Annotated in this window: 40 protein-coding genes; 7 read left to right on the top strand and 33 right to left on the bottom strand. The window is 47.1% G+C overall.

The window, feature by feature from the left end; translation table 11 throughout:
- Positions 1 to 189: 189 nt before the first annotated feature.
- From MHN31_RS21575 to MHN31_RS21550, 6 genes are all read right to left on the bottom strand, one after another.
- Positions 190 to 540, bottom strand: coding sequence for a hypothetical protein (locus MHN31_RS21575; protein ID WP_239445289.1), 351 nt, complete (start codon positions 538 to 540; stop codon positions 190 to 192).
- Positions 541 to 676: 136 nt separating this feature from the next.
- Positions 677 to 1,069 carry a hypothetical protein gene (locus MHN31_RS21570; protein WP_239445288.1) on the bottom strand — a complete coding sequence of 131 codons (393 nt, stop codon included), beginning with the start codon at positions 1,067 to 1,069 and terminating at the stop codon, positions 677 to 679.
- A 123-nt stretch (positions 1,070 to 1,192) separates the two neighbouring features.
- Complete coding sequence (locus MHN31_RS21565; protein ID WP_239445287.1) at positions 1,193 to 1,720, bottom strand: DUF6438 domain-containing protein; 528 nt, start codon at positions 1,718 to 1,720, stop codon at positions 1,193 to 1,195.
- 103 nt (positions 1,721 to 1,823) lie between these two features.
- Positions 1,824 to 2,396, bottom strand: a complete 573-nt coding sequence (locus MHN31_RS21560) for a hypothetical protein (RefSeq protein ID WP_239445286.1) — start codon at positions 2,394 to 2,396, stop codon at positions 1,824 to 1,826.
- Between the two features lie 120 nt (positions 2,397 to 2,516).
- Positions 2,517 to 2,828: a hypothetical protein gene (locus MHN31_RS21555; RefSeq protein WP_239445285.1), complete on the bottom strand. Its 312-nt coding sequence runs from the start codon at positions 2,826 to 2,828 to the stop codon at positions 2,517 to 2,519.
- A 124-nt stretch (positions 2,829 to 2,952) separates the two neighbouring features.
- On the bottom strand, positions 2,953 to 3,474 hold the full coding sequence (locus tag MHN31_RS21550; RefSeq protein WP_239445284.1) for a hypothetical protein: 522 nt from the start codon (positions 3,472 to 3,474) through the stop codon (positions 2,953 to 2,955).
- 1,107 nt (positions 3,475 to 4,581) lie between these two features.
- On the opposite strand from MHN31_RS21550, the gene MHN31_RS21545 reads away from it, so the two are divergent.
- Positions 4,582 to 5,541 (top strand): integron integrase, encoded by a 960-nt coding sequence (locus MHN31_RS21545; protein ID WP_239445283.1) that lies wholly within the window; start codon positions 4,582 to 4,584, stop codon positions 5,539 to 5,541.
- Between the two features lie 223 nt (positions 5,542 to 5,764).
- Here MHN31_RS21545 and MHN31_RS21540 read toward each other — a convergent pair whose 3' ends face one another.
- From MHN31_RS21540 to glnS, 3 genes are all read right to left on the bottom strand, one after another.
- Complete coding sequence (locus tag MHN31_RS21540) at positions 5,765 to 6,061, bottom strand: hypothetical protein (RefSeq protein ID WP_010381464.1); 297 nt, start codon at positions 6,059 to 6,061, stop codon at positions 5,765 to 5,767.
- A gap of 92 nt (positions 6,062 to 6,153) precedes the next feature.
- On the bottom strand, positions 6,154 to 7,977 hold the full coding sequence (locus MHN31_RS21535) for a serine/threonine protein kinase (protein WP_239445282.1): 1,824 nt from the start codon (positions 7,975 to 7,977) through the stop codon (positions 6,154 to 6,156).
- Between the two features lie 174 nt (positions 7,978 to 8,151).
- Positions 8,152 to 9,813 carry a glutamine--tRNA ligase gene (gene glnS, locus MHN31_RS21530; protein WP_194867430.1) on the bottom strand — a complete coding sequence of 554 codons (1,662 nt, stop codon included), beginning with the start codon at positions 9,811 to 9,813 and terminating at the stop codon, positions 8,152 to 8,154.
- A 253-nt stretch (positions 9,814 to 10,066) separates the two neighbouring features.
- Between glnS and MHN31_RS21525 the strand changes: the two genes are divergently transcribed.
- Both MHN31_RS21525 and MHN31_RS21520 read left to right on the top strand, forming a co-directional pair.
- Positions 10,067 to 11,137, top strand: a complete 1,071-nt coding sequence (locus MHN31_RS21525; protein ID WP_239445281.1) for a DUF3083 family protein — start codon at positions 10,067 to 10,069, stop codon at positions 11,135 to 11,137.
- Positions 11,138 to 11,314: 177 nt separating this feature from the next.
- The gene (locus MHN31_RS21520) at positions 11,315 to 11,779 is read left to right on the top strand and encodes a hypothetical protein (protein WP_138546749.1); all 465 of its coding nucleotides are present in this window, start codon (positions 11,315 to 11,317) and stop codon (positions 11,777 to 11,779) included.
- 120 nt (positions 11,780 to 11,899) lie between these two features.
- Here MHN31_RS21520 and sucD read toward each other — a convergent pair whose 3' ends face one another.
- From sucD to sdhC, 8 genes are all read right to left on the bottom strand, one after another.
- Positions 11,900 to 12,772 carry a succinate--CoA ligase subunit alpha gene (gene sucD / locus MHN31_RS21515; protein WP_010381473.1) on the bottom strand — a complete coding sequence of 291 codons (873 nt, stop codon included), beginning with the start codon at positions 12,770 to 12,772 and terminating at the stop codon, positions 11,900 to 11,902.
- Entirely contained in the window at positions 12,772 to 13,938 is a 1,167-nt protein-coding gene (sucC, locus tag MHN31_RS21510) for an ADP-forming succinate--CoA ligase subunit beta (RefSeq protein WP_010381475.1), read from the bottom strand. The genes sucD and sucC overlap by 1 nt, the downstream gene beginning before the upstream one ends.
- A gap of 186 nt (positions 13,939 to 14,124) precedes the next feature.
- Positions 14,125 to 15,609 (bottom strand): 2-oxoglutarate dehydrogenase complex dihydrolipoyllysine-residue succinyltransferase, encoded by a 1,485-nt coding sequence (odhB, locus tag MHN31_RS21505; protein ID WP_049865971.1) that lies wholly within the window; start codon positions 15,607 to 15,609, stop codon positions 14,125 to 14,127.
- Between the two features lie 10 nt (positions 15,610 to 15,619).
- The gene (gene sucA, locus MHN31_RS21500) at positions 15,620 to 18,433 is read right to left on the bottom strand and encodes a 2-oxoglutarate dehydrogenase E1 component (RefSeq protein WP_138536452.1); all 2,814 of its coding nucleotides are present in this window, start codon (positions 18,431 to 18,433) and stop codon (positions 15,620 to 15,622) included.
- A gap of 83 nt (positions 18,434 to 18,516) precedes the next feature.
- Positions 18,517 to 19,236, bottom strand: coding sequence for a succinate dehydrogenase iron-sulfur subunit (locus MHN31_RS21495; RefSeq protein WP_010381481.1), 720 nt, complete (start codon positions 19,234 to 19,236; stop codon positions 18,517 to 18,519).
- A 10-nt stretch (positions 19,237 to 19,246) separates the two neighbouring features.
- Positions 19,247 to 21,019 (bottom strand): succinate dehydrogenase flavoprotein subunit, encoded by a 1,773-nt coding sequence (gene sdhA / locus MHN31_RS21490; protein ID WP_010381483.1) that lies wholly within the window; start codon positions 21,017 to 21,019, stop codon positions 19,247 to 19,249.
- Positions 21,020 to 21,367 (bottom strand): succinate dehydrogenase, hydrophobic membrane anchor protein, encoded by a 348-nt coding sequence (gene sdhD / locus MHN31_RS21485; RefSeq protein WP_239445280.1) that lies wholly within the window; start codon positions 21,365 to 21,367, stop codon positions 21,020 to 21,022.
- Positions 21,358 to 21,735, bottom strand: coding sequence for a succinate dehydrogenase, cytochrome b556 subunit (sdhC, locus tag MHN31_RS21480; RefSeq protein ID WP_081694265.1), 378 nt, complete (start codon positions 21,733 to 21,735; stop codon positions 21,358 to 21,360). Before sdhC ends, sdhD begins: the two co-directional genes overlap by 10 nt.
- Before the next feature lie 412 nt (positions 21,736 to 22,147).
- Here sdhC and MHN31_RS21475 point away from each other — a divergent pair, with 412 nt between their 5' ends.
- The 3 genes from MHN31_RS21475 to MHN31_RS21465 all read left to right on the top strand — a co-directional run bounded on the left by MHN31_RS21475 (position 22,148) and on the right by MHN31_RS21465 (position 25,197).
- Entirely contained in the window at positions 22,148 to 23,434 is a 1,287-nt protein-coding gene (locus MHN31_RS21475) for a citrate synthase (protein ID WP_125564282.1), read from the top strand.
- A gap of 132 nt (positions 23,435 to 23,566) precedes the next feature.
- Positions 23,567 to 24,790: a cysteine desulfurase gene (locus MHN31_RS21470; RefSeq protein WP_239445279.1), complete on the top strand. Its 1,224-nt coding sequence runs from the start codon at positions 23,567 to 23,569 to the stop codon at positions 24,788 to 24,790.
- A 2-nt stretch (positions 24,791 to 24,792) separates the two neighbouring features.
- Positions 24,793 to 25,197, top strand: a complete 405-nt coding sequence (locus tag MHN31_RS21465; RefSeq protein ID WP_138536446.1) for a SufE family protein — start codon at positions 24,793 to 24,795, stop codon at positions 25,195 to 25,197.
- Between the two features lie 25 nt (positions 25,198 to 25,222).
- On the opposite strand, the gene tcdA is transcribed toward MHN31_RS21465, so the two are convergent.
- From tcdA to MHN31_RS21430, 7 genes are all read right to left on the bottom strand, one after another.
- Complete coding sequence (tcdA, locus tag MHN31_RS21460; RefSeq protein WP_125564276.1) at positions 25,223 to 26,017, bottom strand: tRNA cyclic N6-threonylcarbamoyladenosine(37) synthase TcdA; 795 nt, start codon at positions 26,015 to 26,017, stop codon at positions 25,223 to 25,225.
- Position 26,018: 1 nt separating this feature from the next.
- On the bottom strand, positions 26,019 to 26,684 hold the full coding sequence (locus MHN31_RS21455; RefSeq protein WP_239445278.1) for a TIGR01621 family pseudouridine synthase: 666 nt from the start codon (positions 26,682 to 26,684) through the stop codon (positions 26,019 to 26,021).
- Positions 26,671 to 27,435 (bottom strand): 3-deoxy-manno-octulosonate cytidylyltransferase, encoded by a 765-nt coding sequence (gene kdsB, locus MHN31_RS21450; protein WP_239445277.1) that lies wholly within the window; start codon positions 27,433 to 27,435, stop codon positions 26,671 to 26,673. Before kdsB ends, MHN31_RS21455 begins: the two co-directional genes overlap by 14 nt.
- Positions 27,423 to 27,620: a Trm112 family protein gene (locus tag MHN31_RS21445; protein ID WP_010381495.1), complete on the bottom strand. Its 198-nt coding sequence runs from the start codon at positions 27,618 to 27,620 to the stop codon at positions 27,423 to 27,425. Before MHN31_RS21445 ends, kdsB begins: the two co-directional genes overlap by 13 nt.
- On the bottom strand, positions 27,610 to 28,593 hold the full coding sequence (lpxK, locus tag MHN31_RS21440) for a tetraacyldisaccharide 4'-kinase (protein ID WP_239445276.1): 984 nt from the start codon (positions 28,591 to 28,593) through the stop codon (positions 27,610 to 27,612). Before lpxK ends, MHN31_RS21445 begins: the two co-directional genes overlap by 11 nt.
- On the bottom strand, positions 28,590 to 30,332 hold the full coding sequence (msbA, locus tag MHN31_RS21435) for a lipid A export permease/ATP-binding protein MsbA (protein ID WP_239445275.1): 1,743 nt from the start codon (positions 30,330 to 30,332) through the stop codon (positions 28,590 to 28,592). The genes lpxK and msbA overlap by 4 nt, the downstream gene beginning before the upstream one ends.
- A gap of 63 nt (positions 30,333 to 30,395) precedes the next feature.
- Positions 30,396 to 32,606, bottom strand: coding sequence for a DNA internalization-related competence protein ComEC/Rec2 (locus tag MHN31_RS21430; protein WP_275446878.1), 2,211 nt, complete (start codon positions 32,604 to 32,606; stop codon positions 30,396 to 30,398).
- A 24-nt stretch (positions 32,607 to 32,630) separates the two neighbouring features.
- Here MHN31_RS21430 and MHN31_RS21425 point away from each other — a divergent pair, with 24 nt between their 5' ends.
- Positions 32,631 to 33,149 carry a DUF2062 domain-containing protein gene (locus tag MHN31_RS21425; RefSeq protein WP_125564265.1) on the top strand — a complete coding sequence of 173 codons (519 nt, stop codon included), beginning with the start codon at positions 32,631 to 32,633 and terminating at the stop codon, positions 33,147 to 33,149.
- Positions 33,150 to 33,271: 122 nt separating this feature from the next.
- Here MHN31_RS21425 and MHN31_RS21420 read toward each other — a convergent pair whose 3' ends face one another.
- From MHN31_RS21420 to MHN31_RS21380, 9 genes are all read right to left on the bottom strand, one after another.
- Positions 33,272 to 33,880 carry a MarC family protein gene (locus tag MHN31_RS21420; RefSeq protein WP_010381499.1) on the bottom strand — a complete coding sequence of 203 codons (609 nt, stop codon included), beginning with the start codon at positions 33,878 to 33,880 and terminating at the stop codon, positions 33,272 to 33,274.
- A gap of 259 nt (positions 33,881 to 34,139) precedes the next feature.
- A complete protein-coding gene (locus MHN31_RS21415; RefSeq protein ID WP_239445274.1) occupies positions 34,140 to 37,481 on the bottom strand; it encodes a leucine-rich repeat domain-containing protein in 3,342 nt (1,113 codons plus the stop codon).
- Between the two features lie 364 nt (positions 37,482 to 37,845).
- The gene (locus MHN31_RS21410; protein ID WP_049866073.1) at positions 37,846 to 38,607 is read right to left on the bottom strand and encodes an SDR family oxidoreductase; all 762 of its coding nucleotides are present in this window, start codon (positions 38,605 to 38,607) and stop codon (positions 37,846 to 37,848) included.
- Between the two features lie 21 nt (positions 38,608 to 38,628).
- Positions 38,629 to 39,519, bottom strand: a complete 891-nt coding sequence (gene mmsB / locus MHN31_RS21405; RefSeq protein ID WP_239445273.1) for a 3-hydroxyisobutyrate dehydrogenase — start codon at positions 39,517 to 39,519, stop codon at positions 38,629 to 38,631.
- A gap of 11 nt (positions 39,520 to 39,530) precedes the next feature.
- Positions 39,531 to 40,670 (bottom strand): enoyl-CoA hydratase/isomerase family protein, encoded by a 1,140-nt coding sequence (locus MHN31_RS21400; RefSeq protein WP_239445272.1) that lies wholly within the window; start codon positions 40,668 to 40,670, stop codon positions 39,531 to 39,533.
- Entirely contained in the window at positions 40,670 to 41,446 is a 777-nt protein-coding gene (locus tag MHN31_RS21395) for an enoyl-CoA hydratase (protein ID WP_239445271.1), read from the bottom strand. Before MHN31_RS21395 ends, MHN31_RS21400 begins: the two co-directional genes overlap by 1 nt.
- A 12-nt stretch (positions 41,447 to 41,458) precedes the next feature.
- Positions 41,459 to 42,616, bottom strand: coding sequence for an acyl-CoA dehydrogenase family protein (locus MHN31_RS21390; protein WP_058795628.1), 1,158 nt, complete (start codon positions 42,614 to 42,616; stop codon positions 41,459 to 41,461).
- 132 nt (positions 42,617 to 42,748) lie between these two features.
- Entirely contained in the window at positions 42,749 to 44,239 is a 1,491-nt protein-coding gene (locus tag MHN31_RS21385) for a CoA-acylating methylmalonate-semialdehyde dehydrogenase (RefSeq protein WP_049866069.1), read from the bottom strand.
- Positions 44,240 to 44,307: 68 nt separating this feature from the next.
- Positions 44,308 to 45,486 carry an acetyl-CoA C-acyltransferase gene (locus tag MHN31_RS21380; protein ID WP_010381507.1) on the bottom strand — a complete coding sequence of 393 codons (1,179 nt, stop codon included), beginning with the start codon at positions 45,484 to 45,486 and terminating at the stop codon, positions 44,308 to 44,310.
- Between the last annotated feature and the right edge of the window lie 132 nt (positions 45,487 to 45,618).

The following is a 45,618-nucleotide window of genomic DNA, read 5'->3' as shown; positions in this document are numbered from 1 at the left end:
GTTATGACAGGAAAGCAACTGCGCTGGGCTATACGTGAATACGTGCGCTTGATACATCTGCTCGGGAGGCCTCAATTATGAGGGGATCCCCCAGCGCCCTGTTAAGGGGCGGATAAAGCTTGGCTAAACTTGTGAGCGAAGCGAAACGAGCCAAGCTTTAAACGTCCCACTTTAACAGTTTGTTATGTGCTAGTAGTGCCACTCACCTTTCTCCGACAACACCACTTCATTGTTGTTTTTTACCACTTCGATTAAACCACGCATGTAAAGGCTATAGTTTAATTCATCAGTATTAAACTCATACCCTTGAAATTTACAAGGTGTCACTCCATCAACACATAGAGAGTGAATTGATTTACCAATATAGGTATTTGTTGTTCCCTCAATTTTATTTTTCACGTTGAATTCAATGTTGTCACATGAGACATAACCTTCACCACATTTCCACTTTATAACTATCTCATAGCTTGGAGTGTTCAATGACTCTGCATTTGCTAGGCATGAGAGCAAGCACAGTATGATAGGAGCTAGATATTTCATTGGATCCTCATAGGCACATAACGCCCGCATAAAACGAGCCGAATACGGAAGTTGCTTTGTGTTAAGTTGGAGCGAAGCGGAAACACAAAGCAACTGGAGTGTTTGGCGTCGTTTTTAATGCGTTTGTTATGTGGCTCTACATTACATGACAGTCATCTAAGATGACTTTGTAATACTCTCCATCTTTGATGAAGTCAAACATCAAGGTGAAGTCACTCATGACACCATTTAGTGGCAAGTCATACTCCACAGCCCACCCCGAGTCATCATCATACTTATAGATATATTTTTTGATAGTAGAGATAAATTTATCAGGATCAGTGATAACTGGATATTTCTCATCATCAAAATGATCGAAAGTTATCTCCCTAATATCTTCTGGACCCCACTCATGGCTGTCAGGTTTTAAAGGTGAGTCCAGTATAGAGAATGCTTCTTTATGCATTCCAAGTGCACATAATTTTATCCATTCATGTACAAATTGGAATATTTCTTCTTCTGATGCAGTAATTGATGGCTTGGATAACATTCTCGATCCTTGAAAACACATAACGCCCCAATAAGCTGCCCAGTGAGCGCCGCTACATTTGGTGACGGCCTCGTGCCGACCCAGCGGCGCTTACTGGGTCAGATTCATTGGATTGTTATGTTTTTATAGGTAGTTCTCAAGCCCCATGAATGAAACCAGGGCCTCTTCCATTAGTGGGATTGTCTGCGGTGTATTGTTGCAGCCATAGTAGAAATCTACGCTATTTGAATATTGCCCTGAGGTTACAGACCATACTGAATGTGGACTATCGGTTGAGTATCTCTCGCAACCGCGCTCTCCCTGCTTGTAGATATCTTCGATTTCGTAGAAGTTAGCCGCGTAGGTTAGCTTGGCGATACTTCTAAGTTGCTCGTCGGTTAATTGCAGAATTATCTCTTCGAACTCTACATGCCCATGACCCATAACAATAGCTTTGCCGCTGTTGTTTATGGATATGGAGTAGACAGGACAGGTTCCATAGCAAGGGGTTCGATCGAAGGTAAGCTGAAAATTAGATAATTGCTCGTCCGTACAACAGTCATCTGATTTTAGGCCTGTAATGTTTAGCTCTTGATCGAGCTTAATACCAAAGATAGCAATGCAGGCTACAGCTAATGTGATCGCTATATATGTGGTGAGTTGCTGGTTCATGGTAGTAAACATAACGCCCGCATAACGGGCTAATAAAGCTTGGCTAAAATTGGTGAGGCACGAACCAAGCCAAGCTTTATTAGTCCATGCGTTGATGCGTTTGTTAGGTTTGCTGCATGAGAGCGTCAATTTCTTTATGTAAACCGCTAATTAATGGTGACAATGTAAATCGAAATTGTTCAACAGCTTCATTCCAAGCTTGTGAAGAGGCGCTGAAATCTTTTGAATGCACCATGTTTTCAATGTAATTAACAGCTCCCATCAAATCACCAAGGTTTTTTTGAAAATCTGGAATCTCTTTAAATGCAAAAGGAAAATGCATAGTGTGTTTAGTCAGATCTTCAAATGCCATCGACATTTTGGCTGCGATTTCTTGTTTTGTACCAAAATCAGTTCTAGTTCTTGGTACTACGCATTTTTCAGCCCAAAACTCTAACTCTCCAACGATTTTAGCGGCACTTTCAAGGTGGGTGGCTTTGCGAGTATAAAGATGGTTTGATGCATGGGCTTCTTTTGAATACACATGATTTAAAGTGGCTAATGTTTCTGCGTGTTGACGATTAACATTACCCTCTAAGGTTGAGTGCTTTCTGGTTAATCGTGCTACCGAAAATGTAGCCAATATTGAAAACAAACTAGCGAGTAATACACCTATTTTTATATAGTCAATTTCCATTTGTTACTCCTGTGTAGAAAGAAAACCTAACGCCCCAATAAGCTGCCCAGTGAGCGCCGCTACTCTGTGGCGGCCTCGTGCCGACCCAGCGGCGCTTACTGGGTCAGATTCATTGGATTGTTATAGCTTGCCACAAATATAGGCTTTTGCCTGCATATCTATGAGGGACTGCGATTCAGATGCCCCATGCGAAAGCTCTATTTCTTGAAGATCTGGAAATTGGTAATACAAGGTGTCGGCGCCAGCCTTATATGCGAGGGCTTTCATCCGTTGTATGGATTTATCTTCATAGCCCAGATTAGCTACGTCGTTGATGGTAGTGACGAACTCACAGTTAGCAGGAGCTTCCTCGATGTATTTAACTTGGCTGGCATAGAAAGAAGTGCAACCGGTTAAAACAAATGCGAGTGATGATGCTTGTATGAGTTTCATTGGCTATAACGCCGCGTTAAGTAGTGAGCAACGCCACCACCATACCTAAACTATTGTGCCGTAATCACCAAAGCTGAATCAAACCGAAAATGCCGAGCGTTGCGAATCTGTCTTAAACGCTTTGTTATGTATGTCCCTGAGATAGCGCAGAAAATTGATCGCGCCATTGTTCAAGTAATGGAATTGCTGACGATAAGCAGAATCTTCGCTCACCAATAAGAAAAGCCAACACATTGGATAATGGGTAGTTTTCTGGGTCTACAACATTGGAAATACTAAGGTAGGTTTTATTGCTAATTCCACTTTCACTATACCAGTTCCACTCTGACTCATGTTTCCACCAATTTGCAGCAGAATTGATAACTGAGATATGAGTGGATCCTAGTAATGTTAACGTTCCAAGGTTTAATGCGTCTCGCTTACTAACTTCACTTTTATACATGGTATCGCTTATATATTGCTGCATAGCAACGAAACCAACACCTATAAAGTATTCTGCTCTGTCAAAAATACCTAAACTGTCAGCATCTATACTTGATTCTGCTTGTTCCATTAACTGTTCTAATCGAGAATCGAGTAAAGCTAATAAGTCGCTCAGTTCAGCGATTTTAAGATCAAAGCAATCTCCTCTTAAAAACAGCAACATACAATTATTCCTCAAAATACATAACGCCGCGTTAAGGGGCGACCAACGCGACCGCCCTACTCAAGCAAAAATACCATAAACACCGTAGCTAGACTTTGAACCAAAACTGCCACGCGTTAGGAGTCCCGCTTGAACGCATTGTTATGAAACTTAAATTAAAGCAATGAGTTGTGCAATGTGCACGTACTGACTTTAAGAATATGCTCACCGAATCAGATGCAACTTCTTTGAATACCGAAAGCACTTTGATTAAGGGCGTTTGCACAGACTATGCGGTTAGCTAATAGCCGAGCGATGTTGGGCCTTTGCACCAGTTACGCACGGCGTATTAGCGAGACTGCCCTACCTGTTCAGCCCGAAACATCAGAACTTTCAATTAGCTAGAATAAAGCGTATTTCAACTACAGTGTTAGAAACAAATACAGAAGTTTAAGAAGGTTTCATAACGCCTGCGATAAGGTGCGACAACGCTTACCACCGAACCTCGACCAGAATGCCCTAAACACTATAGCCAAAACCAGCACCAAAATCGCCGAGCGTTAGGCGTCCCTCTTAATTGCTTTGTTATGAAACTTAAATTAAACCAATAGGTTGTGCAATGTGCACGTACTGAATCTAAGAATAAGCTCACCGAATCAGTTCCAACTTCTTTGAATACCGAAAGCACTATGATTAAGGGCGTTTGCACGGACTATGCGGTTAGCTAATAGCCCAGCGATGTTAGGCCGTTGCACCAGTCGTGTACGGCGTATTAGCGAGACTGCCCTACTTGTTCAGCCCGAAAACACTATTAGCGTGAATGCCGGTTAAACCCAGTTCCTAAAACCATGCAGTTCCACAGCTAAATTATTTTATTCATAATAAGAACAATAACCTACCACCATTGCGCTCATTGCTCAAGCCAAAATGGCTTTGTTAAAACCGAGCCTTGTTCATAGCGAGACTTGGGGTCTCGTTATGTAAAACTACTAACCTTTTGAATCTATTTAAATTAAAACAAAGCTTCACTTAAACGAGACCTTTAAGCACGGAGAAAGCGAGAAATTTGACTTGATAATTGACCGCATTCACTTATACCTGTATAAATAAACAGCACTCGGAGTAAAGATGTCTTATTCACCTTTTTTGGAATCTGTACGCGTTGAGCTCAGGACCAAGCACTACAGTCTGAAAACAGAGAAAAGCTATCTGTACTGGATCAAAGGCTACATTTTATTCAATGACAAAAAGCATCCTGATGAGATGGGCAACAGAGAAATAGAACGTTTCCTCAACCACTTAGCCGTTAACCGGGCGGTGAGCGCTGCAACGCAAAATCAAGCGCTGTGCGCCATCATTTTTTTGTACCGTTTTGTTATAAAACGAGACATCAAAGGGTTAAACTATTCATTCAGTAAGCGAGATGTCGCGTTGCCCACCGTTTTGAGTGCAGATGAAGCGCAAAAGGTGATAGCTAATCTTCACGGCGTACACAAGCTCATCGCGTCACTTTTATACGGCAGTGGTTTACGTATCAATGAAGCTTTAAAACTTCGAGTTAAAGATCTAGATTTTGCTAACAAGTCTATTTTTGTTTTTCGGGGTAAGGGCCGCAAAGACAGATATACCTTGCTGCCTAAGTCATGCTTGCAGGCATTAGAAGAACAAATGGCCGTGGTCAAATCGCTTCACCAAAAAGACCTGAACGCAGGGTTTGGACTGACTTCGCTGCCACCGGCTCTGATCCGTAAATACGGACATGCTGTGAAAGACTTCTCCTGGCAGTATCTGTTTCCCTCCTCTACGCGATGTATTCACCCTACAGACGGTTATGTCTGTCGTCACCATTTACATGAAACAGCATTTCGCAAGCAACTCAGGGCTGCGGTGCTGGCTTCCGATATCACTAAGCGAGTTAAGGCGCATACTTTCAGGCACTCATTTGCCACTGAACTGCTGCGAAATGGCGCTGATATAAGGACAGTACAAGAGTTGTTAGGTCATACAGATATCAGAACAACCGAGATTTATACCCATGTTATGGGTGATAAGTTTGCCTATACAACAAGCCCGATTGATAAACTCTGATATTCGCGCGCATCGCTTATTAATCCAGATATTTAAGAGTTGAGTTGCGGTAGATCCCGGATCGCACGCGTCCGGGATGACGGAGTGGCTTGTTTGGTTTTTCTTCATAGAAGAACTACTGCGTTTTATTCAAGCAGATCCCGGCTCGCAAGCGTCCGGCATGACAAGATATATACAGGAGTAAGAAATCTAACTCAGCGTTAAGCGAAAACCCAAAGCCCGTTCACTTATCCAACCCATAAAGGGCATCGGCGGTTTTGCGTAAGTCGACTTCGTCGATAAAATCATCGCTGAGCGTTAGAATAGCGTTGAGGTTATTTTTAAGCTTTTCCTGGCTAAGCCCATTAGGTTTTAGCGCGGTTTGCAGAAGGTGCAGCGACATATCAGCCAGCAGCAGTTTCTGCTTCTCTGTCCAGTTGTCGTCGCCCTGTTTGGCGCTATCTTTTAATATGGCCTGCTCTACTTCGTCGTGCATGCTCCAGCTCAGTTTGAGCAGCTCTCGGCGTGTTTCCTGATCCATGTTTCCCTCCGGTTATTCGCTGTTTATCTTGGCGGAGGACGGGCCAATGTGCAACGTGCGTTTTGTTATATCTTAGTCGTAGACGGCCTCATTCAGCCCTGTGCAGCGGCCTTAGGGTCTTTGGGATAAAAGTGATCAGGTTGCCTTGCGCATAAGGCAAATTCGCGGGTATTTTTATAGGGTAATTTCATAAAACCTGCGACGCCAAAGTCCTGAATGCTCATGGCATATTGCATAATACGGGTCAGCAGCACTTTAAACTCTCGCTCTTTACTGGCATCCAGCAGGCAATAATAATGGTGAATTTTAAGGCGGTCGTTGAGCGATTCGAAGATAATACAGCCGGTATGATGGATCTGGTTTAGCTCAAATACGCATTGCACTATTTGCCGCGGTAATTGCAGTTGTTCGTCGGGGTCTTTGCCGTCCTCAAAGTAAGAATGCGGCCTGGCGATTTCGCTGGTGCCAATGTCCGATACCGTGTATTGCAGTTCAGGGATCTGATCAAAAATAAACGCACCCGTGCCATCACGCTGAAGCTGAATGGTCTGTCTGGCATCGAACAGGCAGCATTTAAATAGGCCCTTCTGCTCTATGCCTTGAGCCAGCATCACAGTGGCATTTACCGCATCGGTAAAAGCACTTTGCAAGGATTCATCGTGCAGTACCAGGCTGGATTCAACAAACAACGAAGCGTCTTTCCAGTGAAAACTCAGACCGCCTACTACCGGATACTTTGCCAGCCGGCTGATGGACGCCAGAAACGCTTTTTCACTGTCGCCGGTATCAAATAAAAACTCTTTATAATAACGATCAAGCTGAGCGTCGTTTACATCCAGCAGTTGCTGATTATGATCGGCCCGACGTAAAAACTGTTTGCGAGAGCTGTACACAACCGTGTCTGGCTCTTCGTCGATTTCTGTGAACCAGAATGGGATGCTAGCCTTGCTGGGCACCGTTTCAAGTTCAGGCAAATACATACGCGCCATCGCCGGCATATTACGCATAAAGTAATCGCCGGCCTGATCGCGTGTGACTTTGTCTTTACTCAGCATGGCATCGATCATTCTGGCAAATGCCTGTGGCAGGCCTAAGCTGGTTGCAGGAATAACAGCGGCACCAAAACGGCAAGACTGAGCGCTGGCCAGCGCATAGATTGTGGATGCCACGCCCTGCTCGTCAAAGCGCGGCGAAGAGCGCGCACCCGACATCTGTTCGTCGCCGATAAAATACACATCGCCCATTCGGGCATTGGTGCTACTAATGTCAGAGGACATCAGATCCATGATATTGCTGGCAATGGGCTCGCCGTGGGCATCGAGCTGCGCATACACTGAGCTACCCCAGTCAACCAGCGAGAAGCTATCTGTTTGTTCATCCCAGACGATGTTAGAGGGTTTAATATCGCCATGCACCACAGGCTGCGGCGACATACCATTTTTACGGTCGCGTAAATCAACTAAAACGTTACGTAGCTTATTGGCCAGGTGCACCAGTTCATGCGGTTTAAATCGGCCACGTTTTAACGACCACTGCTCGAGGTCTTCACCTTTTGCGCGGGCCATCATCAGGATCCCCTGCTTTTTTACCCGTTCAAAGGCGTAAAATTCGGGCACCATAGGATTATGGATCTGTGACAGCATATACGCTTCATCTTCAAGACGGTCACGCACACTTTGTGCCAGTGTGATACGGGAGAACTTAAACACCCATTCCCTGTCCTGCTCATCAATACCGGCAAAGACAAAACCAAAAGCACCTGAGCCAATCACTTCCACATCCCGATAGCCCAGCAAAGTCAGTTGCTTCTGACAAATGTTGAGCCACTGACGGTGTTTTTTTGCATCTTTATGTGAGAGCAAATACACCGACTGTTGTTCATTGATGTAAAAGTTGTGGATCGACTTTTCTGCCATATAACTGTCCGTTTAACGCTATCCGTTTAGTGTACGACTGTAATACTCACCTCTACTGCCACCAATGGATGTTCATCGATTGCTGCAAGCGTATGTTATCAAATCGGTTATGTAGTTCGGGCATGATAATTAAAAAAGGCCGACATAAGCCGACCTTTTTATTATTTGCACGTGTTAGGCGTTTTCGATTTTCGCCCAGGAGTCACGCAAACCAACCGTCTGGTTAAACGTTAGCGTATCGCCCTTGTTATCACGGCAGTAATAACCTAAACGCTCGAACTGGAAGCCCTGCTCAGGTGCTGCTTCTGCCAGAGACGGCTCAAGCTTAGCATTTGCAATGATCACCAGCGAGTCCGGGTTCAGCGTAGTTGCAAAGTCTTCCGCTGCTGCCGGGTTTGGTACATTGAACAGGCGGTCATACTGACGTACTTCTGCGTCAATGCAGTGACTTGCAGATACCCAGTGGATCACCCCTTTCACTTTACGACCATCAGCCGGGTTTTTACCCAGAGTATCGGCGTCGTATGTACAGTAAATCGTGGTGATGTTGCCCGCGTCGTCTTCTTCAACACGCTCAGCTTTGATCACATAGGCATTACGCAGACGCACTTCTTTGCCCAGTACCAGACGCTTAAACTTTTTATTTGCTTCAACACGGAAGTCATCGCGCTCGATGAAGATTTCACGTGTGAACGGCAGCTGACGTGAGCCCATATCCAGCGTTGGGTGGTTAGGCGCGTCAAGCATTTCAACCTGCTCGGCATCATAGTTCTCGATGACGATCTTAACCGGATCAAGCACAGCCATCGCACGGGGTGCATTTTCGTTCAGATCGTCACGGATACAGGCTTCGAGCATGCCCATTTCAACCATGTTGTCTTGCTTGGTAATACCGATGCGCTTACAGAATTCGCGGATAGACGCAGGGGTATAACCACGACGACGCAGACCAGCAATGGTTGGCATACGGGGATCGTCCCAGCCTTCTACCTGACCATTCACCACCAGGTCATTCAGCTTACGCTTTGACATCACGGTGTATTCAAGGTTCAGACGAGAAAACTCGATCTGTTGCGGGTGACACTCAAGACTGATGTTGTCCAGTACCCAGTCGTACAAACGGCGGTTATCCTGGAACTCCAGCGTACACAGTGAATGGGTGATCCCTTCCAGTGCATCCGAAATACAGTGCGTAAAATCGTACATTGGGTAAATGCACCACTTGTCACCTGTCTGATGGTGGTGAGCAAAACGAATACGATAAATGATTGGATCGCGCAGAACCATGAAAGAGCTGGCCATATCAATCTTGGCACGCAATACACACTCACCTTCTTTGAACTCGCCGTTCTTCATTTTTTCGAACAGCGCCAGGTTCTCTTCTGGTGAGGTGTCGCGATGCGGGCTGTTTTTACCCGGCTCGGTTAGGGTACCACGGTATTCACGCGCCTGCTCTGGCGACAGAAAACACACGTAAGCAAGGCCTTTGTTGATCAGTTCAACCGCATACTCGTATAACTTGTCAAAGTAGTTAGATGAATAGCAGATCTCACCGTCCCAGTTAAAGCCCAGCCACTGCACGTCTTCTTTAATTGAGTTAACGTAATCCAGATCTTCTTTTTCCGGGTTCGTATCGTCAAAGCGCAGGTTACACAGGCCCTGGTAGTCGCGCGCGATGCCAAAGTTCAGACAAATAGACTTAGCATGGCCTATGTGTAAGTAGCCATTCGGCTCTGGTGGAAAGCGCGTGTGCGTGCCGCCATGCTTACCGCTGGCCAAGTCCGCATCAATGATATTTGTTATAAAGTTTGTTGGGCGATTTTCTGCTTCCGCCATAGGAACTCATTCCTCTGAAAATTTAGTACCAGTTAACTGAGGCATTATTACAAAAAGTTCGCGCAACGAACAGCGTAAAACTGAGGCGAGAACAGATTTACCACGCAATTCCGCAAACCTGGACATAAAACAACCAATTTAAGTGTGAAATAGCGCGTCATTTTTATGACAAATTTTGTTCTAGCGCAATATATTCGTCACAAGGTCACTCTATCATAGGCGTCAACAACAGAGGTATCGCAAGGAAAAACCTATGGCATCAATGAATCTTCACCGCGTTTATATTCCAACGAACGCACGTAACAACCATTACATTCTGGCTGAGTTCAAACCCAGTGACGCATTCTTCGATTGCTTTGATGATGTGGAAAGCTGCTACCAACGCCTGGCCCGAAAGTTGTTTGCCATCTGCGACGAGCACGAATTATTTAACGTTCACGTCATTGCTAACGACAAGCTGCCCATCGTGCGCTATCACGATGAAGCACATAGCCTGCAAACGGATAAGCAGATCCTGTTTTTTTACAATCCAAAGTATCACGAAGGTCACAAGATACATTATGAGGCGAGCCATAAAGCCCGTAAAATTCGCTTATTGTTCCTGGCCACCGGCGATGAGCTGCGTGCCAATGCCGCCAGTTTCCACAGCAAAGTGAAAAAAGCGCTAGACGATCTGAAAGAACAGTACGAGCAACAAGGCTTGTCTTATAAAGTCCGTGACCATCAGCATCTGACCTATGACATTTTCGCTAAAGTAAAAGGCCACAGAGAAAGTTACGGCTATAAACTGCGTAGCTTATATCCACGCTACCAGGCTCGCAACTGCACATTACCAGAGCAGCACTCAGAGATGAGCTATGTGTCTTTCTCTATCCCGATTACCCGCGCTATCAAGACCGAGTATCAAAGTCAGATGCGCCCTGGAGATTACACTCAGTTTTATCGTAGCATTGAAGACAGCTTTTTAACTTTGTGCGATCAGCTGCAACTGACCCATGTTGGCTTTGTTGCCGATGGCCGTCAGCCGTTGGTAAGAAGTAGTCAAATTGATAAGTCAGACGCCAATCGTGAGTTGCAAAAGCTGAGCTTTGATACCTCCGCTCCCGATGGTCAGGTACGCTCTATCTGGGACGGTGAACACCTGTGCGATACCATGCACTTTGTGGTGGTTGCCAGCGACAAAGATAAAAAAGACGTGGGCTACGGCAAGTTTATGAACAATGCCGAAACCATGATCCGTCGTTTAACCGGCAAGCTGCCTATTAATCCTGAGAAGCAAGACGTTATTGTGCGCTTCTTCCAGCATATCAGCTATCAAGACTAATCTTATCACGCGGGGGAGTTTCCCCCGCTTCTCTATTGACCAACTGCATTTCACTTGGTTACTCCAGTCCAGTCATAACTTGTAATTCCGGTGTAATAGTCGCTTTTTCGATTCCTAGCTAATGTTTAGTTACCCACATAAGGGTAATACACTTAAATACGTAAAAGGAGAGTTAAGATGGCCATTTCAAATCTAAAAATTCAAAAAGACACGACCATTGGTCCTTTATTCGAAAAGGGCTGGGACTTTTTTACCACAGATCTGAATCAGGGTGTTGGAGGTGACTTTCTCTATGTCGGATATCAACAGCTACCAGACCAGGCTGTGACTGCGATTAATTTTATCGCTTATGACAGTCCTCAGGAAAACTCGATCCCTGGCTGGGAGTGGTCACCGATTGATTTAAACAGTGGTGCTGGCGGAAAGTACATTTATATGTATTGGCAAATTGATGGTGAAGGCCCTGCTATCACTGACCTGCTATTTCTGCCCACAGATCAAAATGAACCATACAAAATTGATGGTTATACACACGTAGGCGTTGACCTGAATGAAGGTGCCGGTGGCCCTTATATCTGGGCATATTACTCGAATACATTAGCGCCAACCAGTGTGGCGAAGGCTCCATTCCACAGAAGTTAGATGGGCGAGCTTTATACCACTTACTTTATGAATACCAATTACGCATGAAATATTATAATGAGGCCTAATATCATCAAAAAAGGCGCCCTTAGGCGCCTTTTTACAGTGCAGGTAACGTGATTACCAGCCTGCTTTTTCTTTTAGTGCAGAACCGATCTCAGCCAGTGAGCGAACGGTCTTAACGCCAGCAGCTTCTAGTGCAGCGAACTTCTCGTCAGCTGTACCTTTACCGCCTGCGATGATTGCACCAGCGTGACCCATACGCTTACCTGGAGGCGCTGTAACACCTGCAATGTAAGAAACAACTGGTTTAGTCACGTTGTGCTTGATGTACTCTGCAGCTTCTTCTTCAGCTGTACCACCGATCTCACCAATCATTACGATTGCTTCAGTCTTAGGATCGTTCTGGAACATTTCCAGTACGTCGATGAAGTTAGTGCCTGGGATTGGGTCACCACCGATACCTACACAAGTAGACTGACCGAAGCCAGCGTCAGTAGTTTGCTTAACCGCTTCGTAAGTCAAAGTACCTGAACGAGATACAATGCCTACTTTACCAGGAAGGTGGATGTGACCAGGCATGATACCGATCTTACACTCGCCCGGAGTGATAACACCAGGACAGTTAGGACCAATCATACGAACGCCAGTTTCTTCCAGCTTCACTTTAACATCAACCATATCTAGTGTAGGGATGCCTTCAGTGATACATACGATAAGCTCGATACCTGCGTCGATCGCTTCAAGGATAGCGTCTTTACAAAATGCTGCTGGTACGTAGATTACAGATGCAGTTGCACCAGTAGACTCTACCGCTTCACGTACCGTGTTGAATACTGGCAGACCCAGGTGAGTTGTGCCGCCTTTACCAGGAGAAACACCACCAACCATTTGCGTACCGTACTGGATAGCTTGCTCAGAGTGGAAAGTACCCTGGCCACCAGTGAAACCCTGACAGATTACTTTAGTATCTTTGTTAATTAGTACAGACATTATTTGCCCTCCGCAGCAGCAACTACTTTCTCAGCAGCGTCAGTTAGAGACTCAGCTGCAATGATGTCAAGGCCAGAGTTAGCTAGTACTTCACGACCCGCTTCAGCGTTAGTACCTTCAAGACGTACAACTACTGGTACGTTTACGCCAACTTCTTTAACCGCACCGATGATACCTTCTGCAATCATGTCACAACGAACGATACCGCCGAAGATGTTAACTAGTACAGCTTTAACGTTGTCATCAGAAAGGATGATCTTGAACGCTTCAGATACACGCTCTTTAGTTGCGCCGCCACCTACGTCAAGGAAGTTAGCTGGCTTACCGCCGTGCAGGTTTACGATGTCCATAGTACCCATCGCTAGGCCAGCACCGTTAACCATACAACCTACGTTACCGTCTAGTGCAACGTAGTTCAGCTCGAAGCTTGCTGCGTGAGCTTCACGCGCGTCTTCTTGTGAAGGATCGTGGAATTCACGGATCTTAGGCTGACGGAACAATGCGTTGCCGTCTACACCAATCTTGCCGTCAAGACAGTGCAGGTTACCTTCGTCAGTGATTACCAGAGGGTTGATCTCTAGTAGTGCAAAGTCGTGGTTGATGAACATGTCAGCAAGACCCATGAAGATCTTAGTGAACTGCTTAACTTGAGTTGGGTTCAGACCTAGTTTGAACGCAAGCTCACGACCTTGGTAAGCCTGAGGACCGACTAGTGGATCGATCTCAGCTTTGTGAATTAGTTCTGGTGTGTTGTGAGCAACTTCTTCGATCTCAACACCACCTTCAGTTGATGCCATGAACACGATTTTACGTGAAGCACGGTCAACAACAGCACCCAGGTATAGCTCATTTGCAATATCAGTGCAGCTTTCTACTAAGATTTTAGCAACTGGCTGACCTTTCTCGTCAGTTTGGTAGGTTACCAGGTTTTTGCCTAACCAGTTTTCAGCAAATGCGCGGATCTCGTCTTTGCTGTCTGCTAGTTTTACACCGCCCGCTTTACCACGGCCGCCAGCGTGTACTTGACATTTTACAACCCACTTGTCACCACCGATTTTACCAGCAGCTTCTACAGCCTCTTGAGGCGTGTCACAAGCGTAACCCTCTGATACAGGTAAACCATATTCGGCAAAAAGTTGTTTTGCCTGATACTCATGCAAATTCATGATGCTTTATCCAATTTTTTATACTAAAAAAGCTGAATATTTATGCAAATAATCAGCTATCCCAAATTGCGCCCATAGTATAGATCTCAAGGCCTTGTATGAAAACCCCAGTAAGACTAATGGCGCAAAAAAAAAGCTGTATGCGGACATAATGCTCACATACAGCTTAATCTTTAATCTAGATGATTAAACGTCCAGAAGCAGACGCGTTGGATCTTCCAGAAGTTCCTTAATTGTAACCAGGAAGCCAACCGATTCTTTACCATCGATTTGACGGTGATCGTAAGATAGCGCCAGGTACATCATAGGCAGGATTTCAACCTTGCCATTGACCGCCATTGGACGCTCCTGGATTTTGTGCATACCCAGGATTGAAGACTGTGGCAAGTTAATGATAGGCGTAGACAGTAGTGAACCAAATACACCGCCGTTAGTGATGGTGAAGTTACCGCCAGTCATGTCGTCAACAGTTAGTTTACCGTCACGGCCTTTCAGTGCCAGCTCACGGATGCCTTTTTCGATTTCAGCAACAGACAGCTTATCACAGTCACGTAGTACTGGTGTTACCAGACCACGTGGTGTAGATACTGCGATGCTGATGTCGAAGTAGTTGTGGTAAACGATGTCATCGCCGTCGATAGACGCGTTAACTTCAGGGAAACGCTTCAGTGCTTCTGTAACCGCTTTCACGTAGAAAGACATGAAACCAAGACGGATTCCGTGACGCTCTTCAAATACGTCTTTGTACTGCTTACGAAGGTCCATGATAGGCTTCATGTTGACTTCGTTGAACGTAGTCAGCATCGCCGTTGAGTTCTTCGCTTCAAGCAGACGGTTCGCAATAGTCTTACGCAGACGAGTCATTGGAACACGCTTCTGAGTGCGGTCACCCACTGGTGCCGCAGGTGCTGCCGCCGCTGGCGCTGCTGCTGGTTTTGCCGCTGGCGCTTTCAGGAATGCATCAACATCTTCTTTAGTGATGCGACCGCCTTTGCCAGTGCCTTTGATTTGTGAAGCATCAAGACCTTTTTCAGCAATCAGACGACGCACAGATGGCGTTAGCACATCTGCATTGTCATCGCTTGCTGGTGCAGCGTCGGCCTGTGCTGCTGGCGCTGCTGCTGGCGCGCCACCGGCAACCAGTTTACCAATCACTTGCTCACCCAGAACGGTTTCACCTTCTGCGTGCAGTTGCTCGCCCATTACACCGTCTTCAGGTGCAACAACTTCAAGAACAACTTTGTCTGTTTCGATGTCTACCAGGTTTTGGTCGCGGCTTACCGCTTCACCGGGTTGTACATGCCAAGTTGCAACTGTAGCGTCTGCTACTGATTCAGGAAGTACAGGTACTTTAATGTCCACTTCTTTACCTTCTGCTGCTGGCGCCGCTGCTGGCGCTGCTGTTTGTTCATTTGATTGCGCTGGAGCGGCATCTGACGCGCCCAGCTGTGCGATAACTTGCTCACCAAGAACCGTTGCGCCCTCTTCTTCAGAGATAGCGACGATAACACCGTCTTCCGGTGCAACCACTTCTAGCACAACTTTATCTGTTTCAATATCTACCAGGTTTTGGTCACGGCTTACTTTGTCACCAACGCTTACGTGCCATGTGGCAACTGTTGCATCCGCAACAGATTCAGGAAGAACAGGAACCTTAATTTCGGTCGTCATCTCTAATTCCTTATTTCTTAATAGTTAAAGCGTCAGCAATCAACGCATTTTGTTCTTTTGTATGGGTCGACATGTAGCCACATGCAGGCGCTGCTGCAGCTTTACGACCGGCGTAAGTCAACTTCGCACCACTTGGGATAGCTTCCCAGAAATGGTGTTGTGAACAGTACCAAGCACCTTGGTTTTGAGGCTCTTCCTGACACCATACGAAGTCTTTAACGTGCTGGTAGCGAGCCATGATTTCGTCCATCTCTTTGTGCGGGAACGGATATAGCTGTTCCACACGAACGATAGCGACATTATTCAGCTCTTGCTTGCGACGCTCCTGTAGCAATTCGTAATAAACCTTACCGCTACAGAACACAACGCGCTCGACGTTTTCAGGATTGATGTCATCAATCTCATCGATCATGTTGTGGAAAACACCTTCGGACAACTCATCCAGGCTAGACACAGCCAGAGGGTGACGAAGTAGAGATTTTGGTGTCATAACAATCAGAGGACGACGCAGAGGACGTACTGACTGACGACGTAACATGGCATAAACTTGTGCAGGAGTACTTGGTACACACACTTGCATGTTATGGTCCGCACACAGTTGTAGGTAACGTTCAAGACGCGCAGAGCTGTGCTCAGGGCCCTGACCTTCATAACCATGTGGCAGTAATAAAGTCAGACCACACAGGCGGCCCCACTTTTGCTCACCTGAGCTTAGGAATTGGTCGAATACAACCTGCGCACCGTTAGCGAAGTCACCGAATTGTGCTTCCCATAGTACCAATGAAGTTGGCTCTGCCGTCGCGTAACCATATTCGAACGCCAATACAGCTTCTTCAGACAGAACTGAGTCATATACTTCAAACAGACCCTGATCGTCACGAACGTTTTGTAACGGCAGGTAAGTTGAAGCATCAGCCTGGTTGTGCACAACCGCATGACGGTGGAAGAAAGTACCACGGCCTGAATCCTGACCAGTCAAACGAATGTCCGTACCCTGGTCAACCAAAGTCGCATAAGCAAGTGTTTCAGCCATACCCCAATCAAGTAGCTTCTCGCCACTGGCCATGGTCTTACGGTCGTCGTAGATTTTCTTAACGCGCGACTGAGCTTTGTGATCCGCCGGGTAAGTCGAGATTTTCTCACTCAACTCTTTGAGCTTTTCAACCGGAACACTTGCCTCGTAATCGGTATCCCAGTCATGACCAACATATTTTGACCAATCTGAAGAGTGCTTGGTCTCTGGCTGAATTTCTTCAACCACAATCTGGCCTTTATCCAGACCGTTACGGTAGTCATCTGCCAGCGTTTTTGCTTCATCAGCACTCAAAACGCCTTCTGCGACCAATCTGTCAGCATAAATCTGACGCGGTACAGGGTGCTTTTTGATCTTCTGATACATCAGAGGCTGAGTTGCATTTGGCTCATCAGCTTCGTTGTGGCCATGACGACGGTAACAAACCAGATCAATCACCACATCACGCTTAAACTTGTTGCGGAAATCAAGGGCAACTTGCGTAACGAACGCAACCGCTTCCGGGTCATCAGCATTAACGTGGAAAATCGGTGCCTGAACCATCTTAGCTATGTCAGTACAGTACTCAGTTGAACGCGTATCTTCCTGGTTTGACGTGGTGAAACCAACTTGGTTGTTCACCACGATGCGGATTGAACCACCCACACCATAAGCACGAGTCTGAGACATGTTGAATGTCTCTTGTACCACACCCTGACCTGCGATAGCTGAGTCACCATGGATGGTAATTGGCAGTGCTTTAGAGCCACTCTTACAGTTAAGACGGTCCAAACGCGCACGTACCGACCCCATGACAACCGGGTTTACGATCTCAAGGTGTGACGGGTTAAACGCCAGCGCCATGTGAACGTTGCCGCCCTGCGTTGCGAAGTCTGAAGAGTAACCCATGTGATATTTTACGTCACCAGAACCCGCTGATTCGCCGTATTTGCCCGCAAATTCATCAAACAGTACTTGTGGGTTTTTACCCAATACGTTGACCAGTACGTTCAGGCGACCACGGTGTGCCATACCAATGACGACTTCTTCCTGACCACTTTCACCGGCACGATGTACCAGTTCTTTCAGCATAGGAACCAGTGAATCACCACCTTCCAGTGAGAAACGTTTTGCGCCTGGGAATTTAGCACCCAGATACTTTTCAAGACCATCAGCGGCGGTCAGGCCTTTAAGGATCCTAAGCTTAGTTTCTTTGTTGTATTTAGGCTGTGCGAAGGAAGATTCGATGCGCTGCTGTAACCAACGTTTTTCTTCTGTTGAAGTAATGTGCATATACTCTGCACCGATAGAACCACAGTAAGTGGTCTTCAATGCGTTGTATAAGTCTTTTAATTTCATTGTCTCTTTGCCACTTGCAAAAGAGCCAACGTTATATTCTTTTTCCAGGTCGGCATTGTCTAAATCATGATAGGCCAGGTCGAGTTCACGAACTCGATCACGCTGCCATAGACCCAATGGATCTAAATTCGCGTTTTGGTGACCTCTGAATCTGAATGCATTAATAAGCTGCAAAACACGAACCTGTTTTGCATCTGCCGCACCTTCCGCAGAAACGATTACTTCTCTGTGTTTGTTTTTAGCAAGGTCCGCAAACTGAGACTTGATCTCTGAATGCTTAACATCAACGTCAACGCCTTCTACCTTTGGCAGTTGATCAAACACTTCTCGCCATTCTTCTGGCACTGAAGCCGCATCATCAAGATACGCCTCATATAAATCTTCAACATATGCAACGTTGCCGCCGTATAAGTGCGAAGATTCCAGCCATGCCTTCATCACACCTTCGTGCATTTATTAGCCCTTTTTCTAGCGCAGAAACTTAAACGAAAACAAGATGGCATGCTGAGCATGCCATCTGTAGATTTAAATATGTATTAAACCGAACGATTTAACAACATAGATTTAATGTGTCCGATCGCCTTAGTAGGATTCAAGCCTTTCGGACAAACGCTTACACAGTTCATGATACTGTGACAGCGGAAGACGCTGAACGCGTCATCAAGGTCAGCCAGACGCTCTTCTGTTGCAGTATCACGGCTGTCAGCCAGGAAACGATACGCGTGAAGAAGGCCCGCTGGACCGATAAATTTATCTGGGTTCCACCAGAATGATGGGCATGACGTTGAACAACATGCGCACAGAATACACTCGTACAGTCCATCCAGCTTGTCACGCTCTTCAATGCTTTGAAGACGCTCTTCACCACCGGTTGGCTTGTCGTTGATCAGGTAAGGTTTTACCTTTTCATATTGCGTGTAGAACTGGCTCATGTCGATAACCAGGTCACGGATCACTGGCAGACCAGGTAAAGGACGAACAATAATCTTGCCTTTGCCATTGTTCTGCAATGCAGATAGTGGCGTGATACAGGCCAGGCCATTCTTACCATTCATGTTTACACCGTCTGAACCACACACACCTTCACGGCATGAACGGCGGAAAGACAATGTTGGATCTTGTTCTTTCAACATTAACAGTGCATCTAGCACCATCATGTCGCGACCTTCTTCAACCTCCAGCTTGTAATCTTGCATACGAGGTGCTGAATCTACGTCAGGGTTGTAACGATAAACAGATAATTCTAAAGTTGCCATCGCTTAGCTCCTAGTATGTACGTGCTTTCGGTGGGAATGCTTCACGTGTCTTAGGCGCAAAGTTTACTTCACGCTTAGTCATCGTGTCTGACTCTGGGTGATGCAGAGAGTGGCACAGCCAGTTCTCATCGTCACGCTCAGGGAAGTCAAAGCGAGAGTGTGCACCACGGCTTTCTGTACGGAAGTTAGCAGCAACGGCTGTTGAGTAAGCTGTTTCCATCAGGTTATCAAGCTCTAAGCACTCGATACGCTGGGTGTTGAACTCAGTTGACTTGTCGTCAAGACGCGCAAACTTAAGACGCTCACGGATCTCTTTAAGTTCTTTAAGGCCGTCAGCCATCGCGTCACCTTCACGGAATACCGAGAAGTTAAGCTGCATACATTCTTGTAGATCTTTCTTGATCTGAACCGGATCTTCGCCTTTACCTTTCTCAGATGACTCCCAACGGTTAAAGCGCGCAAATGCCTGCTCAACATCGTCAGAAGATGCGTCACCTGTAGACTCAAAGCCTTGTAGGTAAGTACCCAGGAAGTTACCTGCTGCACGACCAAATACAACCAGGTCAAGCAGTGAATTACCACCCAGACGGTTTGCACCGTGTACAGATACACACGCGATTTCACCAACCGCGAACAGACCTTCAATGATGCGCTCTTCGCCATTTTCATTCACGTTCAGTACCTGACCATTTACGTTGGTCGGTACACCACCCATCATGTAGTGACAGGTTGGGATAACCGGAATTGGCTCTTTAGCAGGGTCAACGTGTGCGAATGTCTTAGACAGGTCACATACGCCTGGTAGACGCAGGTTAAGCATTTCTTCACCAAGGTGGTCAAGCTTAAGCTTAATGTGTGTACCCCAAGGACCTTCACAACCACGGCCTTCACGGATTTCAGTCATCATCGCACGAGCAACAACGTCACGACCCGCAAGGTCTTTCGCGTTAGGCGCATAACGTTCCATGAAACGCTCGCCGTCTTTATTCAGAAGGTAACCACCTTCACCACGACAACCTTCAGTTACAAGCGTACCCGCACCAGCGATACCGGTGGGGTGGAACTGCCACATTTCCATGTCCTGCATAGAGATGCCAGCACGAACTGCCATACCAACACCGTCACCAGTGTTAATGTGCGCGTTAGTGGTTGATGCATAGATACGACCTGCACCACCCGTTGCCAATACAACAGCTTTTGACTTGAAGTAAACGACTTCGCCGCTTTCAATATCAATTGCAGTTACACCAACAACGTCGCCTTTGTCATTTTTAACCAGATCGAGCGCGTACCACTCAGAGAAAACGTTAGTTTTGTTCTTAACGTTCTGTTGGTACAAGCAGTGTAGCAATGCGTGACCTGTACGGTCTGCCGCAGCCGCAGTACGTGCAGCCTGCTCACCACCAAAATTCTTAGACTGACCACCGAAAGGACGTTGATAAACACGGCCGTTCTCGAAACGAGAGAAAGGCAGACCCATGTTTTCAAGTTCAGTGATCGCCTCAGGGCCAGTTTTGGTCATGTACTCGATCGCATCCTGATCACCAATGTAATCAGAACCTTTTACCGTGTCGTACATGTGCCATTCCCAGTTGTCTTCATGGGAGTTACCCAGCGCAACTGTAATACCACCCTGTGCAGATACCGTATGAGAACGTGTAGGGAATACTTTAGAGATCAATGCACAAGTTTTGCCTGACTCAGAAATCGCAAGCGCTGCGCGCATACCAGCACCACCGGCGCCAACTACAACAGCGTCAAATTCACGAACATTATATTTCACTTAAACACCCCACAATACAAACAGGCCAACAGCAACATAAGCCAGTGCCATCAGATTAAGTACAAAGCCCAGCACAGAACGCATCGTTGAACACTTAACGTAGTCCGTCAGAACCTGCCACAAGCCAATGCGAGTGTGGGCCATGATGCATACCAATGTGATGAAAGTTGCCGCTTTAACGGCCAGGTTTGAAAATAAACCTGTCCAGGCTTCATAGCTGATTTCGGGCGTTAGCAGGAAGTAGCCAACGATAAACACCGAATAAGCCAGGATGATTAGTGCTGTCGTGCGCAGAGACACATAGTCTTGCACACCGTCGCGCTTCAGAGTTGCTTGATTTAAGACCATATCCACACTCCTGCCAGGATGGCTACGATTACCCACAGCGCCAATGCGATTTTAGCACTGGTGTTGCCCGATTCTAATTCTTCCCAGTGACCCATGTCTTGGATCATGTGACGTACACCGCCAATGATGTGGTAAGACAATACGGTGAGGGTGCCCCACGCGATGAATTTTGCAATAAAGCCAGTCATTAGCTCTTTAACAAATTCAAACCCTTCAGGAGAAGAAAGAGACTCAGACCACGCCCAAATGACAAAGGTCAATGCGAAGAATAACGCAACACCGGTGACACGGTGCAAAATCGACGCTTTTGCCGTAGGTGGCATAGAAATAGTCGTAAGATCTAGATTTACAGGTCTTTGCTTTTTCACAGTTACTTGCCCATCTTGCTCACAAAGGAGCTCATCTACTTGTTTTTATAAAACCACTTGCGCTGCTCGCACAAATGGCACACTCTAGATATACCTGTTTAAACACTGAGCGGTTCACAAAGTGAAAAATGCCAATGTAAAAATAGGTTTACCCACAGACGACACGGTATAAAACCGTAGATAGTATATAAGGCCAAGCGGCCTTTTACAATTCTTGTTTAGATTGAGACGCTTGCGAATTAGCCGATGGTATAATATTTAAACTGCGTAGAATATTTATCATACATTTCTGCATAATTCTCAGAAAAATTGACTTTCCACCCCCATTTTAAGTTAGAATGATCTGAATTTGCTTAACATTAGTATCACAACATAACAATCAGAATATTGTTATTTCATAGGAGATAAATAGATGGCAGATAAGAAAGCCACAGTCCATATCGATGGTCATGATCCGATCGAACTCCCGATCTACTCTGGCACTGCTGGCCAGGACGTAGTTGACGTCCGCACACTTGGCGCTCACGGCTTCTTCACATACGACCCTGGTTTTATGTCGACTGGCTCTTGCGAATCATCTATTACTTATATCGATGGTGCAAAGGGTGTACTACTACACCGTGGTTACCCAATCGAGCAATTAGCAGAGCAATCTAACTACATTGAGCTGTGCTACCTGCTTCTAAACGGTGAATTACCAAACGACGCGCAACTTGAAGAATTTGCAAAGAACATCACGCACAACACTATGTTGCATGAGAAAATTGCGTCTTTCTTCCAAGGTTTCCGTGTAGATTCTCACCCAATGGCAATGCTTTGTGGTGTGGTTGGTGCATTGTCGTCATTCTACCATGACGACCTGGACATCTCAGACGCTGATCAGCGTATGCGTTGTGCAATCAAGCTGGTTGCTAAGCTGCCAACGATTGCTGCTATGGCATACAAGTACAACACAGGTCAGCCGTTCGTCTACCCACGTAACGACCTTAGCTACGCTGAAAACTTCCTGCACATGATGTTCTCAGTACCGGCTGAAGAGTATAAGGTGAACCCTGTTCTGGCGAAAGCAATGGATCGTATCTTCATGCTTCATGCTGACCATGAACAGAACGCATCTACTTCAACAGTGCGTCTTGCTGGTTCTTCAGGTGCTAACCCTTACGCTTGTATCGCAGCGGGTATCGCTTCACTTTGGGGCCCTGCGCACGGTGGTGCAAACGAAGCATGTCTGAACATGCTGGAAGAAATTGGCACAGTTGACCGTATCGACGAATACGTTGCAAAAGCAAAAGACAAGAACGACCCGTTCCGTCTGATGGGCTTTGGTCACCGTGTATACAAGAACTTCGACCCACGTGCGACAGTAATGCGTCAAACTTGCCACGAAGTACTTAAAGAGCTGAACATTCAGGATCCATTGCTTGACGTTGCAATGAAACTTGAGCAGATCGCGCTTGAAGACCCGTACTTTGTTGAGAAGAAACTGTACCCGAATGTTGATTTTTACTCAGGCATCATCCTGAAAGCAATCGGTATTCCGACCAGCATGTTCACTGTGATCTTCGCTATGTCTCGTACTGTTGGCTGGATCTCACACTGGAACGAAATGCTGTCTCAGCCGGGCCACAAAATTGGTCGTCCACGTCAGCTGTACACAGGTTACACTGCACGCGACTACAAAAAAGAAGGCGACAGATAAGCCTCGCTTAACTTACGCTTTTAAAATAGGGTTGCCAGTGGCAGCCCTTTTTTATGCCTCTCGATCAGACAGACTTGCAAGCCACTATAAATCCGGTAAAATCCGCCTGCTCAGGCGCAGTAGGAGACCCTTTTGAACGAAAACCCTTGCACACAACTTCGGCATGATTTCCCCATTTTTGAGGTGTCGGTAGATGACCAGCCATTGTGTTATTTAGACTCTGCTGCAACTACCCAAAAGCCGCATCAGGTGATCCTGGCTGTAAACGAATTTTACCAGTCTCAAAACGCCAATGTACACCGGGGTTTACACACCCTCAGTGAACAGGCAACGACCGCCTACGAAGCTGTGAGGGGCAAAATTGCGCAGTTTCTGAACGTACAAAGCAGAGAAATCGTCTGGACAAGTGGCGCGACAGCCTCGCTCAATTTAATCGCCTATGGCCTCAGCGAAGGTCTGAATAAAGGCGATGTGATCCTGCTTTCACCTTTGGAGCATCATGCGAATATCGTACCCTGGCAACTCGCAGCACAGCGCACAGGTGCACGTATTGAGTTGTTGCCAGTGGATGCGCAAGGTATTCTCCAGCTAGAACAAGCAAAAGCGTTGATTGCAAGCCTGAAACCAAAAGTACTGAGCGTCTGTCACGCCTCCAATGCACTGGGTAATATCAATGACGTGGCAGCATTGATAGGCTGCTGCAAGAAATTAGATACTGTTACAGTGATAGATGGCGCACAGTCTTTATTACACCTGCGCCCGGATCTGCAGCAACTTGATTGTGATTTTTATGTCTTTTCAGCCCACAAAGCGTTAGGGCCAACAGGCCTCGGTGGCCTGTATGGTCGCTATGAACTGCTGAATGCCCTGCCCGTCTATCAAAGCGGCGGTGAAATGATAGACACAGTCAGCTTTACTGGCACCACCTTTCGCCCAGCTCCCGAAAAATTTGAGCCCGGTACGCCCAACATTGCCGGTGTGATCGGCTTTGGCGCAGCCCTGGATTACCTTGTAACGCTTGAGCATGATTCTTTGTTCCAGCACGAACAGGCACTTTATCGCGCTTTAGTTGAACAACTGAGCGACATTGACGGGATCCGGATTTGGGGCGATACCACCCACAATGTCGGCACAGTCAGCTTTAGTTATAAAAATGAACATCATTACGACCTGGCAACGCTACTGAATACCCATGGTATTGCCGTCAGAAGTGGTCATCACTGCACGCAACCACTGATGGCGCATCTGGGCATTGAGGGGACTATCCGAGTCAGCCTGGCGTTTTATAATAATCATCAGGACATCTGTCGATTTATCGCGGCACTGAAAGACACAATCAGCTTATTAGAAGAGTAATTATGGACTTATCACACATAGAGCAGACCCTTGCTCAGCACAGCGCCTGGCAGGGCAAATATCGCGAAATCATGCTATTGGGCAAAGCACTTCCAGCGATGCCTGATGCGCTTAAAACGGAAGCTGCTCTGGTGAAAGGTTGTGAAAGTAAAGTTTGGTTGCACCTGGATCTGGATGAGCAACAACAGAGGCTGGTCCTCATCGCCGATTCCGACACACGTATAGTGAAAGGCTTACTTGCGATTATTCTTGCTTGCTATAACAACCAGTTACCAGAAGAAGCAAAGAAAGTTGATGGCTATGAATTATTTAACACTCTTGGCCTTATCAAGCACCTGAGCCCTTCTCGTGGTAATGGCGTTCGTGCGATTGTGGAACGTATTCATCAACAACTTCAGGTGCTGTAATAGCACCTGAATAACCCATTGCGAATTAACCAACTTCCCTCGCCCGCTTGTCCAGATACTTACGGATCGCTTTTGCCGCAGCAAAAAAGCCAAAACTGCCCGTGACCATAGTTGCAGAGCCGAACCCGGTCGCACAGTCCATATTCTTACTGCCATCAGCCATTTGTTTGGCCTTACAGACGCTACCATCACCAGTTGGGTAAACCAATTGCTCTGTTGAATACACACAATCAACAGCAAACTTGCGTTTCGGGTTAGTTGTAAAATTATATTGCTTGCGCAGCAGATATCGGACTTTTGCAAGCAAAGGGTCGTGTGTCGTTTTGGCCACATCCCCATAGCAAATCTGGCTCGGATCAGTCTGACCACCTGCACCGCCAGTGGTGATCACTGGAATTTTTTGTCGCTTACAGTGAGCGATTAGAGCGGCTTTTTCTTTGACGGCATCAATGCAGTCAATAACATAATCAAAACCCTGGATATGCGTTTTAATGTTATCCAGCGTGATAAAATCATCTATCACATCGACCTGACAATCCGGGTTGATGGACTGACAACGCGCCTGCATGGCTTCGACTTTAGGCTGGCCTATGGTCTCAGTTTTTGCATGCAGCTGGCGATTGACATTTGTGACACAGATATCATCTAGATCAATGAGGGTAATTTTACCTATGCCGGTTCGCGCCAGTGATTCGGCTACCCAGCTGCCAACACCGCCAATACCTATCACACAGAAGCTGGCTTCGCCAAGCCAGGTCAATTCTGTATTACCATACAAGCGGCCAATGCCACCAAACCTTAAAGATGTATCTTGCGTCATATTACCACTCTAACTTTCCGGGCTGCGCCCAGCTTTGCATTACTTCTGTGTCTGCCAGTTCAGCAAACCGTGCCCCGCCTTGTGGCAAAGCATAAAACGTCATTCTTTCGTTATCCCACTCAAAACTTAAACAGTAGGCATGCAGATAGACCCTGTCGGCCTCACTCCCCCCATAGCTGACATCGCCCAGAATAGGTGCAGACAGGCTTTTTAGCGCCACCCGCAACTGATGGGTTTTGCCACTGTAAGGCTTGAGTAAACAGGCTCTCAGACCCGGGGCTATGCTGGCACTGTAAAAGCGCGTGATGGCCGGATTGTCATTACTCGTTAATAACTTATAAGTCCCACGTCGCGACTTAGCCATATCGCCTTTGACCCAGCCTTGCTTCTTTTTAGGTTTACTGTCAATCAGAGCCAGGTAGAACTTATCCACGGCCCGACTGGTAAACAGCTCAGTCAGCCTGGCTGCGGCCTGACTGGAGCGAGCCAGTACCAGTAGACCGGAAGTCACCTTATCGAGTCGGTGCACCGGGTAAAGCTGCTCGCTGAGCTGCTCAGCTAATAAAGCAACAAAACCGCTTTCCTGCTCACTGTGAAAACTCACCCCGGCGGGCTTAAGCGCCACCACAAAGTCCGGGTGGCTGACAATGACCTCAAAGGGTGCCATTAAGATACTCTACGACACGCTTTAAATCTTCTGGTGTATCAACCCCGGCATAAACTGGACGGCAAGCCTTGGCAATTTTGATACGATAACCGTGATACAGCACGCGTAACTGCTCTAGCGACTCTTGACCTTCGAGGGGAGAAACCGGTAAAGCCAGATAGGTTTTAATGAAACCGGCACGATAGGCATAGATACCCACATGGCGTTGAAAATGCGCCAGTGGAACTTTGCTCTCATCCAGCGTCATCATGCTGTCGCGCTGAAACGGGATAGAAGCCCGTGAAAAATACAGGGCATTGTGGTGGGCGTCCTGAACCACTTTGACCGCATTCGGATTCAACACTTCTTGAACATCCGTAACGTCCACACTGAGTGTCGCCATTGGTGCTTCCTGCGCCTCATGCAGCAATGTAGCGACCTGAGTGATATTTTCCGGCGCCAGTAAAGGCTCATCACCCTGAACATTAACCACCAACGTGTCGTCAGCCAGTCCCAGCTGCTCAACCACCTCAGCAAGACGCTCTGTCCCCGACTGATGATCTTCTCGCGTCATCAATACGTTTTTAGTAAAAGCTTGAGCGCGCTCAAACACCTGCGCATTGTCAGTCGCAATATAAACGGCTTTAGCACCAGATTTCTGGGCCTGCTCATAAACATGTTGGATCATAGGCTTACCACAAATGTCAGCCAGTGGTTTGCCCGGCAGGCGGGTTGAAGCGTAACGCGCAGGAATAACGACTATGAATTCCACTTTTCGACCTCTTCGAGCGATAATTCGCGCGCTTCATTTTCCAGTAGTACTGGAATGTCGTTTCTTACCGGGTAAGCCAGTTTAGCAGCTGTGCTGATCAGCTCCTGATTGTCTTTGTCAAATCTCAGTTTTCCTTTGCAAACCGGACAGGCAATAATCTCGAGTAATTTAGTGTCAAAGGCCATGGTTGACTATCCCTTTTTGTTTTAATAACGAATTAAGTTGTTGTGTAAGTTCAGCACTTGGCTGTGCGTCTACTTTTAAATAATACCAATTTTCTTTACCGAATGACTGGCATTTTACTGCGTCTTTTTCGGTCATAAATACAGCCAGGTGTTCGCAGGTCGCAAAGTCTGACTCGCTGTAAGCGTGGTGGTCGGCAAAATGTAATGTATCAAGGAGCTCAACACCATCTGAACGCAATGACTGTTCAAAGCGTTGTGGATTGCCAATAGCACTCACAGCAATGCCCTGCTCAGCTATTTGTTCAATTGCCTGATTATCGCGGACACTGAAATAGCCACTGCTTACCAACTCATAGCCTACCCCTTCTGATTTTCCATTATAGACGACCAAGTCAGTGTGCTTCAGGCGGCTCGGCGTTTCACGTAATGGACCAGCCGGTAGTAACAGAGTGTTGCCAAAGCGGCGCTGCGCATCAACGATGCAAATCTCAATATCCCGGGCCAACTGATAGTGCTGCAGGCCATCGTCACTGACGATAATATCCGGTTTATCTTTGCGCATCAGCAGTTCAATACTCGCCTGGCGATCGCCACCTATCATCACCGGGCAGCCTAATCGCTTGTATATCAATAAAGGCTCGTCACCTGCTTCTTTGGCGCTGCTGCTATCTGTCACTCGATATGGCAGGCTGGGGGGATGTGCACCATAGCCACGGCTGATCACCGCGACTTTGAGACCCAAAGCTTCAAGATATGGCACCAGCCACAAAACAAACGGCGTTTTGCCGTTGCCACCTATGCCGATATTGCCAACGATGATCACCGGCACGGGCGCTTTATAGACACCTTTAAGGCCGAGCTTAAACAGCACCCTGCGCAGTGAACTCAGCAACCAAAATACACCTGACAAAGGCAACAATAAGATATTTATCAGCCCCAAGGGCTTATACCAGCTGCGCTCTAAGCGATTCATGCCTGCTCACCGTACTGCATCTGACACAAAGCAGCATAAATCCCCTTGTGCTCCAGCAATGCCTGATGCTTGCCTTGCTCGACAATGCGCCCCTGATCGAGCACATAGATGCAGTCTGATTGCTCAATGGTCGACAAGCGATGTGCGATCACAATAGAGGTTTTATCTTTCATCAGGTTGTCGAGCGCTTGCTGAATTAACCGCTCTGACTCAGTATCCAATGCAGAAGTTGCTTCATCCAATATCAGAATGGGAGCATTTTTAACAATTGCACGGGCGATAGCGATGCGTTGACGCTGACCACCGGAAAGCATGACGCCGTTTTCACCCACCATAGTATTTAAACCCTCTGGCAAGTCTTTGACAAATTCCCAGACATGCGCCTGTTTCGCCACCTGCTCCAGCTCCTCCTGGGTATAGGGGCGCTCCAGACCATACATAATGTTATTAGCGATGGTATCGTTGAACAACACCACCTGTTGTGACACCAGCGCGAACTGTTTACGCAGTGATGGCAAAGTGTAGTCTTGAAGTTTCACCCCATCTAGGGTGATCTCTCCTTCATCCCAGTCATAAAAACGTGGTAACAGGTTGGACAGCGTCGATTTGCCCGAGCCACTGCGCCCCACCAGCGCGATACTCTGACCTGCCGGAATTTGCAAAGATAAGGATTTTATAACGGCCTCGTCTTTGCCCGGATAATGGAATGTCACGCCAGAAACTGCCAGCTCGCCTTTCACGCTATCCGCTTCGAGCTCGCCTGTATTCTTTTCCTGCTCTTTGTCCAGAATTTCAAAAATACTGGTGGCAGCAGCAATCCCCCGCTGTAAATCGCTATTCACATTAGCCAGCTGCTTGAGCGGTCTGAGCATCATCATCATCGACGTGGTCAAAGACACAAAGGTACCCGACGAAATCGTGTCGATCATTTCTGGCATCGCGATAATAGCGAGTATCAACGCCATCGCGCTGGCTGCAATAATTTGGATCACGGAAACGCTCAGCGCCCTGGTTGCATCCATCTTCACCCTTTGCTGACGGTTGCGATTGTTGACATCGGCAAAGTGAGTAATCTCTTTATCCTGGCCACCGAAACCATGGATCACTTTATGCCCCGCCAGCATTTGCTCAGAGCTTCGAGTCACCTCTCCCATGGCATCCTGAATGTTTTTTGAGATCTTGCGAAAACGCTTAGAGACCAGATTAACAATCACGCCGACAATGGGAATGACGACTAAGAATATCAAAGACAACTGCCAGCTGGCATTGAACATCACCACCAGCAGAAACAGCACGAAGGCCCCTTCACGGATCATCACCTGCAAAGCTCGGGTTACGGCTTGTTGAACCTGTTCAGTATCAAACGTGATTTTCGAGATCATTTCGCCATTAGAGTGTTGATCATGAAAACTGACAGGTAAAAATAACATATGCTCAAACAAGGACTGACGTAGCTTTCTGACCACCTGAGAGCCCACATAGCTCAGACAGTATGATGCCATGTAATTGAAAATACCCCGTCCAATAACCAGTAGCACCACCACAATGGGTGCCATTTTTAACACTTCGGCGTTGCGCTCTGTCAGACCATCATCGATAAAAGGCTGCATCAACTGAACAAAGAGTGCGTCCATTGCGGCGTAACCGAGCATGCCAATAATGGCAAACAAGGCGGGCACTTTAAAATCGAAGGTGTAACTCAGAAGCCGCTTGTAGATCTGCTTGGCGGATTGTTGCATAGTGTCTCTCTGGTACGTCATAACCCGCGTATTGTAGCGGTACTGATGGCAAAACTGAATGCATTATCTTAAGAACCAAAAACTTTTCCTGTCCCGGGCGGTTTCTAATTGGACTTTTGTCCCGGTTACTTTGAATCGTATCTGACCTTTTATGGCCGTATCCAGCATACGACTGTTGATTGACTGATAACGCTTAACAACCTCCTCGTGCGGCAAGCGCCATGGTGAGTAATATCCGCGTGAGAACACCACCCACCTCGGAGCAACAGCAGAGACAAACGCCATGCTGGACGACGTGTTGCTGCCGTGATGTGGTGCTATCAGAATATCTGCAGGGATTTTTTCACCTTTTAATGCCAGCAATTCATGCTCAGCCAGCTGTTCTATATCCCCGGGCAATAACAGGTGGGTATTACCATCACTAACCCTGATCACACAGGAGTTATTGTTGTCAGTGTTCATCGGTGCTATCGGCCAGAGCGACTCGATAGTTAAATTGTCTATTGTCACCATTTGTATTGTACACAGCGCCTTGCCATCTCCTCCATGAAACTGCTCAAGCGAGCGGCCACCATCATAACGGTATAAATCTGCTAAACCGCCATTATGGTCGCTGTCATCATGGCTTATCACTGTATGCAGTAATCCAATACGACGCGCCTCAAGGTAAGGCTTGATCACATTGTCAAACAATGAATAACGAGAAAAATAACTGGCACCCAAGTCAATCAAAATACCTTTACCCTGCGTTGATACCAATACCGCAGTGCCATGGCCAACATCAAAGACATCCACCTGCCAGTCGGGAGGACGCTCAAGCACGCTAAATATCACCCCAGCAGACAATGGGATCCAGGCAAATATCCGAGTTACGGCACACGTGCATAGGAGCAGTGTCAGGTAGCCTAACGTCACCAACTCAATGCTCACGGTCCCAGTCGACTGCCAGTGATATGGAAAGGAATTTGCCCAATGATACACAGAATGCAAAAGTGCATCCAATGGGCCCAACAGAGTCATGTCCATGATCAACGCAGCAAGTACGTGCAACAACAAAAGCGGAAATATCACCATAGTCAACACAGGCACAACCAGCAGGTTAACCAAAATACTGCTCGCACTAAACCCATGATAGGAATAGAGAGTGAGAGGCAACAACGCAACAAATAGCGCGCATTGCAAATAACACAAAAGCTTAACTTTGGGCGCACGCTCTGATCCCTGCATTACAGTTCGAAACACGAAAAAGATCGTCACAACAGCCAGAAATGAAAAATACAGGCCCAGGTTAAGTACCGCAAAAGGATTCGCAATCAGGATAACGGCTAATGCATACAACAAGACTCTTGCGGGGCTGAGCTGCCGGGCAAACAAAAAGCAACATGCCCCCAGCAAAGCCATCAACCAGGCACGCTGCGCGGACACCTGCAATCCACTTAGCCATACATACCCGCCACTGAGTCCTAGCGCAAAAATAAAGTAGCCCAGCTGATAGTTGTGCCATTGAGATAAACGTGGCCACATAAACAACAAACAGAGCTTACAAAGAGCAAAACTCAATGCAAAAACAATGGCTACATGCAAACCAGAAATAGCCAGCAAGTGACTCAGGCCCAGAGATTTAAAATGGTCTTTGTCCGCTTGCGCAATGGCGCTTTTATCGCCTGTTAGCAACACATAATAGAACCAACCAAAATGTAAGCCATCGAACGCACCCGCCACCCAATCTCGATATGCCGCTCGCCAGGATTTATCTTCATTAACTATCACCTCAGATACGACGACCCGGCCTTTGTAAAATATCTGGCTACGAAAAGCATAAAGCTCGGCATCAAATACCGAAAAATTCTTTCGACTACGAAATGGCTTAAGAACGGCGGTTCCGGACAGAACAACCTCATTTAACTCACCAGGCAGTTCACCGCTCAACGAGGCATTGACCCGTATATTACGGTACCAGGGTACTTGATATTGACCCAATTGTTTCAGCTCCAGCGTGACATAAGGTCGCGCACTTGCACCCATCACTTTACTCACGACACCGGCCACTGCGATTTCCTGCTCTAAGACTTTTTCAGCAATTGGTGGCGCATAAACCAACCAATAGTGACAAATCGTCACAAAAATACCTAAAATAAAACCTGCCAAAACACTCGAAAAAGCCTTAAAATACCCGCAGAGAAAAAGGAGCACGCCTGAGCAGACGAACCACTGCCACTGACCCAGATAGAATACTGAGATCAGGCACCCGCTGATCAGGCCGCAGCAGATCAATATTGATGTAAATGGTTGATTAACATGCCAAAGAAGACGATCCAAAGGTTTCTACCCGATCACAATAAGATCAAACAGCAAAAGTCGCTGAAAATATTCGGCAGCTTGTTACATGACGCAAACCTTTGGCATTTAAATCGCCGCTCGGCGCGAGGGGCCTTCTCCGTCGGCCTGTTCTTCGCTTTCATCCCTGTTCCTTTTCAAATGGTCCTTGCAGCCGCCCTGGCGATTCCTTTCAGAGTCAATTTGCCACTTTCCATCGCGTTGGTATGGATCACTAATCCCCTTACTATGCCCCCTATTTTCTATGCATCTTATCAGGTAGGTGCGTTCGCTTTGGGCCAGGAGGAGCAACCGTTTCACTTTGAAGCCAGCTGGAACTGGCTGGTCGAGAGCCTCTCAACCATAGGACCCGCATTTATGCTCGGCTCGCTGATCTGCGCCTGTATGGCCGCGATTTTGGGCTTCTTTGTTATCGACTTTCTGTGGCGCCGCTCAGTGAATAAAGCCTGGGCTGAGCGTAACCAGCAATCCAGCCAATAACCCTCTTTATGGTTTAGCAGCCAACTGGCTGCTTTTCCAGCGAACTATTATACCAATCCCCATAAGTTGCTCTTAAAGAGAGGAAGTCTCTCAAATTGGGTATGTCTTCATCTGGATTGGCATTACTTATCAAAGTAACTCACAAAACCTGCCAGCGCATTGGTCACAGCCACGGACGCCAGTATCAGCCCCATCACACGGCTTATTACACTGGCACCGGCATTACCTATTACTTTGTGGATACTGCTAGCGACCAACATCAACAGTAAAGTCAGCAAAATAACCGCCAACATCATCGCCACGGTTTGTACCTGCTCGAACAAATTAAATCGGGCATTTTCTGTTAGCAGTACACACGCCAGTATGGCACCAGGACTGGCTATGGACGGGACTGCAAGCGGAAAGATTGCGGTTTCATGGTGATCCCGGACTAATTTCACTTCTTCGTCTGGTTTACTTTCACCAAAAATCATCGACAATGCGAACAGGAACAGCACAATACCACCGGCTATCTGAAACGCCGGCAAAGGTATGCCCATCGCTGTAAGCAGAAGCTCTCCGGCAATCGCAAAAAAGACCAGTAAAACAGCAGCAACTAAGCTGGCAATCATGGCTATCTTACGCTTTGCCGCAGCATCGTAGCCACGAGTGACGGCAATGAATACAGGCACAGTCCCGATCGGATCGATAACGGCAAAAAAGAAAATAAACGTCGCAACAAAGTCAATCACACCATGTCCTTACAACACGCAACAGACAAACCTTGTTGTTTACTCTAGCAGCGGCAAATAAAAATGACTAAGTTATTTTTGTCACTTCTGAGAAGGTCATTTTCACTTCGGGGACACGTTTAAACCATTTAAAGGAATGTATTAGCACCACTTCGCTAATTGATCTTCAGGGCCGAAGCTCTTAACAAACAACTAAATAATGCTGTCTCTTTTTAGGGAAGAGAGAAAGCAACTTAGTGCTTTCTCTTGTTGTAACTCGCTAGTGCAAATGACTGCGATGCGCTGGCATATTAGGTTCCACAAATTCACGCTGCGTTTTTCCGTCACGCAGCATTAGTTCAAAGTGCTGATTCATTTTTTCGCCAGCCTTTGTCGCCTGAACTGGCTGTTGGCTATTCGTTCCAATCACAGAGCCAAATGGCACCTGCCGATACTGACACACCATACCGGTACAGATAACATCATCATCTATCGTCAGCCAAGTTATATCAGGGTTATTGGTGACATCTAGCTCAGTCAGCTCGGTATCACCCGCCAGTAATGTAGTTAGCCTGATGTTCTGCGACACATCAAGCGAAGTGATTGCGGTTTCTTCCAGATTCAGCTCCTTCAGTGACTTATAACCAGTCAAATCAACATCTGTTATCGGGCTACCAGCGAGGGTCAACAACGATAGCTGATCTGAACCTAATGGGGCCAAGTGTGTTATGTTAGTTCTTCCCAATTGCAAGCCATGCAATTGAGAATGATGTCCGGACTTTAGTTCTGACAAGGGGTTGTTCTGTAAATCCAAATATTGAAGCGACTTCAAATGACTGATATCCAAATCCTTTATCTGATTATTCCATAAATGCACGTCGCTCAATGACGGTGCACCCGACAAATCAATCTCTGCTATCTGGTTGTCTCTGCCATAAATTTGCCAGAGCTTTGGGTGTGCTGTGAGCTTCAGAGAGCCTAAATCGGTATTTTCTATACCCAAAGTTTCAAGTTCAGTATTGGCAGATAAGTTAACTTCTCTCAGATTCCCCTCATAAACGCTTAAGCTGATCAGTTTTGTAAACACAGATGTATCTAGTGACTCAACCTCAGGCTGATTCAATGTAAGAGAAGTCAAATTTGTAAACCTGTTTAAAACCTGGGCGTCAGTCAACCCACTGGATACCTCTAAAGACTCCAGCTGGGCTGACTCAGTTGCGTCTATTTCTTCGATCAGGTGAGACGAAATCATCAACGATTTCAACAAAGATAAAGAACTGATATCCAGCTGCTCTAACGTATCATCGACCACGCGCAACTCAGTCAGATGCGTGTTGCCCGATAAATTGAGTGTGCTAAGTTGATTGCCTGTCACATTTAAAAAAGTAAGCTGTTTGAGTCGGGCTACATCGAGCGAATTGAGGCTCAGGTCATCCACGACGAGAAGTTTCAGCAAAACGTTCGCTGACAAGTCAAGCCCGACTTGTTCAAAACCTGACAAGATCAGTTCCTCTAACCCATGCATGTGACTAACATTTATCGGACTCAAAGCATTTTGATAAATAATCAGTGATTTCATTAACCTATTATTGGATAAGTTCAGTTCAGTAATTCCGGTATATGAAAGGTACAATGATTCCAACTTGGTATTATTAGAAACGTCCAATTCCGCTAAGCTACTGCCGCCCAGGGCAAGTTCTTTGAGTTCACTCAGCATACTAACATCCAGCGACCGTAGCTGTTGCCCCGAAATTTTTAGCGATACCAGCGACTGGTTGCCAGATAAATCCAGTGTAATTAGATCTGTACTCCTAGCATTTAATTGCGCTAACAGTGGATTATTTGACAGATCTAGCTTGTCTAGAAAGCGCAATCCGTAAACACTTAATTCGCTCAGCAATGGATTACCTGAAATATCCAACTTTCTGATATCTGTATGGCTTACTGACAGTTTTTCTAATTTTGCTAATCCTTTCACGTCAATACTTAACAGAGGATTATGACCTGCGTCCAGTTCCCTCAATATAGGCGTATGAGCAAGATCTATTTGACGCAGATCATTCCCGGCCAGACTTAATACCGCCAGGTTGGCATTGTTCAACAGATCAAGATGCCGCAGGTCATTTTCTCTTAAGAGTAGTTCTTCAAGTTTGCTGTTCTTGGATACATCCAGCTCCGTAAGCTGATTGTATGCCATTTGCAAGTATCGAAGCTCAGTGAGTGCACTGACATCGAGCGTTTTGAGCTGATTGTCACTTAGCTGAAGAGAAGTAAGCTTGGGGTTGTTTGACACATTAATATCGGTCAGCTGCGCGTCTCCCACGGTAAACCCTTCCAGCTTGCCGAGCATAGAGACGTCAATGCGTGAAATTGGATTGCTCCAAAAATACAAATCGGTCAGGTTAAGATTAGTGCTCACATCAATCGTACTTAGGCTGGTGTTATTCACTCTCAACGATTCAAGCTGAGTCAGGCCTGTTACATTCAAGGTTTTGAGGGCCTCACCTGCGATCCACACTTGTCTGAGCTCCAGGTGCTGACTCAAATCAAGCTCAGTTACTGTCTCAGCAGTGCTGATAGAAAGATAGGATAAACCTTTCAGATGAGAAAACGCCACTGTCTCTGTAAAAGGGTTCATACCCAGTGATAAGTCAGTCAGCTCAGTCACAGGTGTGAGATCGATCTCGGTTAATAAGTTATTGCTGGCGAACAATACACGCAGCTGTGCGTTACCAGACAAGTCCAGGCTACTTAACTGGTTGTGGGATACCTTAAGTTCCCGAAGATTGGTCAGAGCAGACACATCAAGCTGTTTCAGCTGATTATATCTGGCGGACAGTGACGTTAAGGCACGCAGTGCTGAGATATCCAGGGTTTCTATCTCATTACTTTCGACATTCAGTGAAGTCAAAGAAGTAAATAGCTCAATCCCATCGAGAGACTTTATGCCTTTTTCATTACAGACTAATTCACTGACCTCGTCCGGGTATGTATATCCCTGCTCAATAAGGCAGCTTTTAAGTCCGTCATCCAGCGTGTCATTATCAGCTATGGTGGTCTCAGCAACAAAACGCACATTCAATGTACAAGCGGCGGTTAAAGCCTGCGTCACATACTGACCACCTTGTAAGACGCCATCACAACCTGTGATGCTCTCAAGCTGATAGCGCTGAGCTGGTGTTATTGTAAAAGTAGCCTGATGCCCATATGCAACCTCGACTTGTTCGGGGCTGACACTCCCCTCACCTGTTACGTCAACACTCACTTTGTACACTATAGGGTTAAAACTGGCTTCAATAGTACAGTCCTGCTGTACAGGAGCCAATGTATAGGTGCCATTGTTGAGCGCTCCTTCACAACCCGAAACCTGTCCAACTTCAAACCCCTCGGCTGGAGTAAGTTCAAATGAACCGGTTTGGTTTGCTAATAGCTGCAGCGAACTCGGCTTTATACGGCCTTCGCCAGAAACGCTTGTTGTTACGCTGTATTTTTGTGTAACGGCAACTTTACCCGCTATCCCTGAGTCAGCATTAGATTTTCCATCATCCGATCCACCGGAACAACCTGCCAGAACCAAGGGAATTGCACATGCTGCCACAGCCTGATAAACATTAAATTGCAAAATCCTACTCCTTATTTGCAAAAGCAACAAATGTTAAGAGCATGAATTATATGATGTTCCCATTTTAAGTAAATGTTTAATTATTAATAATCTACGGCATTCAACAAATAATGAAGTATTTCATAAAGACTATCGAGGTACAGAGTGGGATGATGGTTAACAAGAAGAAGGCAGAACGCCTGAGAAAAAAGCTATGGAGAATCCGCATAAACAGCAGAAACTAAAAAGCGGCAGGTATGCGTGGCCTGCCGCTTGATTCAACACACTTTCTTCTTTCGAAGATAAAGGAACATAAGTATGCGAATTCTTTTGTATTGGTTTTAGGACAAAAATAAAAGCAAACCGATACTTAAGTATTAATTTATCAGAGTCTGATCCCGCCGTCAATTTCTACTACACGACCAGTGAAAAAGTCATTCTCAATGATGTATTTCGCTGTGTGGGCTATCTCGCCCGCTTCACCCAGACGACCAACGGGTTTCATCTTCAACAGTCGCTCTTTGGCTTCTGGTTTCATTGCGTCTGTCATCTGTGTGCGGATCACACCAGGTGCGATTGCACCGACACGAATACCATAGCGACCAAGTTCTTTAGCCCAGGACGTTGTCATCGCAACAACACCCGCTTTGGCGGCTGAGTAGTTGGTCTGGCCCATGTTACCTGCCCGTGCGACACTCGACATATTAATGATAACGCCGCCTTCCTGGCCTTCTACCATCTTAGTTGCCGCTTCACGACCACACAGGAATACCCCGGTTAAGTTAACATCTAATACAGACTGGAACTGTTGCAGTGACATCTTGTCAGTCACTTCTCCGTCTTTGGCTTTTAATAACAGGCCATCACGCAAAATGCCTGCGTTGTTAACCAGCACCGAGATCTTACCGAGATCTGCGACTATGTCGTTAAACACTTGCTCAACGTCACTTTCCAGGCTTACGTTCGCCACATAGGTTTTTACTTCAACATCCAGTGCTCTAAGCTCTGTAGCTGCTTCTTGCAGCTGTTCTTCCTGCATATCAATCAGTGCCAGCTTGGCACCCATTTTTGCCAGTTCCGTTGCCATCGCAAAGCCCAGGCCCTGCGCACCACCGGTGATCACCACCGCTTTATTCTTTATATCCATGATATTTCAACCCTGCTTCTGTTACTGCTTTTGTGAATAGAGTTTAAAAATAGCACTAAAATCTTCACTGCCACTGCCCTGATTCTGCATCAGGTTGTAGAGATTTTTTGCCAGTGCCCCCATCGGCGTAGCCGAGTTTGTTTGCTGTGCCGCCTGCATCGCCAGTCCCAGATCTTTGGCCATCAAATCAACCATAAATCCAGGTTTATACCCATTTGACGAAGGCACATTCTCTAATACGTCCGGACATGGGTTATATAACTCCAGTGTCCAGTTGCGACCCGAGCTGTTGAGCATAATCTCACTCAATACTTTTGGATCAAGGCCGTGGTCAACGCCCATTTGCAGTGCCTCACTAGTGCCTGCCATGAGTATTGATAGCAGCATATTATTACAGATCTTAGCGACCTGGCCTGCCCCCACAGCTCCGGCATGGAAAATATTCTTCCCCATGTCGTTAAGCACGGTTTGCGCTTTATTGAAGTCTTCGTCATTACCGCCAACGATAAAAGTCAATGTACCCGCGGCAGCACCTGCGACACCACCTGAAACAGGTGCATCAACAAATGCAATGCCAGCGTCAGTCAGGGCACTACCAACAAACTGCGCTGATTCTGCATCTATGGTTGAGCAGTCGATTACCAACGTCGACTTTTCAAGATAGTTGATTAAGCCATCTTCGCCAGTATAAATCATCCGCACATGCTTGCTGGCAGGTAGCATACTCACGACAAAATCGGCACCAGAGCACACATCAGAGACTTTGTCTGCCGCCACAGCCCCCAAAGATACAAGGTGTGCCACTGCTTCAGTACTGAGATCAAACACAGTGACCTGGTGCCCGGCTTTCACCAAATTGGCAGCCATTGGGCCACCCATATTTCCTAAACCAATAAATCCAATCTTTGCCATATGTTTATTCCTTACAGATCAGCCAGGGGATGCGTGCTCTCTTCCCAGCGTGGTGCAAAAAAGCTGTCTATCACTTTGCTGTCTACGTCAGCAATGGTCTTAAACTGCCATTGAGGTTGTCCGTCTTTGTCAATCAACAGCGCACGCACACCTTCACGGAACTCGCCCACTTCACCACAACGCACCGACATTGCCAGCTCGCGTTGAAAGCAATCTTTGAGTGACAACCCTTCGGCACGATTTAGTTGTGCCTGGATCAACACGGCACTGAGCGGAGAACCATGTTTTAACGCTTTTTGCGCTTTGCTCAGCCATTTATTCTCTGCGCTGTCGAGGGCCAGAATGTGCTCAACCTGGGCATCCAGCGTGTCTAGCTCAGCCAATTTAGCAAAAGACTCAGCCAGCGGCTTGATTTCGCTGCGCGGCGGAATGTGCGACGCTTCATCGAGGGAAATAAGTAGCTGAGTCAATTTCTCATGATTGAGTACGTTGGTCTTACCCCAGTTGACTTCACTGAGGTTGTGCAGCAGCATATCCAGCCGCTCACCGTCCATATAATGATCCGCCAGACCAACAAATTTGGCATCAGTGGCATTGATAGACGCGCCAGTCAGGCCCAGGAATAAGCCCACACCGGCCGGCATTTTGTTGAGGAAATAGCTGCCGCCCACATCCGGATATAAACCAATGGTGATCTCCGGCATAGCGATACGTGATGATTCAGTCACCACACGATGACTGGCTCCGGCCATCAAGCCCAGGCCACCACCCATGATAATGCCATTGCCCCACAGCAAGATCGGTTTATCATAATTATGGATGTGATAATCAAGGCGATATTCCTCAGCAAAGAAGACTTCCAGATGATTATTACCATCTTCCGCTGCCATTGCATTGTAGAGGCTAACCACATCACCACCGGCACAGAACGCTTTCTCTCCCGCGCCTTTGAGCAATACCATAGCTACCTGCTCGTCTTCAGCCCACACTTTGAGCTGTGGTTCGAGCAGGCGGATCATTTCCAGGTTAAGTGCATTGAGTGCTTTTGGCGCATTAAGGGTGGCCACTGCCACCTTCATGCCGTTATTACAGTGCGCCAACTCAAATACCACAGGGGCATCTGCCTGGTTCAGTAACTGTAATTCAACCATTAGCCATTCACCCAGTTTGCTTTACGTTTTTCCAGGAAGGCATTCACGCCCTCTTTCTGATCTTGTGTGTCGAACAGAGTCACAAACAGTTCTCGCTCAAGCGGCAAAGCACTGTTGATGGTGCCTGTACGACCTTTTTGGATCAGAGCTTTACAGGCGGTAACGGCCACTGGGCTTTGGTCTTCAACTTTCTTGGCCAGCTCAAGCGCAGCTTCGAGCGCTTTGCCCTGCTCAACCACTTCTTCAACCAGTCCAATCTCCCGCGCTTTATCCGCTTTGAGGCGTTCACCACACAGAATCATGCGCTTAGCCCAGCCTTCACCTACCAGCCAGGATAGGTTTTGTGTGCCACCGGCACAAGGCAGTAAGCCCACTTTAGCTTCTGGCAGTGCCATTTGCGCCTGCGCTTCTGCAATACGAATATCACAGGCCAGTGCGACTTCCAGGCCACCGCCCATCGCAAAGCCATTAATGGCCGCAATAGACACACCGCGGAAATCACTCAGCGTTTCAAATGCTTCACCAAATACGCGAGACATATCCGCCGCAACGCCTTTGTCGCCATCGGCAAACACATTCAGGTCGGCGCCCGCTGAGAAGAACTTTTCACCTTCCCCGGTGATCACCAATGAATAAATATTTTTATCGGCATTAAGCTCGATCACCAGCTCTTTGAGGCCTACCAGAGTGTCGCGAGTCCAGGTGTTAGCCGGTGGGTTCGACATAGTAACTATCGCGATGTGACCTTGTTTTTCGAGTTTCAATTGTGCTGACATAATGATGCTCCTTTACAATACGCTTGCTGCGCCTTCGGCTAAAATTCGGCGTGCAATGATCACCCGCATGATCTCATTGGTGCCTTCCAGGATTTGATGAACGCGTACATCACGCAGGTGGCGCTCTAGTGGGTATTCTTTGATGTAGCCATAACCACCATGAATTTGTAATGCATCATCACAAACTTTAGTACCGACATCGGTGGCAAAGCGCTTTGCCATGGCACAATAAGTGGTTTTTTCACTGTCGTTGCTGTCTAGTTTAAAGGCTGCCAGGCGCACCATCTGACGCGCTGCAACCAGTTCTGTGTTCATGTCGGCAATCTTAAATTGAAGTGCCTGGAAAGCCGCCAGAGGCTTACCAAATTGCTGACGCTCCTGCATATATTCTTTGGCTGTATTCAACGCCTGTTGTGCAGTGCCGATAGAACAAGTCGCAATGTTGATACGCCCACCGTCCAAGCCTTGCATGGCAAACTTAAACCCTTCGCCTTCTTTGCCCATCAGGTTGGCTGCAGGAATGCGTACATCTTCAAATGTAACCAGACGAGTTGGCTGAGCGTTCCAGCCCATTTTTTCTTCTGCTTTACCATAGATGACACCCTCGGCATCTGCCGGAACAACAAAGGCCGAAATGCCTTTCGGACCGTCTTCACCTGTTCGGGCCATCACAACCAGCACATCGGTCTCACCCGCACCAGAGATAAACATTTTCGAGCCATTCAGAACATACTCATCGCCTTCCAGCACGGCTTTCGTTTTCAAAGACGCCGCATCAGAGCCCGAGCCAGGTTCAGTCAGGCAGTAAGAAGCCAGTAGCTCCCCCATCACCAACTGGTCCATGTATTGCTCTTTGACCGCATCGGTTGCGAAGCTGGCGATCATCCAGGTCGCCATGTTGTGTATAGTCAGCATCGCCGTGGTTGCCGTACAGCCCATCGACAATTGCTCAAAAATAATGCTTGAATCAAGACGCGACAGACCCAGACCACCCGCTTCTTCCGGTGTGTATAAGCCACAAAAACCCAGCTCACCGGCTTTTTTGATAACGTCTTTAGGGAAAATGTGTTTCTGATCCCATTCAGCTGCATGGGGTGCCAGTTCACTCATAGCAAACTGATATGCGGTTTCGGCGAATGCCTGTTGATCTTCGTTGAGATTAAAGTCCATAAAAGACCTCACTTGTTGTCATGTCGGGCGAAGTGACGATTCTGCCCGGCGTTATTCTTATGTACCTGAGTCTCAGGTATTACTACGAAAGGCCCGGGCTAAAGCCGGGCCTGAAAGGGTAACTGATTGGTGTTATCGCAGGTTAATGCTCATGTTAGGGCCGGTTACGGCCTCATCAGCAAACCAACGCGATGTGATGGTCTTGGTTTCGGTGTAGAAACGCACACCTTGCTTACCATAGGTATGCTGATCACCATAAAAAGAGTTTTTCCAGCCGGTGAATGAGAAGAACGGCAATGGCACAGGAATTGGAATATTGATCCCCACCTGACCGACTTCGATTTCATGCTGGAACTTACGTGCCGCAGCACCACTCGCAGTGAACAAGGACGTACCGTTACCATATGGGCTGTTATTAACCAGCGTAATGGCTTCTTCCAGCGTATCAACACAGACGCAGTTTAGTACCGGGCCAAAAATCTCTTGCTTGTAGATATCCATCTCTGGAGTCACATCAGTGAACAGCGTTGGGCCAACCCAGTTGCCATTTTCATAGCCTTCAACCGTAAAGTCTGAGCCATCTAGCAAACACGTTGCACCTTGTTGTTTACCACTTTCGATCAGTGATAAAATACGTGCCTTGGCCTGAGCCGAGGTTTGCGGGCCATAAGCCGCTTCTGGGTCGTTCCACACACCCGGGCGTACTTTTTCAAGGCCGGCCTTTAAGTCGTCGATCCACTCTTTGGACTTACCAACGAAGACCGCTACGGAGATACCCATGCAACGCTGACCCGCTGCCCCCACAGATGCACCCACCAGGTTGTTAATGGTTTGCTCGCGGCTGGCATCTGGCATGATCACCATATGGTTTTTCGCGCCTACACAGGCCTGAACACGTTTCAGGTTCTCAGTGCCTTTACTGTAGATATAAGACCCTACACCGCATGAGCCAACAAAAGAAATTGCGCGTACTTCAGGCGCTGTCAGGATTTGGTCAACCTGCTCTTTTGCACCGTGTACAACTTGCAGAACCCCTTTTGGTGCGCCTGCTTCTTCGAACAGCTCTACCAGACGCATTGGCGTCAGAGGGTCTTGCTCAGATGGCTTTAATACGAATGTGTTACCACACACAATCGCCATTGGGAACATCCACAGTGGGATCATCGCCGGGAAGTTGAACGGCGTAATACCCGCACACACACCCAGCGGTTGAATATAAGAATATGTGTCGATGTTACGGGCAACGTTCTCAACCGTTTCGCCCATCATCAGCGCCGGTGCATTTGCAGCCTGCTCCACAACTTCAATACCACGCCATACATCGCCCTTGGCATCTTCAAAGGTCTTACCAAGTTCATGACAGATAATGGTCGCAATTTCTTCCTGGTGCTCTTTGAGCAATGCAGCATAACGCATCATAATGCGCGCACGCTCAGTTACTGGCACATTACGCCAAGTCTTGAATGCCTCTTGCGCTGACGTGATAGCAGCCTGTACTTCATCGTGCGTCGCACACGGCACCTGCGCCAAAACTTCCTGATTCGCCGGATTGACGACATCTAACCACTTGTCAGACTGAGACTGGGTAAATTCACCGTTGATGTATAATGGTACCTGGTGCATGTGCACTCCTCCCCAAATAAAACGAAAAAGCGCCGCTTAATTATTGTCGTTGCGGCGCTATACTTAACTTAAACTTCGACGGCTAATGCCACCGCTTCGCCACCACCAATACACAGTGAGGCAATGCCTTTTGACAAACCACGATTGCGTAGTGCATGAATAAGCGTTACCAGAATACGCGCGCCGCTGGCTCCGATTGGGTGACCCAATGCACAGGCACCACCGTTCACGTTTACTTTACTTTGATCAAGGCCTAACTCGCTGATTGCCAGCATAGTCACCATGGCAAATGCTTCGTTGATTTCCCACAGATCCACGTCATCTTTAGACCAGCCAGTTTGTTCAAGCAGTTTATTCATTGCACCTACTGGTGCGACTGTAAACTCGGCAGGTGCTTGAGAATGCGTTGTATGACCCGCAATTTTACACAGCGGTGTTAAACCGTGACGCTTTGCTTCTGATTCACTCATCAGCACGAGTGCTGCCGCACCGTCTGAAATAGAAGAAGAGTTTGCTGCGGTAATAGTGCCGTCTTTTTTGAACGCCGGGCGCAGTGACGGGATCTTGTCCGGACGCGCATTACCTGGCTGCTCATCAATCGCCACTTCAACATCACCTTTGCGAGTCGAAATCACATGTGCTGCAACTTCATTGTCGAAACTGCCATTTTCGATGGCTGCATTGGCTTTACTCAAAGAGCTAAGCGCAAACTCATCCATATTGTCACGCGTAATGCCGTACTCATCAGCCGTATCTTGTGCGAAGCAACCCATAGCTTTATTGTCGTAGGCGTCTTCAAGGCCATCCGCCATCATGTGATCTTTGATTTCACCATGACCCATACGCATACCACCACGCGCTTTAGGGATAAAGTAAGGCGCATTAGTCATGCTCTCCATACCACCTGCGATGGCATTATTGATGCTGCCAGCTTTAATTAAGTCATGCGCGAACATCGCAGCTTTAAGGCCTGAGCCACACACTTTATTGATGGTGGTTGCGCCTGTTGAGCGAGCTAATCCCGCATGCAACATAGCCTGACGTGCGGGTGCCTGGCCTAATCCAGCCGGCAATACACAGCCCATAATGACTTCATCAATGCTGGCATCTGACAAACCAGTCTCGGCCATAACCGCTTTAATTGCGGTTGCACCTAAATCAGTAGCGCTGGCACCTGAAAGGCTGCCCATAAATCCACCCATAGGGGTACGTTTTGCGGCGACAATGACAACAGCTTCGTTACTCATTAAAAAAACTCCTGTTTACAAGCAAGTTGCTTGCTTTTAGTAATCTCTTACGTCGAGCATACCTAATATTTACGTTTACGCCAACGTAAATCTAAAATCAAGCAAATTGCGATCTCTGAAAGTGTAAAGTTA

Origin of the sequence: Pseudoalteromonas sp. McH1-42 (assembly GCF_022347845.1) — a bacterium.
GTDB lineage: Bacteria > Pseudomonadota > Gammaproteobacteria > Enterobacterales > Alteromonadaceae > Pseudoalteromonas > Pseudoalteromonas rubra_D.
The sequence above is the reverse complement of the archived record's forward strand: the minus strand, read 5'-3'. Positions and strand labels throughout refer to the sequence as shown.

Coding starts and splice junctions, on each gene's coding strand:
- MHN31_RS21575 (WP_239445289.1), bottom strand. CDS start 540: ATGAAATATCTAGCTCCTATCATACTGTGCTTGCTCTCATGCCTAGCA.
- MHN31_RS21570 (WP_239445288.1), bottom strand. CDS start 1,069: ATGTTATCCAAGCCATCAATTACTGCATCAGAAGAAGAAATATTCCAA.
- MHN31_RS21565 (WP_239445287.1), bottom strand. CDS start 1,720: ATGAACCAGCAACTCACCACATATATAGCGATCACATTAGCTGTAGCC.
- MHN31_RS21560 (WP_239445286.1), bottom strand. CDS start 2,396: ATGGAAATTGACTATATAAAAATAGGTGTATTACTCGCTAGTTTGTTT.
- MHN31_RS21555 (WP_239445285.1), bottom strand. CDS start 2,828: ATGAAACTCATACAAGCATCATCACTCGCATTTGTTTTAACCGGTTGC.
- MHN31_RS21550 (WP_239445284.1), bottom strand. CDS start 3,474: ATGTTGCTGTTTTTAAGAGGAGATTGCTTTGATCTTAAAATCGCTGAA.
- MHN31_RS21545 (WP_239445283.1), top strand. CDS start 4,582: ATGTCTTATTCACCTTTTTTGGAATCTGTACGCGTTGAGCTCAGGACC.
- MHN31_RS21540 (WP_010381464.1), bottom strand. CDS start 6,061: ATGGATCAGGAAACACGCCGAGAGCTGCTCAAACTGAGCTGGAGCATG.
- MHN31_RS21535 (WP_239445282.1), bottom strand. CDS start 7,977: ATGGCAGAAAAGTCGATCCACAACTTTTACATCAATGAACAACAGTCG.
- glnS (WP_194867430.1), bottom strand. CDS start 9,813: ATGGCGGAAGCAGAAAATCGCCCAACAAACTTTATAACAAATATCATT.
- MHN31_RS21525 (WP_239445281.1), top strand. CDS start 10,067: ATGGCATCAATGAATCTTCACCGCGTTTATATTCCAACGAACGCACGT.
- MHN31_RS21520 (WP_138546749.1), top strand. CDS start 11,315: ATGGCCATTTCAAATCTAAAAATTCAAAAAGACACGACCATTGGTCCT.
- sucD (WP_010381473.1), bottom strand. CDS start 12,772: ATGTCTGTACTAATTAACAAAGATACTAAAGTAATCTGTCAGGGTTTC.
- sucC (WP_010381475.1), bottom strand. CDS start 13,938: ATGAATTTGCATGAGTATCAGGCAAAACAACTTTTTGCCGAATATGGT.
- odhB (WP_049865971.1), bottom strand. CDS start 15,609: ATGACGACCGAAATTAAGGTTCCTGTTCTTCCTGAATCTGTTGCGGAT.
- sucA (WP_138536452.1), bottom strand. CDS start 18,433: ATGCACGAAGGTGTGATGAAGGCATGGCTGGAATCTTCGCACTTATAC.
- MHN31_RS21495 (WP_010381481.1), bottom strand. CDS start 19,236: ATGGCAACTTTAGAATTATCTGTTTATCGTTACAACCCTGACGTAGAT.
- sdhD (WP_239445280.1), bottom strand. CDS start 21,367: ATGGTCTTAAATCAAGCAACTCTGAAGCGCGACGGTGTGCAAGACTAT.
- MHN31_RS21475 (WP_125564282.1), top strand. CDS start 22,148: ATGGCAGATAAGAAAGCCACAGTCCATATCGATGGTCATGATCCGATC.
- MHN31_RS21465 (WP_138536446.1), top strand. CDS start 24,793: ATGGACTTATCACACATAGAGCAGACCCTTGCTCAGCACAGCGCCTGG.
- tcdA (WP_125564276.1), bottom strand. CDS start 26,017: ATGACGCAAGATACATCTTTAAGGTTTGGTGGCATTGGCCGCTTGTAT.
- MHN31_RS21455 (WP_239445278.1), bottom strand. CDS start 26,684: ATGGCACCCTTTGAGGTCATTGTCAGCCACCCGGACTTTGTGGTGGCG.
- MHN31_RS21445 (WP_010381495.1), bottom strand. CDS start 27,620: ATGGCCTTTGACACTAAATTACTCGAGATTATTGCCTGTCCGGTTTGC.
- lpxK (WP_239445276.1), bottom strand. CDS start 28,593: ATGAATCGCTTAGAGCGCAGCTGGTATAAGCCCTTGGGGCTGATAAAT.
- msbA (WP_239445275.1), bottom strand. CDS start 30,332: ATGCAACAATCCGCCAAGCAGATCTACAAGCGGCTTCTGAGTTACACC.
- MHN31_RS21425 (WP_125564265.1), top strand. CDS start 32,631: ATGCCAAAGAAGACGATCCAAAGGTTTCTACCCGATCACAATAAGATC.
- MHN31_RS21410 (WP_049866073.1), bottom strand. CDS start 38,607: ATGGATATAAAGAATAAAGCGGTGGTGATCACCGGTGGTGCGCAGGGC.
- mmsB (WP_239445273.1), bottom strand. CDS start 39,519: ATGGCAAAGATTGGATTTATTGGTTTAGGAAATATGGGTGGCCCAATG.
- MHN31_RS21400 (WP_239445272.1), bottom strand. CDS start 40,670: ATGGTTGAATTACAGTTACTGAACCAGGCAGATGCCCCTGTGGTATTT.
- MHN31_RS21395 (WP_239445271.1), bottom strand. CDS start 41,446: ATGTCAGCACAATTGAAACTCGAAAAACAAGGTCACATCGCGATAGTT.
- MHN31_RS21390 (WP_058795628.1), bottom strand. CDS start 42,616: ATGGACTTTAATCTCAACGAAGATCAACAGGCATTCGCCGAAACCGCA.
- MHN31_RS21385 (WP_049866069.1), bottom strand. CDS start 44,239: ATGCACCAGGTACCATTATACATCAACGGTGAATTTACCCAGTCTCAG.
- MHN31_RS21380 (WP_010381507.1), bottom strand. CDS start 45,486: ATGAGTAACGAAGCTGTTGTCATTGTCGCCGCAAAACGTACCCCTATG.